The following is a 56,225-nucleotide window of genomic DNA, read 5'->3' on the forward strand; positions in this document are numbered from 1 at the left end:
GATCCTGGAAACGCTCAACTCGGCCGACGACGCAAGCTCCGCGTAAGCCGGGCGCGGCATTCTTCGCGCCAAATCTCACGTCTCCCGCAAGGTGAAGCATGGCGATCAGCCCCCCATCGGACATTGTCCTGGACGTTGCGCGAGCGGCCGATCCGCTGCGCTACCAGGAAGCGACGCAGCGCCTGACGCAGATGCGCGCGGCCGCCGGCACCGGCTCCGCGGCGAGCGCGGCCGAAGCCTTCGACGCCCTGATGGACGAGACGTCCGGCGAGACGGAGGCGGCGGCCGCACCCCGGGCCCTCTCCCCTCTCCTCCAGCTTCCGACCAACCCGGCCTCGGCCCTGACGCGGCTCGCCAACTCGACCGCGCTCTCCTCCGCCACTTCCGGAATCGGCGGGGCCACCACCGGTGCCGACACCGGCACCTATCGCAGCTTCGAGGCGATGGTGCTGACCAGCTTCGTCCAGACGATGCTGCCGCAGAGCTCCTCCGGCCTCTTCGGCTCCGGCTCGGCCGGCCAGATATGGCGTTCCATGCTTGCCGAGCAGATCGCCAAGCAGATGGCCGATTCCGGCGGCGTCGGCATTGCCGACCAGCTGCAGGCCGAAACCAGGACGGCTCCCGCCCAGAAATCCGCAGGACTGATCTAAGGCATTGACATGAAAACCCTTTATTCGCTCCCCTCCGGCCCGGCCAATGCTCTGGCTGCGGCGCTTCACCGGCTTGAGGAGATCGTCGACGAAGAAAACACGGCCCTGACGGAGCGCCTCAAGGTCGACCTCGACGACATGAACCACCGCAAGAGCCGCGCCCTGCTGGAGCTGACGCGCACGGCGCGCGCCGTGCCGGTCGCCACCCTCGGCGCCGACGCCAAGGCGGCGATCCTGCGCCTGCGCGAGAAGCTGGCACGCAATTCAAGGCTGCTGGAGACCAACATCGCCGCCGTGCGCCGCGTCGCCGACCTCCTCTCCCATGCCCTGCACGAGGCCGATTCCGACGGCACCTATTCGGCCCGGGGCGCGATGACGGCATGATCAAGACCATCATGACGGGCCTGTGGGCCTGCGTCATCGCACTCCTCGCCTCCTTCTTCGCCGCCCAGTGGAAGGCCGACATCAGGCCGGCGCCCGAAGGTGCGCATCTGGAGGCGCTGGAGACGCACAAGCTGGAGCCGCTCACCGTGCCGATGATCAACGACGGCACCGTCGAGGGATACGTGCTCGCGCGCCTCGTCTTCACCGCGAACACCGGCGCGGTGCACAAGCTCTCGGTCGATCCGGCGCCCTTCGTCACCGACGAGGCGTTCAGAGAGATCTACAACAACGGCAAGATCGAATTCGGCCAGATCGCCAAGTACAACCTCGACAAGATGGTCGAAAACATCAAGGACAGCGTCAACCGGCGCCTCGGACCCGAAGTCATCGACAGCATCCTGGTCGAGGAAATCAACTATGCGGAGCATTCGGACGTCAGGAGCTGACGCCCGCCATCCGAAGAGCCGATAGCGTCCCGGTCCGCGCGGTTCGACCGACACCCTGCAGAAACAAAAGCGCTCGCCGACGGCGAGTGCTTTTCGCGTTCCATGGCCTCGCCGCACCCCGCCTTCCGCGCGTCGCGCATCGCCGTCCGGCCGCTAAACGCCTAGGCGAAAGCCACGTGCAAGGTTGCGACTCTAGGGACTCTTGCTGCGCCGTTCAGGTCTTGCGGCTCCCGCCGCTCGCCCCTCTCTCGGCGCGAGCGGCCGGGCATGAGCGCCCGCGCAGCCTCTTTCGCGGTTCGCAATATCCGGCGCGGATCGCTCGATCGGATTGAAAGACAGTGCAGGGATCCGGTGCCTCCCACGAAGCAGCCGGCCGGCGCCCGACGACTGTGCGGAGACAGAAATGTCCATCAGCAGAAAGATTTATTCCATCGTAGGCATCCTGGGCGCGACGATCCTGATCGTCGGCGGAATCGGTACCTATGCCATCAACGAGATGCACCGTACGGCGGAGGAGTTCGACCGCACCTCCACCCGCGCGCTCCTGATGGAACGCATCGGCACCTATGTGATCACGGCCAGCAAGTCCTCGAGCGGCATCTATCTCGCCGAAAGCCGGCAGGCGGTCGACAAATATGCCGACGAGATCGCCCAGACGATGAACGAGATGGACGCCGCCTATGCTCAGTTGAAGGCGTTGACGCCGCCTGACGATATCGCCGTGACGGAAAAGCTCGGGCGGAACCTTGAGGACTACCGCAACGAGCGCGCGGAGCTGGTGCGAAGGGGCCAGGAGATCAGTCCCGAAGCGGCGTACGAATTCGGCTCGAGCGAAAAGGTCCGAGGCGGTCGCAAGGAGCTTCAGGAGAGCATTCTCGAGACTGTCGACAGCGTGCGACAGGATCTCGATCCGCTGCGCGAGCACATGCTTTCTCTCAACCGCGAGATGCTCACCCTGATGGGTGTCATCGTTGCCGCGGGCCTCCTCCTGGGCGTCGGCATTGCGATTGCGATCGGCACCCGCCTGATCAGCAGACCGCTCGTGGCCGTCACCGAAACGTTGAAGAGGATCGCCGAGGGCAACCTTGACGTCGCGGTGCAGACCAAGCGCTCGCGCGACGAAATCGGCGGACTCTGGGGCACCACCGAACTGCTCCTCACCGAGCTTCGTGCGGCCGAAAGAATGCGCGCCGAGCAGGAAGAGAACGAGGCACGTGCCGCTGAAGAGAAGCACAGGATGATGAACGAACTGGCCGATCAGTTCGATGCGGAAGTCTCAAGCGTCGTGGAATCGCTCGCCGCCGCCGTCAGTCAGCTCAAGCAGTCGGCCTCGACGATGAGCTCTTCGGCCGACGAGACCAACCAGCAGTCGACCATCGTGGCGGCCGCCGCCGAGGAGGCGACGAGCAATGTGCAGACCGTGGCATCTGCCGCCGAGGAGCTTGCAGCCTCGGTTCGGGAGATCGGCCAGCAGGTCGCGATGGCGACCAATATCGCCGGCTCGGCGAACGGTCAGGCTGCGAGCACGGTGGATGTCGTCCGCTCTTTGGCCTCCAGCGCCCAGCGCATCGGCCAGGTGGTGAACCTCATCACCGATATCGCCTCGCAGACCAACCTCCTCGCGCTCAATGCCACCATCGAGGCGGCCCGGGCCGGCGAGGCCGGCAAGGGATTTGCCGTCGTCGCCATGGAGGTGAAGACCCTCGCCGAACAGACTTCCAAGGCGACGGGCGAGATCTCGCAGCAGATCGCCGCCGTCCAGGAAGCAACCAACCATGTGGTCTCGGCGATCGACGGTATCTCCGGCACGATCAAGCAGATCGACGAGATCTCCTCGGTCATCGCCTCCTCTGTCGAGGAGCAGGGCGCGGCCACCGGCGAGATCGCCCAGAACGTCCAGCAGGCCGCACAGGGCACGCAGGAGGTCTCCTCCAACATCGTCAGCGTCGCCAGGGCGGCCAACGATACGGGTCGCGTCTCCTCGGAGATCGTCGAGGCCGCCGGCGACCTCGACAGCCAGGCCGCCAGCCTGCGCACCAAGGTCGACGCCTTCATCGCGCGGGTCCGCGCCGCCTGACCGAAGGCCGGGGGCGCCGGTCCGGCCGACCGCGGCCGGCGCCCACCGCGCCACATCATCGAACCTTCCGCAGGCGCGTCCCCAGGGGCGCGCCTGCTTCCGTTTGCGCTCCCCGGCCCCGCAGTCGGCGCAAGAAACACACGCGAAAAGGGAACATTTCACAGAACGCAACCTCGCACAGCCACGTGCAAGCTTCGGTTGCTTTTAGTCAGTCCAGTTCAATTCTGGAGAATGTCATGCGTTTCAACCTGAAGGCTTCGGTGACGTCGCTCATCGCGCTGCTGATGCTTGTGATCATCGCCGAAGGTGTCCTTTGCCTGTGGAACGTGTCCTCGATCTACAAGGACGTTCAGGACCAGGCCGTTCACTGGACGCCGACCATCGACAAGGCCAACAAGCTCAACACCAACATCTCCGACCTGCGGATCTCCGAGGCGGCGATCATCCTTGCCGGCACGCCCGCGGCCCGGCGCGAAGCCGAAGCGAGCATCGCCGCGAGGCTGGAGCAGATCGCCGCCAACCGCGAGACCTACGAGACCCTCCTCATCTCGGCGGAGGAGAGCCGGCACTATGAGAAGTTCGCCACCGATTTCGAGCGCTACATGAACCTGCACGACCGCTTCCTCGCCCTGGCGGGCAGCGGTCAGACGGAAGCCGCGTCCGCCCTTTTCGCGAACGAGATGAAGACCGTCTTCGACATGCTGTCGGCCGACCTTACCAACGCCGTCGCACGCGCCAACGAGATGGCAGCGGACGAATTCGAGGCCGCCACCTCCTCCTTCAACGTCACGCGACTTGAGACCATCATCGCGCTAGTCGCCGGCGTTGCCCTGGGCGGCCTCGGCATGTGGCTTTCGGCCCGGATGGCGCGCGAGCGGGTGAGCACGATGCATGGCCTCGCCGATCGCTTCGAGGAAGAAGTCTCCGGCGTCGTGAAGTCTGTCGCTTCCGCCGTCACCCAGCTTCGCCAGAGCGCCTCCAGCATGAGCTCCTCGGCCGACGAGACCAGCCGCCAGTCGACCGTTGTGGCGGCCGCTTCGGCCCAGGCGACGGCCAACGTCCAGACCGTCGCCTCGGCGGCGGAGGAGCTTGCGGCCTCCGTCCGCGAGATCGGCCAGCAGGTCGGCACCTCGGCGAACATCGCCGGCAATGCCAACGCGCAGGCCAGCTCGACGGCAGAGACGGTCCGCTCCCTCTCCGCCAGCGCCCAGCGCATCGGCCAGGTGGTCAATCTCATCACCGACATCGCCGCACAGACCAACCTGCTCGCCCTCAACGCCACCATCGAGGCGGCGCGCGCCGGCGAAGCGGGCAAGGGCTTTGCGGTGGTCGCCATGGAAGTGAAGACGCTCGCCGAGCAGACCTCCAAGGCAACCGACGAGATCTCCCAGCAGATCACCGCCGTGCAGCAGGCGACCAGCGAGGTCGTGACGGCGATCGAGGGCATCTCCGACACGATCCGGCAGATCGACGAGATCTCCTCCGCCATCGCTTCCTCCGTCGAGGAGCAGGGCGCGGCGACCGGTGAGATCGCCCATAACGTCCAGCAGGCCGCGGAAGGCACGCAGGAGGTCTCGGCCAACATCGTCAGCGTCAGCGAAGCCGCGAACGACACTGGCCGCAGCTCTGCCGAGATCGTCCAGGCCGCGAGCGAACTCGACGGCCAGGCCACCATGCTCCGCGAGAAGGTCGACGCCTTCATCGGACGCGTGCGCGCCGCCTAGCAGCGCTTTCGCGAAAGCCCCTTCCCTTCTCAGGGTGCATATCGACAGGCGGACGCGGCATCGCGCCCGCCTGTCTTTTTAACTGCTGTAATAATAATATAAAAATCTACTGTCTGGATCGAGTACAAATTAGCTCGAACACCAGAAAGCCACACGCAAGATTGCGACTCTACCGACTCGGCGTGAAGCGCGGTTTCCGTCCGCGAAGACGATGCTGAATCGTGCCTTTCTGCCAGCACCGCCGCTCGAGTCGCGGACCCGCCCTTCCGAGAGACTTCACGTCGGCGGGCATCGGGGGTGCCCGCCGTTCATCCGCGGCGGAGACACGAAGAAGCTCTCCGCTCGCAACGGAGCGCGCAATGCGAATGAACCTGAAGACTTCCCTGGTCGCCGCCTTCGGCTTCCTGTCCGTCCTCATTCTCGGCCAGGGACTGCTCGCCTATGTCAATTTCTCGAAGATCAACGAGGCCGTAAAATCCGAGGCGACCGGCTGGATTCCCAGCATCGAGGTCCTCGACAAGCTGAAGGCGGCGATCCGTGAGCTGCACATCGCCGAAGCGACCCACATCATGTCGGCGCGCCCCGACCGCGTCACCGCGGCCGAAGCCGACATCGTCGATGCGCTCGAGGACATCGTCATCCTCCAGGAAACATACGAGCCGCTCATCACCAACGACGAGGAGCGCGGGCTCTACGACGCCTTCTCCGACCACCTGCAGGACTACCTCGTCGCGCATACCGACATGCTCGAGCACTCCATCCTGATGGAGAAGCAGGCGGCGCGCGAGATGTACAAATCGACGATGCTCGACGCCTTCAACGTGATTGCGGGCGACCTCGACCGGCTGATGCAGTTCAACAGCGACGGAGCCGCCGCCGAATACGAGAAATCGGTCGGCACCTACGCGATGACCCGCTATCAGATGATCGTCACGACCGGCCTCGGCTCGCTGCTGGCCGCCGCTGCGATGGTCTTCGTCGTCCTTTCCGTCATCCGGCCGCTGGGCCGCATCACCTCGGTCATGCACGATCTCAGCAACGGCGAGCTTGAGACCGAGATTCCCTATGCCCAAAAGCGCAACGAGATCGGCGAGATGTCGAAGGCGCTGTCGGTCTTCCGCGACGGTCTCGCCGAGACGGAGCGGCTCCGCGAGGAGCGGATCGAACAGGCGCGCCGCGCCGAGGAGGAGAAGCGCCAGGCGATGCACGACCTGGCCGACCGCTTCGAGGCCGAGGTCTCCAGCGTCGTCGGCTCCGTCTCGTCCGCCGTCGCCCAGCTCAAGCAGTCGGCGGCGACGATGAGCGCCTCGGCCGAGGAGACGAACCGGCAATCGACCATCGTCTCCGCCGCCGCGGAGGAAGCCACGAGCAATGTGCAGACGGTGGCTTCCGCCGCCGAGGAGCTCGCCGCCTCGGTTCGCGAAATCGGCCAGCAGGTGACGCTGGCGACCTCCATCGCAGGCGAGGCGAACGGCCAGGCGACCGTCACGGTCGATACCGTCCGCTCTCTGGCTTCCAGCGCCCAGCGGATCGGCCAGGTCGTCAGTCTCATCACCGACATCGCCGCGCAGACCAACCTCCTCGCCCTCAACGCCACCATCGAGGCGGCGCGCGCCGGCGAGGCCGGCAAGGGCTTCGCCGTCGTCGCCATGGAGGTGAAGACGCTCGCCGAGCAGACCTCCAAGGCAACCGGCGAGATCTCCCAGCAGATCGGCGCGGTGCAGGAGGCGACCGGCAAGGTGGTCTCGGCCATCGAGGGAATTTCCGGCACGATCGGGCAGATCGACGAGATCTCCTCCGCCATCGCGTCCGCCGTCGAGGAGCAGGGCGCGGCGACCGGCGAAATCGCGCAGAACGTCCAGCAGGCCGCCGAGGGCACGCAGGGCGTCTCCTCCAACATCCTCGTCGTGGCGAAGGCGGCAAACGATACCGGCCGCGTCTCGTCCGAGATCGTCGAGGCCACAGCCGAGCTCGACCAGCAGGCCGCAACGCTGCGCAGTCAGATGGAAACCTTCATCGCCAAGGTGCGCGCCGCCTGAGGCGCACTTGAAGAAATGGGAGAGGCGCGCTTTGGCGCGCCTCTGCGTCTCCCGCCCTCAGCGCGGCAAGCTTCGCGCGGAGCAAAGGGGGGCAAAGAGCCAGCCCCGCGCAAGATTTCGCCCGTACCGATTCCCGCAGAAGTTGGGAAACCCCGCCGCGGCACACAGGCGCTCGCGCCAAAGCCGCAGAGACGGATGTCCCTGAAACTGCGGCGGGCGCGGCAATCTCCCGCCAGCTACAGGCAAGATCGCCAAGCTAGACGAGGTCTAGTGCGTGACGGAGAGACGATGCGAGCGAACACCAACAGAACCCCGGCAATCGCGGCGACGATCTTCTTTGCCCGCATGCCGGGCCGCGCCTCGCTGGCGGCACCGAACGCCGCACGGGCACACCATGCCCGTCGCGCCTTGCCTGCTTGGGCCTTCTGGAGCGCCTGCAGCGACCAGGTCCACCACGAGATCGAAAGGAATCAGGCTGCCTGAAAAAGCCGCGGCCGCCACGGAGATGGCCGGCATGACAAGCGGACAGACAGGTATCCAGACCCGAATTGCCGGAGAAAAGGCATGGATGAACTGCTACGCGAATTCCTGACCGAAACGAACGAGAGCCTCGATGTCGCCGACGCCGAGCTCGTCAAGTTCGAGCGGGAGCCGAACAACGCCGGTATCCTGAACAACATCTTTCGCCTGGTTCACACGATCAAGGGAACCTGCGGCTTCATCGGTCTTCCCCGGCTTGCCACTCTCGCCCATGCGGCCGAGACGCTGATGGACAAGTTCCGCCAGGGCATGCCCGTCACGCCGCAGGCGGTCAGCCTGGTCCTGCAGACGATCGACCGCATCAAGGAGATCCTGCAGAAGCTCGAAGCGAGCGAGGGCAAGGAGCCGGAAGGCAGCGACAGCGATCTGATCTCGCTTCTGGAAGCGATGGCCGCCGGCGGGGGCGCTGCCCCGGCCGAGCCGCAGGTGACGGCCGGCACGCTCGTGCCGCAGGTTCTGGAGCGCCCGCTGCTGCCGGGCGAGGTGCCGCTCGACGAGCTGGAGCGCGCCTTCCGCGAGACCGAGGTCGAAATCGAGGTGGCCAAGCCGGCCAAGGCCAAGGGCCGCGGCAAGAAGGCCTCCGTCGAAGAGGTGCCGGCCGAAGCGAAGGCTGTCGTTGAGCCGGCGCCAAGCGAGCCGGTCAAGGGCGCGCCGGCAAAGAGCGAACCCGCAAAGCCCGCCGAGGAAGCAGCAGCCGCCTCATCCTCCTCCGCCAACAACCTCTCCAACCAGTCCATCCGGGTCAATCTCGGCGTGCTGGAGCACCTGATGACCATGGTCTCGGAGCTGGTGCTGACCCGCAACCAGCTCATGGAGATCGCCCGGCGCCAGGAAGATTCCGACTTCAAGATTTCCCTGCAGCGCCTCTCGACCGTGACGGCCGAGCTGCAGGAGGGGGTGATGCGCACCCGCATGCAGCCGATCGGCCATGCCTGGCAGAAGCTGCCGCGTATCGTGCGCGATCTCGCCCAGGATCTCGGCAAGCATATCGAGCTGGAGATGATCGGCGCCGATACCGAGCTCGATCGCCAGGTTCTCGATCTCATCAAGGACCCGCTGACCCACATGGTCCGCAACTCCGCCGACCACGGCCTGGAGGGCCCGGACGACCGGCGCGCAGCCGGCAAGTCGGAGAAGGGCAATATCCGCCTCTCCGCCTTCCATGAAGGCGGCCATATCATCATCGAGATCACCGACGACGGGCGCGGCCTCAACACCGATCGCATCCGCGAAAAGGCGCTGGAGAACCATCTCGCCACCGAGGCGGAGCTCGCCAAGATGACGGATGCGCAGATCCATCGCTTCGTCTTCCATGCCGGCTTTTCCACCGCCGAGAAGGTGACGAACGTATCCGGTCGCGGTGTCGGCATGGACGTGGTGCGCTCCAACATCGAGCTGATCGGCGGCAACGTCGACGTGCGCTCTCAGCAGGGCAAGGGCTCCACCTTCGTCATCAAGATCCCGCTGACGCTGGCGATCGTGCCCGCCCTCATCGTCGAGGTGGCGCAGGAGCGCTTCGCCATCCCGCAGCTTGCCGTCGTCGAGCTGGTGCGCATCCAGCCGGGCTCGGAGCACAAGGTCGAGCGCATCAAGGATGCGCCGGTGCTGCGCCTGCGCGACAAGCTGCTTCCGATCGTCCATCTCGGTCATCTCCTCGGCCGGGTGAGCGAGGCGGAGGAAAAGGAGCTTCAAAGCGGCTTCATCGCCGTCATGCAGGTCGGCAACCAGACCTTCGGCGTCATCGTCGACCGGGTGTTCCACACCGAGGAAATCGTCGTGAAGCCGATGTCCTCGATGCTGCGCCACATCGGCATGTTCTCCGGCTCCACCATTCTCGGCGACGGCACGGTGATCATGATCATCGATCCGAACGGCGTCGCCCAGAACGCGGCCACGACCGTGGACGCCGCCCTCAGCGAAGCCGCGGCCGAAATCGCCGGCCAGCTGGACGGCATCGACGCGGCGGTTTCCATGCTGCTCTTCCGCGCCGGTTCGGCCGAGCCCAAGGCGGTGCCGCTGTCGCTGGTCACGCGCCTGGAGGAGTTCGAGGTCGACAAGGTCGAGTATTCGAACGGCCGGCCGATCCTGCACTACCGCGGCGCCCTCATCCCGCTCGTTTATGCCGACCAGATGATGGAGCCGAAGCGCGAAGGCACCCAGCCGATGCTGGTCTTCTCCGACAACGGCCACACGATGGGCCTCGTCGTCGGCGAGATCGTCGACATCGTCGAGGAGCGACTGGAAATCGAACTGCCCTCCGATATGCCGGGCATGCTCGGCAGCGCGGTTCTCGGCGGCAAGGCGACGGAAGTGCTGGATGTCGCCTATTTCCTGGCGCAGGCCTTCGGCGACCGCATCACCGAGCCGGAGGGCAATTCGGCCGGCCGCGTCCTCTTCGTCGATGCCAACCCCTTCTACCGCAACATGGTGCAGCCGATGCTGCGCGGCGCGGGCTACCAGGTGGTGGCGTGCGAGAGCAGCGAGGACGCCCTTGAGATGCTCGCCGGCGGCGAGCGGTTCGACATCGTCATGGCCGACGTCGACCAGCCGGGTCCGGACGGACGGACCTTTGCAGAAGCGGTTCGGGCGATCCCCGGCCTCGAGCACATGGCCCTGATGGCCGTGAGCGGTTCGGCGACACCCTCCGCACACGAGCGCAGTCGCATGAGCGGCTTCGACGGATGCGTCGGCAAGCTCGATCGCGCCGGCCTGATCGCAGCGCTTCGCTCTGTCGAGACGCATTATGGAGAAGCTGCATGAGCGACATCATCGAGGTGGGCAACGTGCCCTCCACCAAGAACCAGTACGTCACCGTCCGCATCGCAGGACAGCTCTTCGGCCTGCCGATCGATGCCGTGCACGAGGTCTTCGTCCCCGAGCATGTGACGCGTGTCCCGCTGGCGCCGAAGGAGGTCCAGGGCGTCCTCAACCTGCGCGGCCGCATCGTCACCACGATCGACCTGCGCCAGCTCCTCGGTCTTCCGCCGCAGGACTCCGATCGCAAGATGGCGGTGGGCATCGAATACAAGTCCGAATCCTTCGGCCTGATCATCGACGAGGTCGGCGAGGTCCTTTCCCTCGACGAGGCCACCCGCGAGCCCTGCCCGCCCAATCTCGATCCGCGCTGGGCCGAGCTGGTGGAAGGCGTCCACCGCGTCTCGGGCGAACTGCTGCTCGTTCTCGATGTCCAGGCCTCGCTCGCGGGCGTCACCGCCGCCCTGGCCGCCTGATTGTCCGCAACCTTAGATCCAGGACAAAACGAAATGACCACCTGTCTCGTCGTCGACGACTCCTCCGTCGTGCGCAAGGTCGCGCGCCGCATGCTGGAAAAGCTCTCCATCGAGGTGCGCGAAGCGGAGAACGGCGTCGTGGCAATGGAGCGATGCACCGAGGCGATGCCCGACGCCATCCTTCTGGACTGGAACATGCCCGTCGCCACCGGGCCGGAATTCCTGAAGGCCCTGCGCGGCCGCGAGGACGGCGCCGCCCCGCGCGTCATCTTCTGCACCACCGAGAACGACCTCGATCACATCGCCGCCGCCCTTGAGAGCGGCGCCGACGAATACATCATGAAGCCCTACGACGCGGACATCCTGCGCGAGAAACTGGAGGCGGTCGGCGTCCTTGAGGCCGCGGCATGAACCCGCCTGCCCGCCATGTCGGGGAAATCTCGGCCGGTGCCCGCACGCGCGAGGAGCCGATCCGCGTCATGGTGGTGGACGATTCCGCCTTCATTCGCGGCATCGTCGCGCGCTGGATCGGCGAAGAGCCGGACCTCAGCATCATCGCCTCGCACAGCAACGGCCGGCGCGCCGCCGACGACGTGGCGCGCTCGCGGCCCGACGTTGTCATCCTCGATATCGAGATGCCGGAGATGGACGGGCTGACCGCCCTCCCTCTCATCCTGGAGCGCCATCCGGGCACCGCCGTCATCATGTCCTCGACGCTGACGCGCCGCGGCGCGGAGGTCAGCATCCGCGCCCTGACGCTCGGCGCATCCGACTATGTGCCGAAGCCGGATTCCACCAACGGCCTCCTCAGCGCGACGGAGTTCCGCAAGGATCTCATCGCCAAGGTCCGCAGCCTCGGCGCCGGCGCGCGCCGCCATTCGCGCTTCCGGACCGGCGGGGCCCCCGCGGCGCCCGCGCCGCGCACGGCCGCGCCGTCGGCGCGTAGCTCTTCCGCCGGCGCGCGTGCCGCACAGAAGATGCGGCCGATCTCCATGACCGCCGTGAAGGCGCTCGTCATCGGCTCTTCCACGGGCGGCCCGCAGGCCCTGACGAAGTTCTTCGGCGATGCCGGCAAGGCGCTCGGCAACCTGCCGGTCTTCGTCACTCAGCATATGCCCCCGACCTTCACCACGATTCTCGCCGAGCACCTTGCCAAGGCCGCCGGCAGGCCCGCGGCGGAAGGCGTCGACGGAGAAGTCGTCCAGTCCGGCCGCATCTACGTCGCCCCCGGCGGCAAGCACATGCTCGTCACCAAGACCGGCGGCCAGGCCGTCATCCGGCTGTCCGACGCTCCGCCGGTCAACTTCTGCAAGCCGGCCGTCGACCCGATGTTTCGCTCGGCCGCCGAAGTCTACGGATCCGGCACGCTAGGCGTCGTGCTGACCGGCATGGGCGCGGACGGGGCCAAGGGCGCCGTCGTCATCGCCGATGCGGGCGGCACGGTGTTTGCCCAGGACGAGAGCTCCAGCGTCGTCTGGGGCATGCCCGGCGCCACCTACGAGGCGGGTGCCTGCGCCGACCTTCTGCCGATCGCCGATATGGGCAACCGGGTCGTGAGACTGATTACAGGGGGACGCGCATGATTTCGCCCGCCGACTACGAGTTCTTCCAGCGCTTCCTGAAGCAGCGCTCGGGCCTCGTCCTTGCCGACGGCAAGCAATATCTTCTCGAAGCCCGGCTGACGCCGATCGCCAACACCTTCGGCGTCCAGAGCCTGACGGCGCTTGCACAGCGGCTGCGCCAGCCCGGCGCCCACACCATCGAGGAAGCGATCGTCGACGCCATGACGACGAACGAATCCTCCTTCTTTCGCGACAAGACGCCGTTCGACGCCTTCAAGACGCTGATGCTGCCGACGCTCATGAAGAGCCGCCCTATGACGCAGCCGCTGCGCATCTGGTGCGCGGCCGCCTCCTCCGGTCAGGAGCCCTATTCGCTGGCGATTCTGCTGCGCGAGGCTTCCGCGGCGCTCGCCGGCCGCAAGGTCGAGATCATCGGCACGGACATTTCCGAGGAGATCCTGAAGCGCGCCCGCTCCGGCATCTACAGCCAGTTCGAGGTGCAGCGTGGCATGCCCGTGCAGATGCTCGTCAAATACTTCAAGAAGCAGGGCGAAAACTGGGAGATCAATCCCGACATCCGCCATATGGTGCATTTCCGCACGCTGAACCTGCTCAATAATTTCTCTGCGCTCGGCAGCTTCGACATCATCTTCTGCCGCAACGTGCTGATCTATTTCGACATGCAAACCAAGCTCGACATTCTGGAGCGCATGGCGAAGAACCTGAGGCCGGACGGCTTCCTCGTGCTCGGCGGCGCCGAAACGGTCGTGGGCGTGACGTCCGCCTTCGCCCCGGTTCCCCAGCAGCGCAGCATCTACAGCCTTTCCGCCGTACCGGGGCGCAACGTCGCGGCCGCCTGACGGCGGCCCGCCAAGGCCTCGAGCGTCTGCCGAAGGCTCGTAGCCGGCCGACCCGGCTCAGGCAGGGTGCGGGCGCGCCTTGCGCCTGAAAGAGAGTCCATCGCGGATCGACAGGCCGATGAGGGCGAGGTTCGCCGCTCCTGCGGCGAGCTCCAGTCCCTGGACGAGGACGAAGGCGCCGGAAAGATCGCCGGCCGCTGCCCGCGCCTGCAGGAAGAAGGCCGAGGGCACGAGGACGAGGAGCCCGTTGAGGGCGATCACCGGCATCCTCTTCTTCTTGGCCAGAATCCGCGGATGGCGCGATTTTCCGCCGAGGCGAAAGCCGCTCGCGCCGACAAGGGCCATGGCCGGGATCAGCGCCAGCATGCCCCAGAGGATACCGGTCTTCACGGCAAGGATCGCAGCCGGATCGCCGACGATCTCGACCGCGGCCGTCGAGGTCCAGAACGTCAGGATGATGAGGAAGGCCGCAAGGCCGGCAATCGGATGAAGCGCGCGGATCATCTCTCGCCTCCTTCGCCGGGTTCTCCTTCAAGACGCACCCGCAGGCGCTGGAGCACTGCCGTCATGCGCTGGAGCTCTCCGGCACCTGCCTCTTCGGCGAGCGCATCGGCCAGCGGCAGCCAGCGGAAGAGAGCCGCCTCGAAGAGCCGCTCGCCTTCTTTCGTGGGACGCACGAGCTTGGCGCGCTTGTGAGCCGGGTTCTCCGCAAGTTCGAAGATGCCGGCGCCGAGCATCTCGTCGACGATGCGCTGCACGGACTGGCGGGCGAGCCCCATGTTGCGGGCAAGCTGCGCCACGGTGAAACCACCCTTGCCCTGCGCGACGGAGCCCATCACCTGCCAGCGGGCGCTGGTGAGGCCGAGCGGCTTCACCACATCGTCGCCGGCAGCAATCAGCGCGCCGTTGAGCCGGAAGACCTCCAGGATGAGGGCGTTGGCCGGATGCTCGAAGGGGTACGGATCATCAATCATGACAGCATACTGTCATTATGACAGTATGCTGTCAACAAGTCAGTTTCACTCGATCGTGTCAGGCGCCGAGGCGCACGACCTTCTCCAGCCGCGCAACCATTTCGTCGATCTGGCCGATCTTCGCATCCGGCACGGCCATCGCCGCCAGCCGGCGGAACTTGGCGAGAAGCGCATCCTCGCCGAGCGGGTTCTCGAAGCCGCCGATGGGCACGTCGGACCTTGCCGAAACGCGCTCACAGGAAGCGAGCACGACCTCCACCCGCGCCGCCCGCACGCCCGGCAGGAGCGCCGTCAGCTCCGGATCCTCCGTAACGCGCACCTTGTCGATGAGCGCCACCATCTTCGGATCGCGGACGACCGCCTCGGTATAGACGTCGAAATCGTTGCTGCCGTGGAGGAGCTGTGCGGCGACGTTGAAGGCGATCGAATGCTTTCCGGCATAGGCGTTGGCGACCTTGTTGCCGCCGAGCCGCGTCGCCGGATCGTAGGTGTAGACCTCAATCGCGGAGACATCCTCCGCCTTCAGATCGTGCGCCCTGCGGAGCTCGGCCACAGCCTCGATCGGGGCGTGGTTCCAGCGGCTGCAGGCGTAGATCTTGAAGTAGTTGCGGGTGAGGAAGAACTCCGAAAGCCGCGCCTCGACCTCGATCTCGAAGCGCTCGCCGAGGATCTTGCCGAAGACGCTGTCGAGCGCACCCGGCTCGCCGCAGAAGCCCGCAAGCGCGAAGCGCGCCGCCAGGAGGCCGTTATGGTTGGTGAAGCCGGTGAAAAGGTTGCGGGCCGAGGCGCCGGTATTGGCCGCGAGCTGCGAGGAAGCCACGGGCAGGCCGGCGGCAAGCTCGATCGCCCGCGCCGTCAGCCGCGCGTCGAAGCCGAGGAGTCGCGCCGCCCCGACCGCCGTGCCGACGATCATGTGCGTGCCGAAGGGATGGACGGCGTCGCGCAGTTTGGTCGCCCGCCCGACCCTGACGGCGATCTCGTAGGCGGCAATGAAGGCCTCCAGGAACGCCGCGCCGGAAGATCCCTCCTCCTCGGCAAGCGCCCACAGAGCCGGCATGATGTGAACCGCGGGATGGTTGACGGCAAACTGGTTGCCCTCGTCGAGCTCCAGCGAGACGCCGCCGGCGCCGTTGACGAGAGCCGCCATATGCGCCGCCGCCTTCAGCTCCGTGCCGAACAGCGAGGCCCTTCCGGCGGCAAGCCGCGGCGCGGTCTGCGCGAGGTTGCGGATCTCCGGCAGCGTCGAGCCGGCAAGCATGACCCCGAGCGTGTCGCGCACGATTAGCTTGGCGTGGTGGAGCACCTCCTCCGGCACGTCCTCCAGCTTCAGCGACAAGGCGAGATCGGCGAGCTTCCTGGCGGTCTCGGAGGGCTCCGTTTCGACGGGCTGCCAGTCGGGAGCGCTCATGCGCCCCATCCCGTCTTCGCCATCAGCTCGACGAGCTCCGGCTTGGGCACCTGCGGCATCGGATAGGTGCGCCGGCTCTGCGAAAGACCGAGGCCAAGGAAGCTCTCGGCGAGCTCGACGCTGAGGGAAGCAGGCTCGACAAGCGGCACGGGAAGGCGGTCGGCGAGCCGGCGCACGGCGTCACCATCAAGGCCACCACCGAGGCCGCCATCGAGCACGACGACATCGGCATGGTCCTCGGCAACGAGAGCCTCGGCCGCTTTCGCGATCTCGTCTTCGCCCGCATCCGGGGAGAAGCCGCGCACACCGGCGCACTGGGCGGCAAGCCCGTATTCCTGCACCAGCTTCTTCGCCCGATGCGCAACCGGCCGGGGCGTGAGGATGCCGAAGGAAGAGCCGAGCGTCAGCGCGTAATGGAAGGCCGAGCGGCCGGCCGCGACGACGGGGATGTCGAGAACGGAGCGCAGCGCATTGGCGCCGAAATCGCCGGCATTGCCGACGGAGACGGCCTCGAAGCCCTCCTTCTCGGCGCCCTGCCCGGCCGCCAGCACGGCGATATCGGCGAGCACCCAGTCATGGGCGCTCTTCAGTGTCTTCGGCAGACCTTCGGCGAGGCGCGTGACGAGCTCCGTCTCAGCGCTCGCCGCGACGCTCCTCCCCTCGGTGAGGATCATCAGGATACGGGACATCAAAGTCTCCTTGTCTCAGAGGGCCGCGTCTCAGAGAGCGGCGGCGGCATCGCCCATCTTCGCGAGGCGCTGGAGCGCCGGCGCGTCGGGCGCCGGAAAGGCGGCGCGGCTGTGCGAAAGCCTCAGGTTGATGGCGGTCTTGGCGAGCCGGTAGGTGAGCGGGCCGGGATTGATGACCGGAACCGGCAGGCGCTCGGCGAGATAGGCATGCGCCTGGTGCATCGTCGTGGAACCGAGGATGATGACATCGGCGCCATCCTCCTCGATGCACGCCATCGCCGCCTTGTACAGGGCCGGGAAGAATTCGTCCTCCTTGCCGGCGAGGAGGCTCTGGTTGTTCGGCTGGAGCCCGGCCGAGCGCAGCGAGGCGCATTTGTGGTTGAGGCCGAGCTCGGCGAGCGCCTTGGTGTAGAGGTGCCGCCAGCGGTCCCACATGGCGAGGATCGAGAACTTGTCGCCGAGCATCATCGCCGTCAGCATGGCGTGGCGGCCCGCGCCGATGACCGGGATATTGAGGACCGAGCGCAGCGGCGTCACGCCGGAATCGCTCACCGTGTCGATGCACACGGCGTCGTAGCCCTCCGCTTCCGCCCGGATGCCGGCTTCCAGGATGCCGAGATCGGCCAGCACGGAATCCTGCTGGCTGACGTAATTGACCGGAGCGATGCGGACCGGGCGGAAGTCGAACTCGATCCCCTCGCCAAGCTTCACCGAAGAGAGCTGCTGCTTGCGCATTTCAAGGTTCTCTTCCGACATCGGAAACGGCACGATCACCAGCGCTCTGGCCATGGGCTCAACTCTCCCTTTTGTGTTGTGAGGCGATTTCGGCCGCGCTCGCGCCTGCAAGCCGCCCGAGGGCGACCGCGGTGACGAGCCCGTTCCCTCCGAGATAACCGTCGGAGGAAGGGCCGGAGATGCCGCGCGCGGCCCCGCCCGCGGCAAAGAGGTTGGGAAGGGCTGTACCGCCAGCGCGCATCACCCGTGCGCCGGTATCGACGGCAAGGCCGCCCTGCGTATGAAAGAGCGCACCCTTCACCTCCACCGCCTTGAAGTGGGGCCGAAGCGGCGGGTTGCCGGAAAAGTCCCGGCCGAAGGGGTCGGCGCTCTCGCCCGACCCATAAGCCGAGACGGCCAGGAAGCTTTCTTTGAGAGCGGCGGCAGGAAGGCCGGCTTTGGCGGCAAGGCCTTCGATGTCGTCGGCCTCCAGGACCGCACCGGCTTCCATCACGCGGTGGTAGTCCGCGAAGGTGAGCGCCGGCTCCTCGCAGCGCGCATCGTAGACGGTGAAGACGGTTCCGCCCGGCTCGGCGAGAACGGCCGAGGCCTGCTCCGAATAGCCGCGCATCTCGTTGGAAAAGCGCCGCCCCTCGCGGTTCACCTGAAAACCGCCACGAATGACGAGCGCCCAGGTTACCGGAAGGGCCGGGCCGGCGGCGACGCAATGGCCCTGATAGGCGCCGAGATCGGCAAAGCCCGCCCCGAGCTGCTCGCCGAAGGCGAGCGCGATGCCGTCGCTGCCGTCATGGCCGCAATAGACGGCGTCGGACATCTCCGGGATGTGGCGCTTCACGAGAGCCGGATCGGCGCCGTAGCCGCCGGTCGCCAGCACCAGCGCGCCGCAGCCGAGCGTGACGTTCTGGCCGTCTCGGTCGGTGTAGCGGACGGCGACGACACGGCCCGTCTCGTCGGCTTCAAGCCCCTCCACCCGCGCCGAGGTGACGATCTCAGCTCCCGCGCGCCGGGCGGCGGCGAGTAGCCCTTCCTCCATCTCCACGCCCGTCCGGCTCTTCGGCACGTGATAGCGGTGCCGGCTGTGGCCCGGATAGAGAATGTCGGAAAGGAGTTCGAAGGCGACGCCGTGCGCGTCGTTCAGCCATTCGACGGCAGGGCCGGAGGCCTCCGCCACCGCGCGCGCCAGCGCCTCCTCGGTCTTGCCTTTCGCCTTCTTGACGATGTCGGCGAGGAAGAGATCGGGGCTGTCCTCGATTCCCGCCTCGCGCTGGAAACGCGTGCCCGCCCCCGGCAGCATGCCGAGCGTCAGGGCGGTGTTGCCGGCGGGTTTTGCGTCCCGCTCCAGCACGACGACGCGCGCTCCAGCATCGCGTGCGGAGAGCGCGGCACAGAGGCCGGCCGCGCCGGCCCCCACCACAACGACGTCGACGCTCCTCTCGGCCTCTGCAGCGGAGGCGAGGCGCATTTCGTCGCTCACGCGCGCCCTACCAGGAAACCATCTCGGCGACGAAGGCCCCGGTGACATGGAAGCGGTCGATGAAGCGCTTGCCCTCCTCGGGGTAGACGCCCTCGGCGAAGACGAGGCTGCCCTCGTCCGTCAGCGCCTCCACGAAGCTGTCGTAGCTCTTCTTCTTGCCGGAGCCGGCGCGCTCCACCGTTTGCGCCAGGGTGAGCGTCTTGCGCTCGGTGTCGTGCGCCTTGAAGTTCGCCGTGGCGAGCTTGGCAACGCCGTCCGCGTCGCCCTTCACCAGCGCCTCGGCGAAGGCCGCCGCGACCTCGGTGGCGGGCGGAAGCGGCGGGCCGGGCACGCGCGAGACGCCGCCGCGCGCATAGGAGCTCGGCGCGACTTCCTTGATGACGGTGATGACGGCTTCCGGCGGCGCGGCCATCACGGACCGCACCACACGGGTCATGCCCTTCATCAGCCGCGCCTTGGTGTCGGCGTCGTAGCCGGAAATGAGGGTCGTCTCGACAACGGGCATTTCTTTGCTCCAGTCAAAAAAGGGGTTTCAGGCGGCGGCGATCTCGGCCGTCACCTCGGCGATGGTTGCGACCCGGCAGACCGGCTTCAGAGCCGCGATCGCCGTCTCGTGGATCTCGCGCGTGAAGGCCGCCGAGCCGTCGGAAAGGACGGTCGTGTCGAAGTCGCGCACATGCGCATCGCGCACCGTGGAGGCGACGCCGCCATTGGTGACGATGCCGCCGATGATCAGTTTTTCGATCCCGCATTTGCGCAGGACCCATTCCATCCGCGTCATGTAGAAGGCCGAATAGGCGACCTTCTCCACCGTGAGATCGGCGGGCTGCAGCTCCTCCACGAGGCTGTGGCCCCAGGAAGCGGGCGCGAAATCGCCCTTCTTCAGGAAGGGACGCATCTTTTTCAGATGCGGCGAGATCAGCGGCTCGCCGCCCTTGGCCGGCACCAGCGTGAACTGGGTGGAGACGAACCAGCCGCCCTTTTGGCGCATCAGCTCGGCAAGCGGGCGGATGCGCGCCGGCAGCGCAGCGATCTCCGGCGCGCTCTGCCCGGCCCGCCCGTAGGCGCCTTCCGGATGCAGGAAATCGTTCTGCAGGTCGACGGTAAGAAGCGCCGTCTTCTCCAGGGAGATCATTTCCGCGCTCATCAGCGCCGCTCCACGATGACGTTGCCGAATTCGTCGATGCGGGCGGTCAGGTCGGGGTCGACCACCGTCGTCGCGTCGGGCTGCTCCAGGATCGCCGGTCCCTCGATCACCGTGCCGACCGGAAGGGCGAGCCGCGCATAGATCGCCGTCTCGTGCCAGCCGCCGTCGAACCAGACCTGCCGGCTGCCGAGCCTCGCCTTTTCGGCATCCGCTTCCGCCCCGGGCGCGAGCGCGGCGAGATCGAAATGCGGACGCCGGCCGATGGCGGCAGTGCGCAGGTTGACGATGCGGATCGGCACGCCCGGCAGAAGCCGGCTGAAGGAGGTGCGGTAGGCCTCGTCGAAGGCCGCCTTGATCGTGGATTCCGAAACGCCCGTCGTGCCGTTCTCCACCGTCACGGGCAGCGGCACGGCAACGGTGTGCGTCTGGCCGACATAGTGCATGTCGAGTTCGAATGTGACGTCGATGCGCTCCACCGAAAGCCCGGCGGCTTCGACCACCGCCTTCGCCTCGCCGGCCTCGGTCACCATGCGCGCGTCGAGCGCGGCGGCGTCGATGCCTTCAAGGCCGAGATTGACGGTCTGCACCTGGTCGTGACGGATATCGGCGATGACGCAGCCGAGCGCCGAGGTGACGCCCGGAAAGCGCGGCACCAGCGCGGCCCTGAGGCCGACTTCCTTGATCAGCGAGCCGGTATGCAGCGCCCCGCCCCCGCCGAAAGGCACGGCCGCGAACTTCGACGGATCGTGACCGCGCTCGATGGAGACGAGCCGGATCGCGCCCGCCATCTTGGCACCGGCGATCTTCACGATCGCCTCGGCCGCCACCATGACGTCGAGCCCCAGCGGTTTCGCGACATGCGCCTCGATCGCCGCCTTCGCCGCTTCCAGGTCGAGCCGCTTCAGCGCCCCGCCGATCGGCTTTTCGGCGTTGATGCGCCCCAGCACGACATTGGCGTCGGTCAGCGTCGGGCGGGTGTTGCCCTGGCCGTAGCAGACCGGGCCCGGCCGCGAGCCGGCGCTTTCCGGCCCGACCTGCAAGAGCCCGCCCGCATCGACATGGGCGATGGAGCCGCCGCCCGCGCCGATGGTGGTGATCTCGATCATCGGCGTGCGGATGACGAGGCCGAAATCGATGGTCGTCTGGGCCGCGAGCGCCGTCTTGCCGTCGACGACGAGGGAGACGTCGAAGGAGGTGCCGCCGAGGTCGCCGGTGATGACGTTCGGATAGCCCGCCGCCCTGGCGATCGCAGCCGCGGCGATGACGCCGGCGGCGGGGCCCGAGAGCGCCGTGCGCACCGGAAGGCGCCGCGCCGTCTCGGTCGACATGACGCCGCCATTCGACTGGACGATGTGGAAGCGTCCCGAAAAGCCCTCGGAGGCGAGCGCCTCGTCGAGCTTGCCGAGATAGGAGCCGACCACCGGCTGCAGATAGCCGTTGAGAGCCGTCGTGGAGGTACGCTCGAACTCGCGGATCTCCGGCAGGATCTGGCTGGAGGCGGCGACATAGGCGTTCGGCCAGACGGACTGCACGGCTTGAAGCGCCAGGCTCTCGTTCTGCGCATTGGCGTAGGCGTTGATGAAGACGATGGCGACGGCCTCGCAGCCCTTGGCCATCAGCTCCTTCGCCGCCGCGCGCGCCTCGTCCGGATCGAGCGCATCGCGGATCGTCCCGTCGGCGAGCGTGCGCTCGTTCACTTCAAGGCGGAGGTCCCGGTCGATGACCGGAACGAAATCGCCCCACAGGCCCCAGGTGTAGCGCCGGTCGCGGCGACGCATCTCCAGTGCGTCGCGAAAGCCCTTGGTGGTAATGAGGCCGACCCGCGCGCCCTTGCGCTCCAGGAGCGCGTTGGTGCCGACCGTCGTGCCGTGGACGACGGAGGAGAGTTCGGCGATGTCGCCGAAGCTCTTCAGCCCCTCCAGGAAGCCGACGGATTCGTCTCCCCGGTTGGAAGGCACCTTCGCCGTGCGGAAGGCACGCGCCGGCTCGTCATAGTAGAAGAGGTCGGTGAAGGTGCCGCCGACATCGACGCCGACGATGCGCCCCTGCCGGATCGAGAAGGGCGCGTTCATGCTGCAATCCCCTTGCGCAAGGCGCTGGTAGCCGCCTCGTCGATCGTCCCGTCCTCGCGGACGGCGACGCCATAATCCTTGCGCGCCGCCTCGGCGCTGACATAGCCGAGGCGAACGTCGCGCCCGACAAGGGCGGCATCGCGCGTCATCGGATCGCCCCATCCGCCGCCGCCCGGCGATTCCAGGCGGACCGCGCGGCCCGCCGCCAGCGGCACGCCGGTGATCTTGGAGACAAAGGGCGGGGAATGCTCGCCGTCTTCCGCTTCCCAGGTGAAGCGGTTGAGCGCGGCGGAGCCGCCCCCCTCCACGCCGAACGGGGCGACCTTGCCTCGCTCGCCGAGAAGCGAGACGGTGGCGTCCGAAAGCGCCTCCACCTCGTAGATGGCGCCGACGCCGCCGCGATGCGCGCCCGCGCCGGCCGAATCCGGGCGCAGCGCCCATTGCCGGAACATTACCGGATAGCTCGCTTCAAGAATCTCCGCCGGCGGGATTGTCGCCGTCGAGATCGGGTTGTTGGCGTGGTTGAGCCCGTCGCTCTCCGGATTGCCGCCGAGGCCGCCGCCGAAGAAGGAGAACATCACCCAGCGCGAGCCGTCCCCGCGGTAGCCGGCGAGCGAGAGCGCGTTGATCGTGCCGAAAGGCGCGGCGGTGGCGCGTTCCGGATCGGCCTGCGCCAGGGCGCCGAGCATCACGCCGATCAGGCGCAGGATCGTCTCGGTGTAGCCCGCCATCGGCTTCGGCGCCGTCGCGCCGAGGAGCGTCGTCGGCGGAATGACGAAGTCGATCGGCTTCAGGCAGCCGGCATTGGCCGGCACGTCGGTGAAGACATGCTTCAGGGCGACGTAGCAGCAGGCCGCGGTGGTGGCGTAGGAGATGTTGATCGGCCCCTGCGCCGGCGGCGAGGAGCGCGAGAAATCGAGCACCATGCGCTCGCCCGAGATGGTGAGGTCGAGCGCGATGGTCAGAAGGTCGTCGGTGATGCCGTCATTGTCGAGCACGTCCTCGAACGAATAGGTGCCGTCCGGCAGCGCCGCGATGGCGCTGCGCATCAGCGCCTCGGCGCGGCCGGAGAAGGCGTCGAAGGCCTCCCGCAGCGTCGGCGCGCCGTATTCGGCAAGGAGGGTACGGAAGCGCCGCTCGCCGAGATCGAGGGCGTTGATCTGACCGTTGAGGTCGCCCCAGTTGGAGGTCGGCACGCGCGAATTGGCGGCGAGGATGTCGACGATGTCCTGGCTGAGCTTGCCGGCCGAGAAGAGCTTCACCGGCGGAAAGCACACGCCTTCCTGGAAGCTCTCGGTCGCCTGCGGATTGTAGCCGCCCGGCACATTGCCGCCGATATCGAGCCAGTGGCCGACCGAGGCGAGCCAGCAGAACAGCTCGCCCTCGTGGAAGATCGGCCGCACGAGGCGGAAATCGTTGAGATGCGTGCCGCCGAGATAGGGATCGTTGAAGAGGAAGGTGTCGCCCTCTTCAAGGCCCCCTTCCCGGCCCACCTTGTCGATGACGGCCTTCACGGCGAAGGCCATGGCGCCGACGAAGATCGGCAGGCCGCTGGAGCCCTGCACCAGTGTCTCGCCGGTCGTGGCGTGGTAGAGGCCGTGGCAGGCGTCGCGCGCCTCGGCGATGATCGGGTTGAAGGCGGAGCGAAAAAGCGTCGCGTCCATCTCGTCGGCGATCTGCTCCAGGCGGCCCTTCAGGACCGCCAGCGTGACGGGATCGATCGTCGTCATGCCGCGTCATCCTTCCTCGTCTTGGCGGCGGGCTCATAGGTCTCGTAGGCGCGGCCGAGATCGAGCATCTCGGGCGTGCCGATCAGCGCGTTGAGGGCGGTGAAGTCGAACATCCGCTCCTTGAAGGGCTCGTTGGTGCCGTGCTGATGCAGCGAGCGGTAGTAATCCTGCGCCGTGCGCGCCATCGCCCGCACGATGCCGCCCGGGAAGATGACGATGGAAAAGCCGAGCTCGCCGAGCTCCGCCGCCGAGGCGAGCGGCGTGTCGCCGCCTTCCACCATGTTGACGAGCAGCGGCCGCCGGCTGCCGAGGGCCTTGGTGATCGCGGCGAGCTGCTCGCGCGAGCGCGGCGCTTCCACGAAGAGGATGTCGGCGCCGGCCTCCGCATAGAGTTCGGCGCGCTCGATCGCCGCCTCGAAGCCTTCCACGGCCACGGCGTCGGTGCGGGCGATGACGAGCGTCGCCTCACTGGCGCGCGCATCGACCGCCGCCTTCACCTTGGCCGCCATCTCGCCGGCGGAAATGAGGCTCTTTTCCTGCAGATGCCCGCAGCGCTTGGGCATCGTCTGGTCCTCGATCTGGATGGCGTCGGCGCCGGCCCGCTCGAAGGTGCGGATGGTGCGCTGCATGTTGAGCGCATTGCCGTAGCCGTTGTCGGCATCGACGATGAGCGGCGTCGGCACGCGGTCGCGCACCAGCGCGATGACACTTGCCACCTCGCTCATCGAGACGAGGCCGATATCGGGCCGGCCGAGGCGCGTATAGGCGATCGCCGCGCCCGAAAGGTACAGCGCCTCAAAGCCGGTGCCCGCGGCGATCGACGCCGTCAGCGCGTCGCAAACGCCAGGGGCCACGACCGGCTTTCGAAGCTTCAGTCTCTCCCTCAGATCCATCTCATTTTTCCTCAAGCGCCGGCTCCGCCAGCAGCGCGTCCAGTTCGGTCAGGTCGCCCTCGCCATCCAGCGCATCGACGGCCGCGCGGATGCGGGCCGCATGCGCCTCGCCCCAGACGGGCGTGGCGAGGTTCATGAATTTCTCCAGGATCTCCGCATCCGAATAAGGGTCTGCGGCATCGCCCCGGTTGGTGAAGGTCTCGCCGACGATCTCGGTACCGTCCTCCATGCGGATGGTGACGCTCGCCGGCCGCTTGGCCGGCAGCATCGCCGTCATCGCCGGGTCCTCCTCGACGCTGACGCGCTTCGCCAGCGCCCGGATATCCTCGTTGGCGAGCGCCGCGCCGCGGAACGCTTCCACCGAGGCCTCGCCGTGGTGGAGCATCGTGGCGACGCAGAAGGGCACGGAGAACTTCGCCGCGAGCATGTTGCCGGGCGCATTGCCGTCGAGCTGGGCGGCGAGCGAATAGGTCTTCACGGCGATGGAGGCGACCGATTTCGTGTCGATCGGCCCGCGGCCGGCGAGAAGCCCGGCCACCACGTCGAGCGCGCCGTGATTGAAGCGGCAGGCGGCGTGGCGCTTGAAGTAGTTGCGCTGGACCTCCCAACGCGTTCCAAGCTCCTCCACCATCACGGCGGGGTCAAAACCCTCGCCGAGAATGCCGCCATAGACGCTGCGCGGCCCGTCGACCTCGCCGGTGAAGCCGCTCGCCACGAGATCCCAGGCGGCGATGCCGTTGCGCGCCGAAAAGCCCGCGAAACTGTTCCGCACCGTCGCCCCTTCCAACATGGTGCGAAGGCTCGCCCCGACGCTGAGCGTGGAAGAGACGTTGATCGTCTGAATGAGATCGCCGGCGCTCGCCCCGTCGAGATAGGCGGCGGCGAAGGCGGCACCGATCGTGCCCCAGGTGCCGTGCGGATGGACGGTCGGGCGCAGCCGGCAGGAAGCGCCGATGCGCGCCCCGACCTCGTAGCCGAGGAGAAAGCCGAGAAGGAAATCACGGCCGGAGATATCCGAGGCCGGCCGCACGGCGAGCGCCGCCGGCAGGACATGGATGCCGGGATGGCCGCGCGCGAAGGAATTGCCCTCGTCGAGCTCCAGCATCGTGCCGGCAACGCCGTTGACGAAAGCCGCATCCTCGCCGCGCATGCGCTTGCCGGAGCCGATGGCGGGCGCGCCCGGCCCGGAATGGCGGGCGGCGAGCCGGGAGGCGAGCTTCTTCGTCTCGCCCTCCTGCATGCCGGCGGCGACAGCGCCGATGCAGTCGAGGACGACGAGCTTTGCCTGCTTCGCGAGGGGCTCGGAAAGGTCGTCCCAGGAAAGCCCGGATGCGAAGGCCCCCCAGCGCGTGAGCCAGGCGGGCTGCGGCTCGGCGAGCAGGACCGATGCCGGCACGAGTTTGGGCGTGACGAGTGTCATGTGGCTTTCCTAAAGTCCGAGATAGGCGCGCTTGAGTTCCGGATCGCCCGCCACATCCTCGGCGCGGCCCGAAAGGGTCACGACGCCGTTCTCGATGATGTAGACGCGGCTGGCGATCTCCAGCGACTGCACGACGTTCTGTTCCACCAGCATGATGGTCATGCCGGCCTCGTTGAGCTTGCCGATGAGCGTGAACATCTCCTCCACGAGGAGCGGCGAAAGGCCGAGCGAAGGCTCATCGAGGATGAGGAGCAGCGGCTCGGCCATCATCCCGCGGCCGATGGCGAGCATCTGCTGCTCGCCGCCCGAAAGCGTGCCCGCCGGCTGGCCCCGGCGCTCTTTGAGGCGCGGAAACGCCTCGTAGACGCGCTCCAGATTGGCCGCGCGGTTCTTGCGGGCGCGCCGGTAGCTGCCGAGTTCGAGGTTCTCGCGCACATTGAGGTTCGGGAAGATCTTTCTTCCCTCCGGCACCTGGATGAGTCCCGCCTGCACGATGGAGGCGGAGGAGGCGCCGGTGAGGTCGCGCCCCGCAAAGACGACCTTGCCGGCGCGGGGGGAGATGGTGCCGGAGATGACGCTGTTCAGCGTCGTCTTGCCGACGCCGTTGGAGCCGAGCACGGCGACGATCTCGCCGGCGCCGACGGAAAGGTCGATGCCGCGCAGGACTTCCACCTGGCCGTAGCCGGCCTTGAGAGCGGAGACCTCAAGCATGGCCGGTCTCCATCCTGGCGAGCCTTTCGGCCGCGCCCTTGCCGAGATAGGCCTCCACGACCTGCGGATCGGTGCAGACCTTCTCCGGCGCGCCTTCGGAGATCATCCGTCCCTGCGACAGCACATAGACCTGCTCGCAGAGATTCATCACCGCCTGCATGACGTGCTCGATCATCAGGATCGTCACGCCGTCCTCGCGGATCGCCTGGATCACCGGGACGATGTCGCGGACCTCCGAGGGATTGAGGCCGGCCAGCACCTCGTCGAGCAGGAGGAGCTTCGGCTCCGTCGCCAGCGCCCGGGCGAGCTCCAGCCGCTTGCGCCCGGCCACGGTGAGGCTGGAGGCGGGCTTGGCGAGATCCTCGCCGAGCCCGACGCGGTGCGCCACCGCATCGGCCTTGGCGTGCGCGTCGGCGGCCGATCTGTGGCGCAGATACGCCCCGACGGCGATGTTCTCGCGCACATTGAGGCCGGCGAAGGGCTGCACGATCTGGAAGGTGCGCGCGATGCCGAGCCGCGCGCGGATATGCGGCGCCTCGCCGGTGATGTCCTCGCCTTCCAGGACGACGCGGCCGGAGGTCGGCTTCAGGAAGCCGGCGATGACGGCAAAGAGCGTCGTCTTGCCCGCCCCGTTCGGCCCGATGAGGCCGACGATCTGGCCTTTTCGGACCTCCAGCGAGGCCGCATCGACCGCGACGAGGCCGCCGAAGCGCTTGGTGACGGTTTCGACCTCGAGCATTACGCGGCCTCCTCGGTCTTGGGCGCGGGCGTGGCGGCCTTTTCGGGCTCCGGCCGCGGCCTGCCGCGAAAGCGCAGCTTGTTGATGAGGCCGAGAATGCCGCCCGGCGCGAAGCCGACGACGAGGATGAGGACGGCGCCGTAGACGGCAAGGTCGATGCCCGGCACGCGGCCGGCGGCGAGCTTCGTCACCTCGCCGAGCCCGTGCAGCGAGAAGGCGCCGATGATAGGCCCGAGCACGAGGCCGCGCCCGCCGACCATGGCCGCCAGCAGCGCCTCGATGGAGATCCAGACGCCGTAGGCGATGTTGGCGTCGATATAGAGGAAGTACTGCAGGTAGAGGCAGCCGGCCGTCGCCGTGATGGCGCCGGATATGGTGATCGCCCGCAGCTTCACGGCGAGGACGTCGACGCCGAGCGCCTTCGCCGCCTCCTCGTTTTCGCGCACGGCCACGAGATGCGCGCCGAAGCGCGAATTGGCGATCCACTGCGAGATGAACAGCGCCAGGGCGACGAAGAAGAGCGCCAGCCAGACGAAGGCCGCCCGGCTGGAGAACTGCAGGTTCCAGAAGCCGGTATCGAGCTTCAGGAGAAGGCCCGCCGCGCCGCCGGTGAATTCCATGGCGTTGGCGAGAATGCGCAGCACCTCGGCGAAGGCGAGCGTGACGAGCGCGAAGTAGGAGCCTTTCAGCCCGGCGCGAAAAGACAGGAAGCCGATGATCCAGCCGACGACGGCGCCCCCGGCGATCGCGGCGGCGAGCGCCACCCAGGCGTTGACCCCGTAATGCACCTGCAGCATCGCCGAGACGTAGGCGCCGGTGCCGAAGAAGGCGGCATGGCCGAAGGAGTTCTGGCCGCCGACGCCGCCCAGGAGATTCCAGCCCTGCGCCGTCAGCGTGATGATGAGGACGAAGACGACGAAGTTGAGGACGACGTTGGAGGCGACGAGGAAGGGCAGCGCCGCCAGGATCGCCAGGACGACGATGATGGAAAGATAGCCGCGCGTCATGCCCGCGCTCCAAACAGACCGGTCGGGCGCAGGAGCAGGACCAGGATGAAGATGATGAAGATGCCGATCTGGCCGAGACTGTCGCCGAGATAGAGGCTGCACAGGCTCTCCACGACACCGATGACGAGGCCGCCCGCAAGCGCCCCGGTGATCGAGCCCATGCCGCCGAGCACGACGATGGTGAAGGCGACGAGGACGAAGGCGCCCCCGACGCGCGGATTGACGTAGAAGGTCGGCATCAGCAGGCAGGCGGCGATCGCCAGGGTCGCCGTGCCGAGACCGAAGGTGACGGCGAAGACGTGCTTGACGTCGATGCCGATGAGCTGGGCGCCGAGCTTTTCCTTGGCGACGGCGCGGATCGCCTTGCCGGTATCGGTGCGCACCAGCAGCAGCCAGAGCAGCGCCGTCACGACCACCGCACCGAGAAAGCCGTAGAGCCGCGCCTTGGAGATGAGCAGGCCGCCGATCTCCAGCACCTGGAAGGAGACGTCGGTGGAGATGGAGCGCGTGTCGGACTGGAAGAGGGCGAGCAGGACGTTCTCGATGATGATGGAAAGGCCGAGGGTGACGAGCAGGATGTTGCCGTCGTCGCCGTGGCTCGCCGGGCCGATGACGAAGCGCTGCACGACGTAGCCGAAGGCGAAGAAGAGGATCGTCAGCGGCACGATCGCCAGATACGGATCGAGGCCGAGGAAGACGTAGGCCGCCCACACGGCGAACATCGCCACGGTGAGGAAGGCGCCATGGGCGAAGTTGATGATGTGCAGGACGCCATAGACCAGCGTCAGCCCGAGCGCGATGAGCGCATAGACCGCTCCGGTCAGAAGGCCGTTCAGCATGGCCTCAGCGACGATGGAAATGGGATACATCGAGGGCTCCGCCCGATACGCGAGAAAGGCGGGCGGCGCGAAGGGCGCCGCCCGCAAAGGTACTAGCCGTTGACCGGGAAGTGCGGCTCGGCGTTGGCGAACTTCTCCGGGTAGACGACCATGATGGTGCCGTCCTGGACCTGCGTGGAGACCGGGGACGCGCCCATGTTCTGGCCGTTCTCGGCGAACTTCGTCGGGCCGTACGGCATCAGGTGCTCGGCATAGGTGGAAGAAGCGATCGAGGGGATGATGTCCTCGCGCTTGGCCGAACCCGCCCTCTCGATGGCGTCGACGAGAAGGCCGACGCAGGAATAGTTGAGCGGCGTGTTGTAGTTCCACTGCTTGCCGGCTTCCTCCACGCGCTTCATCAGCGCGTCGTTGCCCGGATTGCTCGGATCGTGCCAGTGGTTGCAGTCCATGATGCCCTCGGCCGCCTCCGGGAAGGAGGAGACGAAGCGGCGGTTCGAAGCCGCGCCGTTGAGGACGGCGTAGACCGCCTTCGGCTTGACGCGCTGCTGCTGCATGGTGCGGGCGAGCAGCACCGTCTCGCCGTAATAGGTGCTCGGGATGACGAGATCCGGATTGAGCGAGCGCAGGCGCAGCGTGACGTTGGAAAGATCGCGCGAGGGCGTCGGCACGGAGATCGATTCCATGATCTCGAAGCCGTACTGCGGCAACTCTTCCTGCATCAGCTTGGCAAGGCCGGAGCCGAAGAGGCCATCCTCGTGGACGAGGGCGATGGTCTTCGCCGGCTTGCCGGCCGCCTCGTTGATGCGCACGAGGTTGTCGATGGCGATCTTGGTGCAGATCGAAAAGCCCGGCGCGAAGCGGAAGGTGTTCGTCAGGCCGCGCGAGATGATCTGGTCGGACACGCCCACATCGACGATGTAGGGCAGGTCGTAGCGGGCCGCGGCCTGCGAGGAAGCAAGACAGATCGGGCTGGCGAAACCGCCGACGATGGCCGCGACGCCCTCGCTCTGCATGCGCTCCACTTCCTGCACGCCGGCTTCCGGATTGGAGCGGGCGTCGCCGAAGACCATCTCGATCTTGGCGCCGTCGAGCGCCTTGATGCCGCCGGCATCGTTGATGTCCTTGATGGCCATCTCGGCGCCGGCGCGACCGTACTCGCCGTCCTGGGCAAGGGCGCCGGTGACCGGCTGCAGAATGCCGATCTTGACCGGTGCGGGCTCGGCGGCCCGCAGGACAGAGGGCGCCGAAAGGCTCGCGACGACGGCCGCTCCTCCCTTGAGCGCCGTACGGCGACTGATGGAATTCCTGAACACTGTCATGACTGTTCTCCTCTCAGGCTCCGTGGCTTTGACGGATTTTCTGATTGCCGGTTACGCTAGGACTTTCTGTTTTCGCCGCGCCGCGGCGCGGGCGAGGAACCGGGTCCCGTGCCGGCGGCGCCGCGACCGCCTGCCGAAGGGACCAGGAACTTCCGGGCGAAGGAGGAAGCGCTCATTCGGCGCTTCCCTTCTCCATGGCGGGACGGCGCGCGGGCGCCCTGCGCCCCGAACGGGCGGGCGCGGCGACCTTGCGCGGGCGGTCGACCGGCTTCCAGCTGCGAGCATCGCCCGCGCCGGTGCGCTGAAGGTCGAGCTGGAAGGAATAGCGGTCGGGCCGGTAGAGCGCCTGCAGGTGCTCGATGCCCTTGCCGGAAGGGTCGTAGACGACCCGCGTCATGGAAAGCAGCGCCGCGCCGACTTCCAGGCCGAGCGGCTCGGCCGTGTCGGGCCCGGCAAGCGTTGCGCCGACGGTCTGGCTCGCCCGCTCGGCAACGAGGCCGGAGCGCTCCAGCAGCTCCAGGAGGGGCGTTGAGGCAAGGTCGGCCTCCGAATAGGACAGGCCGATCCGTTCGGGAACGTTCGTAACGAGATAGGAGAAGGGCTGGCCGTCGATGAGCCGCAGGCGCACCGAGCGCTGCGTGCGCTCGTCCGGATCCAGCCTGAGCGCCTCCACGATCGCAGGCGGCGGCACGATGTAGCCGAAGGAGAGGAGCTTGACCTCTGTCGTCTGCCCCATCTCCACGAGATGGGCGAGGACGTTGGAGATGTCGCCGGTCATCGGAAGGCTGGCCTGGCCTCCCTTGACGAAGGTGCCGGCGCCGGGACGGCGCTCGATGAGCCCTTCGGAGGCAAGCTGGTCGAGGGCGCGGCGGACGGTGACGCGAGAGACGCCGTTCTGCTCGGCCAGAGCCGGCTCGCTCGGGAGCGACGAACGCGCCCGGTACTCGCCGGAGGCGATCCGGTCCCGCAGAAGAAGATAGACCCTGCGTGCCTTTGGCGGCTCGAGGTTCGTCATCCGACCTCCCAATCCTGTATCATATTTAATACAGAAATCTGTCTTCTAGCCAACACATTTCTATCGGCCTCGGCAAGGCGCTTTCGGCGCCCATGCCGTGCCCGGCGTCTCACCCGGCCTGCCTCGGCGCCGCCCAGGGGCGAAGCTCGGCATCGGCCGCCACGAAGGCCTTCACCGCATCCATATGGCTCATGGTGAGGTCGAGATCGTCCCAGCCGTTGAGGAGCTTGGTGCGCCACACAGGCTCCACCTCGAAACCGTAGGCATGTCCGGCAAGCTCGATACGGCAGGCCTCGAGATCGACGGTGATGTCGCCCGCCCCGGCCTGAAGCGCCGCAAGCATCGCCTCGCAATCGGCCTCGGCGACACGCGCCGGCAGGAGGCCGTTGTTGACGGCGTTGGAAGCGAAGATGTCGCCGAAGCTCGGCGCGACGACGCAGCGTATGCCGTAATCGACGAGCGCGTAGACCGCCGCCTCGCGCGAGGAGCCCGAGCCGAAATTGCGCCGCGCCACGATCACCCGCGCGCCCTGCCTGTCGGGCGCGTTGAGCGGGAAGTCGGGGCGGGGCCTCCCCTCCCCGTCGAAGCGAAGATCGTGCAGGAGATAGCCGCCATAGCCCTCGGCGCGCGAGCGCTTCATGAAACGGGCGGGAATGAGCTGGTCGGTATCGACCCCGGAAAACGGCAGCGGGCAGGCAAGGCCGTCAAGGCGCGTGAAGGCTTCCATCAGCCACTCTCCCCGGCCGGCATGCGGCCCTCAAGGAGCGGGCGCACATCGGCGAGATGGCCGGTGACGGCGGCGGCAGCGGCCATCGCCGGCGACATCAGATGGGTGCGCGATCCCGGCCCCTGCCGGCCGCGGAAATTGCGGTTGGTGGTGGAGGCGCAGCGCTCGCCCGGCGGCACGAGGTCACCGTTCATGCCGACGCACATGGAGCAGCCGGCATCGACCCATTCGAGCCCCGCCTCCATGAAGATCCTGTCGAGCCCCTCCTCGATCGCCTGCGCCTTCACCTTCGCCGAGCCGGGCGAAACGAGGCCCGGCACGCGCGCCTTGCGGCCGGCAAGCACGGCGGCCGCGGCCCGGATATCCTCGATACGGCTGTTGGTGCATGAGCCGATGAAGATCCGGTCGACGGCGATATCCGTCAGCTTCTGGCCGGCCCTGAGGCCCATATATTCGAGGGCCTCGCGGATATGCGCGGCGCGGGCGGGATCGGCCGCTTTTTCCGGGTCGGGCACCGTCTGGGTGATCGCCAGCGTGTCTTCCGGGCTCGTACCCCAGGTGACGACGGGCGCGATGGCGGCGCCGTCGAGCGTCACTTCCTTGTCGAAGACGGCATCCGGATCGCTCGCCAGCGCCCGCCAATCCTCCACGGCGCGCTCGAAAGCCTCTCCCTCGGGCGCGAAAGGCCGCCCGCGAATATAGGCGAAGGTCGTCTCGTCCGGGGCGATCATGCCGGAGCGCCCGCCGGCCTCGATGGAAAGGTTGCAGAGCGTCAGCCGGCCTTCCATGGAAAGGGCGCGGATCGCCGGACCGGCATATTCGATCGCATGACCGGCCGCGCCGTCGGCGCCGATCGCGGCGATGATGGAAAGGGCGATGTCCTTGGCGGCGACGCCCGGCGCGAGCTGGCCCTCGACGGTGATCCTGAGCCGCTTCGGCCGCTTCTGCCAGATCGTCTGCGTCATCAGCACATGTGCCACTTCCGAGGCGCCGATGCCGAAGGCGAGCGCGCCGAAGGCGCCATGCGTGGCGGTGTGGCTGTCGCCGCAGACCATGGTGAGACCGGGAAGCGTCAGTCCCTGCTCGGGACCGACCACATGCACGATCCCCTGGCCGGGATCGGAAAGCCCGAAGAGCCTGAGATGATGCCGGCCGGCATTGTCGCGAAGCTGCTCGACCATGCCGCGGATGGCCGGATCGGCCTTGGCGAGGTCGCGCACGCGCGTCGGCACGTAATGGTCCTCGAAGCCGAAAGTGAGGTCGGGACGCGCCACCTCGGCATTGCGGCCCTTCAGATTGTTGAAGGCGTGGAAGGAGCCTTCATGCAGGAAGTGCCGGTCGATCCACAGAAGGCTCTGGCCGTCCTCGCGGCGGGTGACGACATGGGCGTCCCACACCTTGTCGAACAATGTCCTCGGGCCGGCGGCTTCACGCATGGGCGTCCCTCTTGCGAGCTTCTCCAAAGCTAAGGGCAAGCGCGCCTTCGATGCAAGAGTTGTCCTAAATCTAATACAGATTTATAGCCATCCATGTGACAGCTTCTGTCCACCCGGTTCGATGGAAAGAGGGAGACGAGGACGTGACCGACGTAATCCGCGAGGACGGCAGGACTTTCGATTTCATCGCGCCCGTCGTCGTCATCGGCGCTGGAGCCGCCGGCCTCGTCGCGGCCCTTTCGGCCAAGGAAGCCGGGGCCGACGTGGTGGTGCTGGAGCGCGATCCCCTGCCCCGCGGCTCCACCGCGCTTTCCGCCGGGCTGATCCCGGCCGCCGGCACGCGCTGGCAGAAAGAGGCGGGCATTTCCGACACTCCGGAAGCCTTCGCCGCCGACGTCACGAAGAAGGCGCACGGCGAGCCCGATCCGGCGATCGTGGAGGCGGTGACGCGCGAGGCCGGACCGGTGTTGGAATGGCTCGGCGAGACCTATGGCCTCCCCTTCTCGCTCGTCGACGATTTCGATTATCCGGGCCATTCGGCAAGGCGCATGCACGGCCTGCCGACGCGCTCCGGCGAAGAGCTGATCGACGCGCTGCGCGAGGCGGCCGAGAAGGCCGGCATCGACATCATCTGCGAGGCGCAGGCGACGACACTCTATTGCGACCGTGAGAACCGCGTCACCGGCCTTGCCTTTGCGCGGCCGGACGGCGCGCGCGAGGAGATCGGCTGCACCGAGCTCGTCCTGGCCTGCAACGGCTACGGCGGCAACAAGGCGCTCGTCGCCGAGCACATTCCGAGCCTTTCCGGCGCGCTTTATTTCGGCCATGAGGGCAATCACGGCGAGGCCCTCCTCTGGGGCGAGGAGATCGGCGCCGCCACCCGCCATCTTTCCGGCCATCAGGGCCACGGCTCGGTCGCCCACCCGGCCGGCATCCTCATCACCTGGGCGACGATCACCGGGGGCGGCGTGCAGGTGAACCTCGATGGCGAGCGCTTCTGCGATGAATCGCGCGGCTATTCGGAAGAGGCCGCCGAGGTGCTGGCGCAGCCGCAGGGCATCGCCTTCACGGTCTTCGATGCGCGCATCGCCGGCATTGCCCGCCAGTTCGAGGATTTCAAGCGCGCCGAGGAGATCGGCGCCATTCTGACGGCGGACGACTGGGCGGGCCTGGCAGAGAAGATGGGCGTTCCGGCCGAGACCTTCGCGGCGAGCATGGAAAAGGCCGAGGCCGCCAAGGCATCGGGCGGCACCGACGCCTTCGGCCGCAGCTTCGCCGGCGTTCCCGCCCTCAAGCCGCCCTATCATGCGGTGAAGGTGACGGGCGCGCTCTTCCATACGCAGGGCGGCCTTGTCGTCGACGCAAAGGCGCGCGTTCTGGCAAAAAACGGCAGGCCGTTTGCGAACCTTTATGCGGCGGGCGGCGCGGCCTGCGGGATTTCCGGCGCGGAGGCTTCCGGCTATCTTTCCGGAAACGGCCTTGTGACCGCCGTCACCCTTGGCAGGCTTGCGGGCCTTTCCGCAGGCAAGGCCGCCGCCTGAGCCATTTCCCGAGAAAGCCCCGGCCCGAAGAAGGCGAGAGAAGAAAGAGACACCGATGAGCGAGACAGCCACCAACCCTGCCCCGGCCACGGCCACCGCCGGCTTCAACTGGGAGGACCCGTTCCTCCTCTCCGACCAGCTGACCGAGGAGGAGCGGCTGATCCGCGAGAGCGCCGCCGCCTTTGCCGCCGACAAGCTGATGCCGCGGATCGAGAAGGCCTATCTGGAGGAGGAGAGCGATCCCTCGATCTTCCGCGAGATGGGCGAGGCGGGCCTCCTCGGCGTCAACGTTCCGGAAGAATACGGCGGCATCGGCGCGTCCTATGTCAGCTACGGGCTCGTCGCGCGCGAGGTGGAGCGCATCGATTCCGGCTACCGCTCCATGATGAGCGTGCAGTCCTCGCTGGTGATGTATCCGATCTACGCCTACGGCGACGAGGCGCAGCGCAAGAAGTACCTGCCGAAACTGGCGAGCGGCGAGTTCATCGGCTGCTTCGGCCTGACGGAGCCCGATGCCGGCTCCGATCCCGGCGGCATGAAGACGCGCGCAGCGAAGATCGACGGCGGCTACCGGCTCACCGGTTCCAAGATGTGGATCTCCAATTCCCCGATCGCCGACGTCTTCGTCGTCTGGGCGAAGTCGGAGGCGCATGAGGGCAAGATCCGCGGCTTCATCCTGGAAAAGGGCATGAAGGGCCTTTCGGCGCCGAAGATCGGCGGCAAGCTTTCGCTGCGCGCTTCCATCACCGGCGAGGTGGTGATGGACGGCGTGGAGGTGCCCGAGGAGGCGCTGCTGCCGAACGTTTCGGGCCTCAAGGGCCCGTTCGGCTGCCTCAATCGCGCCCGCTACGGCATCTCCTGGGGCGCCATGGGCGCGGCGGAGGATTGCTGGTTGCGTGCAAGGAGTTACGGCCTTGACCGAAAGCAGTTTGGAAAGCCTCTAGCTGCCACGCAGCTGTTCCAGAAGAAGCTCGCCGACATGCAGAGCGAGATCGCCCTCGGCCTGCAGGCGAGCCTGCGCGTCGGCCGGCTGATGGACGAGGGCCGCATGGCCCCGGAAATGATCTCGCTCGTCAAGCGCAACAATTGCGGCAAGGCGCTCGACATTGCCCGCGCCGCCCGCGACATGCACGGCGGCAACGGCATCCAGATCGAATACCACGTCATGCGCCATGCCCAGAACCTGGAGACGGTGAACACCTATGAGGGCACGCACGACATCCATGCGCTGATCCTCGGCCGCGCCCAGACGGGCATCCAGGCCTTCTTCTGAGAAGAAGCGGAACCTCATTGGCGAGGCGGAACGCCACCTCGCCGATAATTCAGCGCGATGATCCGGGGCCGGCGGTTCCCCCGCCGGCCCTCGCCGCCGGGCGCATCAAGCCTAGTTGGGACGTCACGAGACACGAACCCCGACCAGGATCACGCCAAAGATGCCCGAGACCACCCGCATTCTCCTCGCCTCGCGCCCCGAAGGCCGCCCGGCGCCGAACAATTTCCGCACCGAGACGGCCGCGCTCCCCGAACCGGGCGAAGGCGAGGCGCTTCTGAAGATCCGGTATCTCTCGCTCGACCCCTATATGCGCGGGCGCATGAGCGCGGCGAAATCCTACGCCGCACCGGTGGAGGTCGGCGCGGTGATGGAGGGCGGCACCGTGGCGGAGGTCGTGGAAAGCCGCGACCCGTCCCTGAAGCCGGGCGACATGGTGCTCTCCTATTCCGGCTGGCAGAGCCATGCCATTGCCGAGGCAAAGCACGTCCGGAAGCTCAATCTCGAAAGGGCGCCCGTGACGACGGCGCTCGGGGTCCTCGGCATGCCCGGCTTCACCGCCTGGGCCGGGCTCCTGACGCTCGGCAAGCCCAAGCAAGGCGAGACGGTCGTCGTCGCCGCCGCGACCGGACCTGTCGGCTCCGCCGTCGGCCAGATCGCCAGGATCAAGGGCGCGCGGGCCGTCGGCATCGCCGGCGGCGAGAAGAAGTGCCGGGCGCTGACGGAGGAATTCGGCTTCGACGCCGCCATCGACCACCGTTCCGATAACTTCGCGGAAGAACTCGCCGCCGCCTGCCCGGACGGCATAGACGTCTATTTCGAAAATGTCGGCGGCGCCGTCTTCGAGGCGGTCCTGCCGCTCCTCAACAGCTTCGCCCGCATCCCCGTCTGCGGGCTCGTGGCGCAGTACAACGCCACCGGCCCCTCCGAAGGACCGGACCGCCTGCCGGGCCTGATGCGGGCCGTGCTGACCAAGAGCCTGACGATCCGCGGCTTCATCCAGACCGAGTTCGCCGAAAAGATGCCGGAGTTTCTCAAGGAGATGGGCCCCTGGATCGCCGAGGGCCGCGTCCGCTACCGCGAGGACATCGTCGAAGGTCTGGAAAGGGCGCCGGAGGCCTTCATCGGCCTCCTGGAAGGCAAGAATTTCGGCAAGCTCATCGTCAAGGTGAGCTGAGGGCTTCAGCTCCGGCGGCTTCGCGCTCCGCACCGGGTGGAGCGACGGCGCCCGTCCGGCCCGGGGCGATTGACCGAGACGGCGCGAAACGTGCCATATGCGCCCCGGGCAAATTCAGTGGTGCAAGACCGGCTTGGCGTTTCTCATCAATTTCCGACATCTGGAGGCCATCAGGGCGGTCGTGCTTTCCGGCTCCGTCACCGGAGCGGCCAAAAGGCTGAACGTCACCCAGCCGGCCGTCAGTCACCTGATCCGCGATGCAGAGGCGCGGCTCGGATATCCGCTTTTTACCAGGGACCTTGGCCGGCTCTCGCCTACCAATCGGGCCACGCTGATCCTGGAAATGTTCGAGCGCTCGCTCGCCGGCATCGACGCGATCAACGATTTCTGCCTGCGTCTGCAGCAATCGGAAGAGCGGCAGATCGTCGTCTCCTCGATACCGAGCATATCGGCGGCCGTGCTGCCGGGCGTCATCAAGAGCTACCGCGATGAAGTGAGCTCGGATTTCTTTCAGATCAAGCCGGCGAACACCGAAATGGGCATCGCTTCGGTGCGCTTCAATTCATCCGATCTGTGCTTCGGCCTGAACCTCGATCCCGTCCCGGGCGTCGAATACGCGACCATGCACCGCTCACAGGCGCTCTGTTATCTGCCGCCGGATCATGCGCTTGCGGCAAAGGAGGTGATCGCGCCGGAAGACCTCGAGCAGCTGCCGATGATCGGCATGTCGCGGATGGAGGGCATCGACCAGGCGATCGCCGCAAAGCTGCCGAAGCGCGGCCACCCGGTCGTCGAATGCCCGGCCGCCATCACGGTGTTTTCGCTGGTCGAGGCGGGCATCGGCTACACGCTGCTCGACCCCATCACCGCCTCGCTCTTCCCGGCGAGCAAGCTCGTGCTGCGCCCGCTTTCGGAACCGATCCCGTTCGAGCACCGGATCTACTGGTCGTCCTCCATGGAGCCGCAATTCGACCTCGACCGCGTGATCGCGCTGGCGCGCGGGATCGCGACGGAGAAAGTGAACGCGGTGCTCGCCAGGGCGGGAATCGCCTGAGGCGGCCGAAGAAGGGCGGGCCCGCTCTAGATTCGTGCCGCGGACCGCCGCTTCATCATCTGCCGCAGAACGACGTCGGCAATCAGAACCAGTGTCGTGACGCCGATCAGGAAGGCGCTGACGGCCGCGATCGTCGGTTCGACCGCCATGCGAAGGCTGTTCCAGATGCGCACCGGCAGCGTTTCGGAAGCCACGCCCGACAGGAAGAGGGAAATGATCAGCTCGTCGAATGAGATGAGGAAGCTGAACAAGGCCGCCGACAACAGGGCCGGAAGCGTCAGCGGCAGCACCACGCGGCGAAAGACGGTCCACCGGTCGGCGCCGAGGCTCATCGCGGCCCGCTCCAGGTTGATGTCCACATCCTGCAGCGCCGACATGAGGATCAGCACCACGATCGGCACGGCCAGCGTCGAATGCGCCACGGCGATCCACAGCCGGTTGCCGACGAGCCCGAGGGGCACGGAGGCGAAGTAGAGCGACACCGCGGTGATGATGTGCGGCACGATCATCGGCAGGAGCACGAAGGAAAGCACGAGCTGCTTGGCCGGCACATAGCCCCTGACGAAGGCGTAGGCTCCGAGAAAGCCGAGGAACGTCGAAAACAGGCACGTCGCGCCGGCAACGGTGAAGCTCGTGACCAGCGCCGAGCGCCAGGCGTCGTTGCCGAGGAACTTGGCGTACCACTGCAGGGAAAAGGCGCTCGGCGGGAAGGAGAGGAAGCGATCGCCCGAGAAGGACAGGATGATCACCACGACGATGGGCGCGAGCAGGATCAGGCAGAGGATACCGGCGATCAGCTTGATGATGTGGTCGGTGCGCAAGAGCCTTATCCCATCATCTTCTGGAGGTTCGCGAACCGGTAGTAGATCGCGTAGAGCACCAGGGTGATCAAAAGCAGGAAAAGCGACATGATCGAAGCGAGCGGCCAGTTCAGCGTCAGCTCGACCTCCCTTTCGATCAGCATCGCGATCATCACGTCCCGCGGCCCGCCCATCAGCGCCGGCGTGATGAAGAAGCCGACGGCCAGGATGAAGACGATCAGGCAGCCGGAAAAGATGCCGTTGAGCGTCAGCGGCAGATAGATCCGGCGGAACGTATAGAAGCCGGAAGCGCCCATGCTGCGGGCGGCCTGCAACAGCCGCGGGTCGATGGCCTTCATCGAGGAATAGAGCGTCAGGACGAGATAGGGCAGGAGCACGTAGCTCATGCCGATGACGACGCTGGTGGTGTTGTACATGAGCTGCAGCGGCGAGGAGATGATCCCGAGCCCGAGCAGCGCGTCGTTGACGATGCCGTTGCGCCCCAGAATCACCATCCAGGAATAGGTTCGCACGATCACCGAAGTGAAATACGGCAGCACCACGCAGGCGACCATCAGGGAAAGCACGAGACCGCGCGCACGCGACATCACATAGGCGAGCGGATAGGCGACCAGCAGCGAAACCAGCGTCACCACGAAAGCGATCCAGTTCGTGTTGATGATCACCTCGCGGATCGTCGCCGAGGTAAGCACCGTGAAGATGGTCTTCACGACCTGCGAGAAGCTGTCGCCCGTCTCCCGCAGCGAGTTCACGAAGAACCAGAAGGTCGGCAGGACGAAGACGCAGACCAGGAGAAGCAGGAGCGGCAGCAGCAGGAAGCCGGGATCGAGGCTTATCAGCCGGATCCGCCGCGCCGCGCCGCCCTGCGGCGAAACGGTCGCGTCAGACATGCCGGAACATCAGGCTGTCGGCGCTTCTCCACGTGGCGACGACCGCATCGCCCTCGGAGAAGACATCCTCCTGCGTGCCGTTGTGGCAGTCGGCCGTCAGCAAGGTGTCCTCGCCGATGTCGATGCCGTAGCGGATGACGTTGCCGAGGAAGGAAACGCGCGAGACGCTGCCGTGAAGCGCGTTGGTGCCGCTCTCCTCGCCGCCGGCCCCCTGGCGCGACAGGGAGATCTTCTCCGGCCGCACGAAATGCCCGGCAGCCTCGCTGAGGGTCGCGTCGCTGAAGGTGCGGGCGGCCGAAAGGCGCCGGCCGTCGGCCGTGCTCATCACGCCTTCGCCCTCCACGGGCTTGCCCCGGATGAGGTTGGCTTCGCCCAGGAAGTTGCCGGTGAAGATGGAACTCGGCTCCTCGTAGACCCTGCGCGGCTCGCCGAGCTGCTCGATGCGGCCGTGATTCATGATGACGATGACGTCGGACATGTTCATCGCCTCTTCCTGGTCATGCGTGACGTAGACCACCGTCATGCCGAGGCGCTGCTGGATTTCCTTGATCTCCACCTGCATCTGGTAGCGCAGGTTCTTGTCGAGCGCGCCCAGCGGCTCGTCCATCAGCACCACGGGCGGGTGATAGACGATGGCGCGCGCCAGAGCGACGCGCTGCTGCTGCCCGCCGGAAAGAGCGCCGGGCAGGCGCTTTTCCAGGCCCGACAGGCGCACCATGTCGAGCGCCCATTTGACCCGTTCGTCGATCTCGGCGGCGGAATGCTTCCTCACCCGCAGCGGAAAAGCGATGTTTTCCGCCACGGAGAGGTGCGGGAAGAGGGCGTAGTTCTGAAAAACGACGCCCAGGTTACGCCGTTGCGGGGGCAAGCCACTGACATTCGCCTCGTCGATGAGGATCGCCCCCTTCGTCACGGGGACGAAGCCAGCGATCATCATCAGCGTCGTGGTCTTGCCCGAACCGCTCGGGCCGAGCAGCGACACGAACTGACCGGATGGGATATCCAGCGTCACGTCGGAGACTGCGGTGGTGTTACCGTAGTCCTTGCGGATTCCCTCAAGCCGGATCGAGCCGCCGCGCATACTCAACCTCCGAGGATCCAGGTCGACCATTTCTGGCTGACGAGGGGACGGTTCTCCGCCCACCATTCCGCGTCGAGCACGAAGCCCTTGTCGGCCAGATCCGGCGAACCGGGAATGCCCTTCAAGAGGTCCGCAGGCATCTTGTCGAAGGCCTTGGAATTGACGGGACCGGCATTCCAGCGTCGGCAGAATTCCGCCTGGATATCGGGCTGGACGCAGAAGTCGACGAACTTGACGGCGGCTTCCTGGTTCTGCGCGTCCTTGAAGATCGAATAGGCCTGCACCTGCATCATGTGCTGGTTCCACTGGATCGCCAGCGGCGCGCCGGCCTCGATCACCTGGGAGATGCGCGTATGCCAGATGGAGCCGAGATCGATCTCGCCGTCGGAAAGCAGCTGCGCGGAGAGAGCGCCGGTATCCCAGAACTTCTTGATGCCCGGGCGGACCTTCGACATGGACTTGAAGGCGCGGTCGATATCGAGCGGATAGAGCTCGTCCATCGGCACGCCGTCGGCGATCAGCGCGAATTCCAGATTGGGCGAACCGGTCGCCATATCCGCCAGCATCCGCGCGCCGGGGAAGTTGTCGATATTCCAGAAGTCGCCCCAGGATTTCGGCTCGCTGCCGGAGGCGAACTTGTCGGTGTTGTAGCCGAGGACCGACGCGTAGATGAAGTTGCCGACCAGATAGTCCCGCTTGAACGCGGGCGTGATGTCGGCCGGATCCGTGAACTGGAACTCGTCGTAGGGAATGTCCCTGAGCGCGCCGAGGTTGTTGAGCTGGATGAGCGGGTCGTCACCCGTATCGATGACATCGAGCTCGACATGGCCGGACTTGAACATGGCCAGGAGCTTCGCCGCGGTCGCCGCCACGGGCACGACCCGAATGCCGGTCTGCTCCTCGAAGGGACCGTAGATCACTTCGCGCCGGATCTCGTCATAGGCGCCGCCTGGCGTGCGGACCACGACCTGCTCGGCCGCTGCAGCCCTGCGCGTGAAGAAATACGGCGTGGCAAGGGCTGCCGTCGCGCCGGTGAGAAAGACCCTGCGGCTGACGCCTGCCAGCCCGTTTTTTGGTTTGCTGCCATTGATGGCCATGGCTTGTGCTCCTCTTGGTGTTTTCTTTCTAGAATCGGTTCAGACGATAGGGTCGGACCTCCGTTTGTGGTGTTTCTCCAAGGACGCGCTGAGCGACGATGAGGGCGGTGGTCGATGCCGCGGTCATGCCGAAATGGCCATGCCCGCAGGCAACGTGGATGTTCGAAAATCCGGGGGCGGTATCGATGAACGGCAGGCTGTCGGGCGTCGATGGCCGAAAGCCCATCCACATCGAGACCTTTTCGCCGTCGAGCCCGGGAAGCAGCTCTCTGGCGTGCTGCAGCAGAACTTCGGCGCGCTTCATGTTCGGCGCCTTCTCGAGCCCGGCGAACTCGACCCCGCCGGCGATGCGGATGCCGCTTTCGAGCGGCGTCGCGCCGAAGCCGTTGCGCTTGTCGAGGACCGGCACGCGCAATTCGATCGAGGGATCCTGGATCATCACGTGATAGCCGCGCTCCGTATCGAGTGCGATTTTCGTGCCGAGGGGTTCCAAGAGGGCCTTCGACCAGGCGCCGGCGGCGACCACCATGTGCGAGAAGCTGGCATCGTCATGGTTGGTGATCAGCCGCAGCCTTCCGCCCGTTTCGGGAAGGATGCGCATGGCCTTCTGCTGACGGAAGCGCCCACCCTCCTCCTCGAAGAGCTTCAGGAGGGTCTCGACCAGCCGGCGCGGATTGAGCGTGTTGCCGTTGCGCGGGAAGAAGAGGGCGCGCTTGACGGAAGTCGAAAGGCCCGGGACGAGCTGGTGCAGTTCGCCCTCGCCGAGTTCTTCGACCTCGATGTCGTTCTCGTCCCAGATCTTGCGGATGGTGGGGCTTGCAAATTCCCCGCCGACCTCGTTCCAGAGCTGGATCTGGCCGCCCACCCGGAAAAGGTCGTTGAAGCGCTCGGGGCCGAGGAGCCGCCTGTAATTCTCGAAAGCATCCCGGTGAAGCGCGTTGAGGGCTTTGGCCGATTGCAGCGCCTTCGCCGGCGTGCCGGCGCGCAGAAAGCGCATCAGCCAGGGAAGGAGCCGGGGAAGATAGGCCGGGTCGATGCTGAGGGGCCCGAGCGGATCGCTCAGCCAGCGCGGCACGTTGCCCAGCATGCCGGGCATCGGGCCCGGCACGCAGCTGTCGACGCTGATCAGGCCGGCATTGCCGAAGGACGCGCCCGCGGCCGCCCCGCCCCCGTCGTAGAGCGTGACGTCGCATCCCGCGCGCCGGAGGAAGAGCGCGGTCGAGACGCCGACGATGCCGGCGCCGATAACCGCGATCTGGCGTGGCTCGCTCGCCATGGCGTCAGTGCGCCGGTCCGACATGGGCATGCACGACCATCTCGATGCGCATGCCCGGCGACAGGAGCTCCTTGACCACGACTGTCGCCCGGTTGGGATAGGGGGCGGCGAAGAATTCCTGATAGACGGCGTTCATGCCGGGCGCGTCGGCGCTGTCGATCAGATAGATCAGCACCTGCGTCACGTCGGCCATCGAGCCGCCGGCCGCCTTCATCACCTTCTGGAGATTGGAAAGGCACTGGCGCGTCTGCGCCTCGATGCCACCCTCGGTGCGCACCTCGCCCGTCTCGGGATCGCGCGGAATCTGGACGGTGAACACCTTGTCCGCCGCCTTCACGGCGTTGGTGACCGGGCCTTTGTTGGGCGGGAGCCCCCAATCGACAACATCGAACATCAAGAAAGCCTCTGGGATCTTTTGTCGCGGCAAAGCCTAGGGGAAGCTCTCGGCCCGTGAGAAATGAGAAACTGTGCATGCCCATAAATGAAGCTCATGCCTGCCCGGCGGGAGGTGGGCGCAAGGCCGGCGAGGCGGCCCCGCCCCGTCCCCTTCGGCCTGCCCGATGCGTGAACCGGGGGCAGGACGCATGAGCGCCCGTGCTACCCCGCCTTGCCGGGTTGTGCGAAGCTGGCGAACGAACCACAGGAACGCCATGCTGCCATCGCGAGATCCCATGCTCCCGTCGCGAGACCGATGACTACGTCGCGGCGCGCCAAGCCAGAGACCGTCACCATTCGGGACATCGCGGCGCGGGCCGATGTCTCGCCCATCACCGTGTCGCGGGCGCTTCGCGGCTCCGAGGTCGTGCGGCCCGAGACGCGCGAGCACATCGCGCGGATCGCGCGTGAGCTCGGCTACATCCCGAACTTCGCCGCCGGCATGCTGACCTCCAAGGTCAGCAGCATGATCGCCGTCATCGTGCCGAACATGGCCAACTCGATCTTCGCCACGACGCTGCAGGAGATCGGCGAGGGGGTGGGCGAGGACGGCTATCAGCTCCTCATCGGCTGCAGCGACTACTCGCTGGAGCGCGAGGAGGAGCTTGTGCGCACCTTCCTGTCGCGCCAGACCGATGCGATCGTCCTGACCGGGCATCTGCACACGCCGGCGACGGAAAAGATGCTCCGGCAATCGCGCGTGCCGGTGGTGGAGATGTGGAGCCTCAGCGGCGCGCCGCTCGGCGTCAGCATCGGCGTCAACAACTACGACGCCGCCGTCACGGCCACGGAGCACCTGATTTCCCGCGGACGCCGACGGATCGCCTATATCGGCGGCGACCCGAGCGGCAACGACCGCGCCCAGGCCCGCATCCAGGGCTATCGCGACACGCTCGAAAAAGCCGGCCTCGATTTCGATCCGGCGCTCCTGCGCACCGGGAGCTTCGAGTTCGATACGGGGGCGGAAGCGGTGAGCTTTTTCGTCGAGGAGGGGCTCGACGTCGACGCGATCTTCGCCGCCTCCGACATCATCGCCCTCGGCGTCATCCTGGAGCTCAACCGGCGGCGCATCGCCATGCCGGAGAAGATCGCCGTCTGCGGCTTCGACGATGCGCGCATCGCCCAGATGGTCCAGCCGGCCCTGACCACCATCAAGTTCCCGCGGCGCGAGATCGGTCAGCGCGTCGCAGAAGCGCTGCTCGCCATGCTTTCGGGCCGCGCACCGCCGCAGAAAACCTGCGATATCGGTTACTCCCTGATCGTCCGCGAGACGACCTGACCCCCCTGCCCTTTCCCTTCATTTCGGCACTTGAAGACAAAAAACGAAAATGATACCGGTGTCACAAGAATGATAACGGTGTCATTTCATGGCGCCGACGAATGGGAGGAAGAATTTGGATCAGCGATCCAACCGCATGTCGCGGGCGGAGCTCGCCCAGCGCGCGGCGAAAATCCGCCGGCTGGTGGTCGAGATGGTCGGGCGAAACGGCCAGGGCTACGTCCAGCAGGGCCTCGGCGCCGCCGACCTCTTCACCTATCTCTGGTTCGCCGAGGCCAACCTCGATCCGGCCCTCCCCGACTGGCCGGAGCGCGACCGCATCTTCCTGTCCACGGCCCATAATTCGGCGGTCTTCCACGCCACCCTCGCCGAGCGCGGCCTCATCGCGGCAGATCGGCTGGAGAGCTACACACGCGACGGCTCGGAGCTCGAGATCAACGTCTCCGAACGGCTCGGCCCGATGGTGGAAGCGACCTGCGGCTCGCTCGGCCAGGGTCTTTCGGTCGCCTGCGGCGTCGCGCTGTCGGCGCGCCGTCACGGCAAGCCCCACCGCTCCTATGTCATTCTCGGCGACGGCGAACTCCAGGAAGGCCAGACCTGGGAGGCGGCGATGTTCGCCGCCGCGAAGGGCCTCTCCAATCTCTGCCTGATCGTCGACGTCAACGACCTCCAGGTCGAGGGCTCGACGCAGAACGTCGTCCGCATGGAGCCGATCGACGAGAAATTCGCGGCCTTCGGCTGGGCCGTGCATTCGCTCGACGGCCACGATTTCGACGCCCTGGAGGAAGCCTTCGACGCCGCCCGCCGCACGACGGACCGCCCGAGCGTGCTTCTCGCCCGCACCCTCGTCGGCAAGGGCGTTCCCTTCCTGGAAGGGCAGATGAGCCACAACCTGGTCTTTCCCGAAGATGTCGCCGCCCGCGCCATGGCGGTCCTGGAAGCTGCCCGATGACCGATCAATCCCTGCACCTTGGCGATTTCACCTCGAGCGCCAAGAGCGGCGCCGCCGTGCCGAAATATTACGGCGAGGCGCTCGTGGCCCTCGGCCATGAGCGACCGGAAGTGGTGGCGCTGACGGGCGACCTTTCGCCGGCCACCGAATGCGACCTTTTCCGCGACACGTTTCCGGACCGCTTCTTCACCCCCGGCATCGCGGAAGCGAACATGATCGGCGTCGCCGCCGGCATGGCGCGGTCCGGCGACATGCCCTTCGTCCATACCTTCTGCGTCTTCATGAGCCGCCGCGCCTTCGACCAGGTGGCGATGCAGGTCGCCTATCCCCGCACGAACGTGAAGCTCGCAGGCTTCCTGCCGGGCCTGACGACGCTGCTCGGCGTATCCCATCAGGCGATCGAGGACGTCGCCATGATGCGCGCCCTGCCCAACATGACGGTGATCGAGCCTTGCGGCGGGCGCCAGATCGCCGCCGCCGTGCGGGCCGCCGCCGATTTCGACGGGCCCGTCTATCTGCGGCTCCACCGCCCTTCCGCGGCCGTACCGGCGGGCGTCCCTCCCCTGCCTCTCGAAATCGGCAAGGGCCAGCTTCTGCGCGACGGCAAGGACGCGGTGATTTTCGCCGCCGGCCACACCGTCGACGAGGCCCTGGCCGCCGCCGAGAGCCTGGAAGCCGCCCACGGGCTTCAGGTCGCGGTCGCCAACATGCACACGCTGAAGCCCTTCGACAGGGATTTCGTCTCCGACCTCGCCCGCCGCACCGGCACCGTTATCACCGCCGAGAACCACTCGATCGTGGGCGGCCTCGGCTCGGCCGTGGCGGAGACGCTGATGGAGGCGGGCATCGCCGCCCGTTTCCGCCGTCTCGGCGTGCGCGACCGCTTTGCCGAAGGCGGCTCCACGCCGTATCTCTTCGACAAATACGGCTTCTCCGCCCCGCATATCGCCACCGCCTGCCTCGATCTCCTCAAAAGGAGCGGCCGGTGAGCGCCGCGGGCTCAAAGCCGTGCGTTGCCTTCATCGGCCTCGGCGTGATGGGCGACCCGATGGCCCGCAACGTCGCCGCGGCGGGCTTTCCCCTCACCGTCTGCGACGGCAACCCCGCCGTGCGCGAGGCTTTCGCGCGCGACGGGTTTGATGTCGCCGAAACGGCGGCCGCGGCGGCCCGTGGCGCCGATATCGTCATCACCATCCTGCCGACCTCCGGCATTGTCCGCGACGTGGTGTTCGGCCAGAGGGGCGCCGTCGCGACAGCGCGGCCGGGAGCGCTCTTCATCGACATGACGACGGGCTCGGCCCGCGAGATCGTCCGCCTCGGCGCCGACCTCGCCGAGAAAGGCTTCCGGCTCATCGACGCGCCGGTCGGACGTTCGCGCCGCGAGGCCGTCGCCGGCAAGCTCCTCGCCATGGTTGGCGGCGCCGAAGCCGACGTCGCCGAGGCAACGCCGGTGCTTTCCGCCATGGCCGACGAGATCGTCCATGCCGGGGCCCTTGGCTGCGGCCTGCGACTGAAGCTCACCAACAACTACATGGCGATGGTCAACCACGTCCTCACCGGCGAGGTTCTGGCGCTGGCGGTTGCCGCCGGGCTCGACCTACCTCTCGCCGTCAAGGTCATGAGCACCACCTCCGCCGGTCGGGGCCAGCTCCTCACCAACTACCCGAAGAAGGTGCTGGCGGGCGACGTGACGCCGGATTTCTCGATCGAGATGGGCATCAAGGACCTCACCATGGCCCTCGAGCTCGCCGAGGATGTGGCGGGCAAGGCCTGCTTCGGCGAACTCTCGCGCCGGATCTTCGAGAAGGCGCGGGCGGCGGGTTTCGGCGGCCAGGACTGCACCAGCATCTTCCACTTCCAGTCCGGAGAGCCGCCGGCGCTGGAGAACGCGGTGCGGCCCTTGCGGCACGCTGCGGCCGGAGCCGCAGATTGAGCGCGCTGCGCGGCCTCCTGGGCGGCCTTTCGCGGCTGAACGCGGCGATCTGCGCGTTGGGTCTGTGGGCCGCCTCCCTCGCCATTCTGGGGATGGCGATCCTCGTCGCCGTGCAGGTCTTCTTCCGCTACGTCCTCAACAACTCGCTCTCCTGGGTCGAGGATGTCTCGCTGATGATGCTGGCGGCCTCCGCCTTCCTCATCATGCCCTACGCGCTGCGCCACTCGCTGCATATGGGCGTCGACCTGTTGCGAGAACTCCTTCCGGCGCCGCTACGCTTCCTGGTCGAGGCGCTGTCGGCGGTCACCATCATCTGTCTCTCGGTCTTTCTTGCCGAGGTGTCGTGGCAGTTCACGGCAGGCTCTTCGATGATGGCGAACGCCGTTCCCATCAAGATGCAGTACATCTACGGGCTGATGCCGCTCTCCTTCGCCCTCCTCGTCCCGGTGGCGCTGGAGCTGGCGGCCCGGGCGTGCCTGGCGATCGCGAGCCCCGAGGAGCGCGAGACGCTGGCCGGGCTCAAGGAAGAGCACTGATGTCGCTGCTCTTCCTCTGGCTCTTCCTGATCGGCGTCGCCCTTGGCCTGCCGATCTTCTTCGTCCTCCTTCTGGCGCCGGCGCTCTCGCTCTGGATGGACGGCTCGCTCTCCCTCTACATCCAGATCGTCTCGCGCCTTTTCAACGGCATCTATTCCTTCCCGCTGATGGCGATCCCGCTCTTCATGCTCGCCGGCGAGTTGATGAATTCCGGGCAGATCACAGCGCGCATCGTCGCCTTCTCGCAGGCCCTGATCGGGCGCATCCGCGGCAGCCTCGCCCATGTGAACATCCTCTCCTCCATCCTCTTCGCCGGCCTTTCCGGCTCGGCGGTCGCCGACGCCTCGGCGATCGGCTCCATGATGATCCCGGCGATGGAGAAGGCCGGCTACAGCCGCCGCTTCGCGGCCGCTATCACCGCCGCCTCGGCCGTCATCGGTCCGATCATCCCGCCTTCCATCATCATGATCATCTACGCCTTCATCATGCAGATCTCGCCGGGCGCGCTGTTCGCCGCAGGCGTTGTCCCGGGGCTGCTGATCGGCGTGGCGCTGATGGCGGCGACCGCCCTGATGGGCAAGCGGCTCAATCTTCCGCGGGACGAGGCGCCGCTGCCGCGCCAGGAGCGGATCCTCGCCATTCGCCAGGCGATCCTTCCGCTCATGACGCCGGTGATCCTCCTCGGCGGCATCCTGAGCGGCATTTTCACCCCGACCGAGGCGGCGGGCGTCGCCGTCGTCTACACCTTCGTCATCTCCTTCTTCGTCCTGAAGACCGTCAAGCTCGCCGACATCCCCGGCATCCTGCGGCGCACCGCGCTTCTTTCCGGCACCATCCTGCTGGTCATCGGCGCCTCGGTCGCCTTCGCCTGGATGGCGACGATCACCGGCCTGCCCCGCCGCCTCGCCGAGATCACACTCGGCTTCTCCGACAACCGCGTCGTCCTGCTCATTCTCCTCAACGTGCTGCTTTTCCTGGTCGGCATGGTGCTGGATGCCGGGCCGGCGCTCCTCATCCTCGGACCTGTCCTGGCGCCCATCTTCGTCGGCCAGCTCGGTCTCGATCCGCTGCACTTCGCCATCATCATGTGCGTCAACGCGACGGTCGGGCTGGTGACGCCGCCTTTCGGCCTCGTCCTCTTCGTCACCTCGGCGGTATCGCGCGAACCGATCTCCGGCGTCCTCAGCGCGATGCTGCCGTTTCTGCTGGTTGAGATCGGGGTGATCCTGCTCCTGACATTCGTGCCGGAGCTGTGTCTCACCCTGCCGCACTGGCTCGGCTTCCGCTGAGCCGCAAGAGCTCGAACACGAGCATCCGAAAAAAGGGAGGAATGAGAATGATTGAACCAGGCAGATTCCGCTTTGGCGGTCTCGTGCTCGCCGCGCTGATGGCCCTTGGAGCGGGCAATCTCGTCGCGGCCAGCGCGCATGCCGAGAAGACGATGCGCATCGCCCTTCTCTCCGGCGAGGACGACGAGGATTACGACGGCGCGATGGTGCTCAAGGAATACGTGGAGTCGCGTACCAACGGGGACATCTCGGTCGAGATCTTCCCGGGCGGCCAGTTCTGCGGCAGCTATCGCGAATGTCTTGAGGCGGTGCAGAACGGCACGCTGCAGGGCGCCATCTCCACCATCGGCGGCTTCGGCAACCTGTTCCCGCAGGCGCAGGTGATGGACCTGCCCTACATGTTCCGCAACGACCGCGTCGCCGAATGCGTCTTCGACGGCCCCTTCACCAACGAGCTGCGCGATGCCGTGCTGAAGGATGTCGGCGGCCTGCGCCTCATGGCGATCGGCAACACCGGCGGATGGCGGAACTTCGCCACCACCAGCGCGGTGATCAAGAGCCCCGAGGATGTGAAGGGCCTGAAGATCCGCACCATCCCCGCCGAGATCCAGCAGGAGATGGTCCGCGAGATGGGCGGCAACCCAACGGCGATCGCATGGCCGGAGGTCTACACCTCGCTCGCCACCGGCGTCGTGGAGGGCACCAAGAACGGCATCACCGACATCATCAACATGAACTTCCAGGATTACCTGAAGCACATCACCCTCGACGGCCACGCCTATATGGGCGCGCTGTGGTGGGTGTCGGAGGATTTCTGGGAAGGATTGTCCGACCCCGAAAAGCGCATCGTCTATGACGGCTTCCAGCATCTGAAGACGATTACCCGCGCCTTCCCGATGCGCCAGCAGATCGCCGCCTATCAGGCCTTCCGCGACGCGGGCGGCGACATCTACGTGCCGACGCCGGAAGAGAAGGAAGCCTTCCGCAAGGCGACCGCGCCGATGAAGGACTGGTTCACCAAGCAGTATGGCGATGAATGGCTGACGAAGCTGCAGGGCGCGATCGGCGATTGCGAGACGAAGATCGCCGCCGAGCTCAACTGACGCCCGGCCGTTCTTCTTCGATGAACAGCAAGACGCCCGCCCCCAAAGGCGGGCGTCTTCATTTTTAGTCCGCCCGCCGCGCACGATCGCGCGATTCATGCTGTCGGCGACAGCGCCAGAGCAAGTCTGTGCGAAAGGACGCAGGGTCTAGCGGTTTCGGACCACAGGCGCAGCTGCCGCCAGCAAGACTTTGCTTCCTCGGGCCACCTGATCTATGCCGATCCCGTCGCGAAAAACGACCGCTGTGAAGCATGCCTCGCCTCAGATCGGTCGCGGACACGTCAACCTTGCATGTGGCAGGGTTCGGCCAGCGTCTCCCAAACAGTCGCCAATAGCCTCCGAGCTGGCGGTGGCCTGTCGGCATCGATCGATGCCGCGAGATGGTTGGAGCGCGATGATGAAGGCAATCAAGTTTAGCGAATATGGCGGCCCCGACGTGCTTCGTATCGTCGATGTCGAGGCACCCCATGCCGGCCCCGGCGAAGTGAGGATCAGGGTTCGTGCGGCGGGAGTGAACCCGTCGGACTGGAAGCGCCGCGAAGGCCAGTATCGCGCCTTCGAGGAGGTGCACTTCCCGGCCGGGCTGGGCGTGGAGGGCGCCGGCCTTGTCGACGAGGTCGGACCGGGCGTGACGGACGTTGCGATCGGCGACATGGTGTTCGGTTTCGGCGAGAACCTGATGGCCGAGCAGGCCGTCCTCACCCATTGGGCGAAGAAGCCCGAGAGACTATCGTTCGAGGTTGCGGCCGGCCTGCCTGTCGTGTCGGACACCGCCACGCGCGCGCTGGATCAGGTCGGCGTGGCAGCGGGGCAAGCCCTGCTGGTCAGCGGGGCCGCCGGGGGCGTGGGGACGGCGATCGTCCAACTCGCTTGTCTGCGCGGCATCATCGTGATCGGGACCGCAAGCGCAGCCAAGCACGATTATCTGCGCGGGCTGGGCGCCATTCCGACCAGCTATGGGGTGGGGCTGGAGGAGCGCGTGCGCGCTTTGATGCCGAACGGCATCGATGCGGCGATCGACGTTGCCGGCTCCGGGATCATCCCGGAGTTGATCGGGATCGTCGGCGATCGGGCGCATGTGCTTTCCGTCGCCGATGTCTCGGCCGAGCAATACGGCGCCAAATTCTCGCACGGGCCGCCGGTTGATCCGCCGCGCTTGCTCGCCGAGATGGCCGAACTCTGTTCGGCCGGCTCATTCAAGCTGCGCATCGACCGAACCTTCCCGTTGGATCGCGCGAGGGAGGCACAGGAGGTCAGCCAGTCGGGCCACGTCACCGGCAAGCTGGTGGTTTGTGTCGACTAGGCCGCAAGCGGCCCGCCGGAACGTCCCGCAGGGCGGGCCCCTCCAGGGTCACGAGCCGGAAGCGGTCGGCGACATTGTCGGTCGCCGCCACCGATGCGCGCTTCATGAAGAGGCTTCGCAGCACCGTACCGAGCCGGCCGGACGTCGGGGCCCGGCCGCTTGCCGATACCGCCGGGCTCGTCACGGAACCCTCACGGCGAATTCGTTGCCACGGTCTTCGTCGATCGGCAGCGTCTGGGCGATATAGCCGTTGGCGGGATCGCGGACATAGTCGCGATAATCCGCGGCAAAGCCGTTCTCGCCCAGCACCACCGCACCGGCGCGCAGGCGGGGCTCGATCAGCTTGAGCACCGGCAGGTAGAGCGTCCAGGCGCCGTCGATCAGCGCGAGATCGATCTCGCCGCCGACATCCGCGAGCGTGGTCATTGCGTCGCCTTCGCGAATGTCGACGAGATCAGCGAGGCCCGCCGCCTCGATATGGGCGCGGGCCCGCGCCACTTTCGCCGGTTCCAGCTCCGAACCGATGAGCTGCCCGCCGCCATTGTCGCGCAACGCCGCGGCGAGATAGATGGTCGAGACGCCCATCGACGTGCCGAACTCCACGATCCGTGTCGCCCTGGCAGCGCGCGCGATCGCATACAGAAAGCGGCCGTAGCGCCGCGTCACCGACAGGAAGTTGGTCGCGAGGTCCCGATAGGCGCTCCGAAGGTCCGCGCGCTCCTCTGCAATCATCGCCTCGATGAATTGCTCGAGCGTCTCCCCCGAAGCGGCCTGGCGGTCCATCATCTCCTGCATCATGGGACCGTCCGCCGCCTCGGCGTCCTGATGAAGTCGATCCAGGAGCTCGGCGACGCGGGGGCTGCTCAGTGTGTTCACAATTTTTTCCTTCCCAACATGGCGACAGATCGGCCTCGACCGACGCGCTCAAGATGAGTAGAGACACCGATCCCTGTCGTCATTCCGAAGGATAGCCAGAATGTTATCCGATCCCGCCAATCCGGGCCGCCGCTGATGCCGCTCTTGAATGCCAACTCCGATCCCTCCGACTGGGTCGAGCCGGATGACGTGCCGCGGCTGGTGGTCACCTACGGCGTGGAATCATCGACCTTCGGCGACTTCGAACTGGAGCCCCACCGGCACGGCAAAGGTCAGATCCTGCTCGTGCAACGCGGCGCGCTGGCCTGCGAAGTCGAGGGCGGCTTGTGGATCGTGCCGCCGCGCAGCGCCATCTGGATCCCCGGCGGGGCTTTGCACGCGATCAAGGTCACGGGCGCGCTGGAGGGCTATGGCGCCTTTATCGCCAGCGATGCCGATCCACGACTTCCAACCGCCTGCTGCGCCCTCTCGGCGACGCCCTTGCTGCGCGAACTCCTGGTCCGTGCCGCCCGCCTGCCGCTGCTCTATGAGGAAGGCGGCGCCAATTCGCGGCTGCTGTCGGTACTGCTCGACGAACTGGTGATTGCCCGGGTCGAGGATCTGCATCTGCCGATGCCGACCGATCCGCGGTTGCGCCAGATCCTCGATGGGATGCTTGCCGCGCCGGGGGACCGGGGAACGCTGGCGACATGGGCGGCCCGCGCCGGCCTCAGCGAACGCACGCTGCTGCGCCTGATCAAGCGTGAGACCGGCATGAGCTTTGGCCGCTGGCGCCAGCAACTGGGCATCGTGTTGGCGGTCAAATGGATGGCGGGCGGCGCGACGATCCAGCAGGTCGCCGCCGACCTCGGCTACGAAAGCGGACCGAGCTTCGTCACGATGTTCAAAAGGGCCCTCGGCACGCCGCCCGGCCGCTACATGGCCGAGCGCTACACGGCCAAAGCCGCGACGGGCAATTGACCAGGCGGAGGGCGCGAGCGGCTATCGCCGCCCGCCTAGGCGGTGACGCGAGCCACCTGGCTTTGCGAACCGTGCAACTCGGGCGCGATCGCGCGTATGAGCTCGGAAACCAGCATCACGGCCGGATCCATGTCGGTGCGGCCGTGCCGGACGAGATACAGTGACACCGGTTCGAGGGTGATCGGCACGGGACGTTGGGTCAGGTGCTGGGCGGCGGCGGAGACCATCACGCCGGCCGGGAACGCGCCCAGCAAATCGGTTTCGCGCAGCAGTTCCAGCGCAACCAGGAAGGTGGGTGCAACGGTGGCGACGCGGCGCTGACGTCCGATGCGGGCAAGCGGGGCATCGACCGACCCCGCTTTGTCTCCACGGCCGGAGACGACGACATGGGGGAATGCCAGCCAGCCGTCGAGGTCCAGTTTCGCCGCCGCGGCCAGCGGATGCTCGCGTCGCATCACGACGGTATATGGGTACAGGCCCAGCGGCTCCGTCCGCAGCGACACGCCGGCGACTGACGCGACGGTGACGACGAGGTCCACCTCCCCGCGCTCGAGCCGCATGACTTCATCACCGGCATGCCAGGGGTGGAAGATCAGGTCGATGCCGGGCGCGCGCTTGGCCAGTTCCGCGGTCAGGATACCGCTGAGCGCAGCGGCGGGAACGTCAGACACGACGAGGCGAACCGCCCCGCGCAGCTCGGCCAGGTCTGGCGGCCCGGCCGCCACGATGCCGGCCAGTTCGGCGAGCGCGGCGCGCAGCGGCTCGCGCATGGCATCGGCGCGCGGCGTTCGGCGCATCCCGTTCGGCGGCGCGCGCACCAGCAGCGGATCGTCGAACAGCGCCCGCGCCCGTGCGAGCGCATTCGATGCGGCCGGCTGGGAAAGCCCGAGTCGCTCGGCAGCCCGGCCCACATGCGCTTCGTCCAGAAGCGCATCCACGATCACGAGCAGGTTCAGGTCGATGCTACGGAGCTTCACCACATGAATGGCATACCATAACAAACATCATTTGGACGAACATTTGCCGAGACGCCATCTGCCTGGGCTTCAAGGAGGCGTCCATCATGAAAACCGTAGTGCTGCTTGCCCATCCCGAGTTTGCCGCATCCCGCGCCAACCGTGCATTGCTTGCCGGGCTGGATGACCTGCCCGGCATGGAAATCACCGACCTCTATGCCCTCTACCCCGATGGCAAGATCGACTACGCGCTCGAGCGAGAGCGGGTGCTGCGGGCCGACCGGCTGGTGCTGCAATTCCCGCTCTTCTGGTATTCGACCCCGCCTTTGCTGAAGCATTGGCAGGATACGGTCCTCACACCCCTCTTCTATCTCGAGCCGGACATAGCCGCAGCGACGACGGGTCTGCCGATCCTGACGGCCATCACGACAGGAGGACCTTCGGCGAACTACCGGCTGGAGGGCGCCACCGGAAACACCGTCGAGGGCCTGCTTGCGCCGCTCATAGCCACGGCGCGGCGATGCGGCTGGCTGTGGCAGGCGCCATTCG

General features: G+C 66.9%; 54 protein-coding genes (2 of these 54 running past the window's edge). 26 read left to right on the forward strand and 28 right to left on the reverse strand.

The genetic code is table 11. The features are described 5' to 3' along the window. The 12 genes from CLD20_RS00835 to CLD20_RS00890 form a co-directional block, all read left to right on the forward strand. Positions 1 to 46, forward strand: partial view of a hypothetical protein gene (locus CLD20_RS00835; protein ID WP_224404695.1) — the final stretch only. 353 nt of this gene lie to the left of the window's left edge; 46 of the gene's 399 nt are visible here — the last part of the coding sequence; the start codon falls outside the window, past its left edge; the stop codon is at positions 44 to 46. 52 nt (positions 47 to 98) lie between these two features. Beyond that, positions 99 to 650, forward strand: a complete 552-nt coding sequence (locus tag CLD20_RS00840; RefSeq protein WP_224404696.1) for a rod-binding protein — start codon at positions 99 to 101, stop codon at positions 648 to 650. Positions 651 to 659: 9 nt separating this feature from the next. After that, positions 660 to 1,034 (forward strand): flagellar protein FlgN, encoded by a 375-nt coding sequence (locus CLD20_RS00845; RefSeq protein WP_224404697.1) that lies wholly within the window; start codon positions 660 to 662, stop codon positions 1,032 to 1,034. After that, the gene (locus CLD20_RS00850) at positions 1,031 to 1,480 is read left to right on the forward strand and encodes a hypothetical protein (protein ID WP_224404698.1); all 450 of its coding nucleotides are present in this window, start codon (positions 1,031 to 1,033) and stop codon (positions 1,478 to 1,480) included. The genes CLD20_RS00845 and CLD20_RS00850 overlap by 4 nt, the downstream gene beginning before the upstream one ends. Before the next feature lie 403 nt (positions 1,481 to 1,883). Then, on the forward strand, positions 1,884 to 3,557 hold the full coding sequence (locus tag CLD20_RS00855) for a methyl-accepting chemotaxis protein (protein ID WP_224404699.1): 1,674 nt from the start codon (positions 1,884 to 1,886) through the stop codon (positions 3,555 to 3,557). Between the two features lie 236 nt (positions 3,558 to 3,793). Further along, positions 3,794 to 5,281, forward strand: a complete 1,488-nt coding sequence (locus CLD20_RS00860; RefSeq protein WP_224404700.1) for a methyl-accepting chemotaxis protein — start codon at positions 3,794 to 3,796, stop codon at positions 5,279 to 5,281. A 365-nt stretch (positions 5,282 to 5,646) separates the two neighbouring features. Then, entirely contained in the window at positions 5,647 to 7,320 is a 1,674-nt protein-coding gene (locus CLD20_RS00865) for a methyl-accepting chemotaxis protein (protein WP_224404701.1), read from the forward strand. 564 nt (positions 7,321 to 7,884) lie between these two features. Beyond that, on the forward strand, positions 7,885 to 10,620 hold the full coding sequence (locus CLD20_RS00870; protein WP_224404702.1) for a chemotaxis protein CheW: 2,736 nt from the start codon (positions 7,885 to 7,887) through the stop codon (positions 10,618 to 10,620). After that, positions 10,617 to 11,090 carry a chemotaxis protein CheW gene (locus tag CLD20_RS00875; protein WP_224404703.1) on the forward strand — a complete coding sequence of 158 codons (474 nt, stop codon included), beginning with the start codon at positions 10,617 to 10,619 and terminating at the stop codon, positions 11,088 to 11,090. The genes CLD20_RS00870 and CLD20_RS00875 overlap by 4 nt, the downstream gene beginning before the upstream one ends. 33 nt (positions 11,091 to 11,123) lie before the next feature. Next, positions 11,124 to 11,501 (forward strand): response regulator, encoded by a 378-nt coding sequence (locus CLD20_RS00880; RefSeq protein ID WP_224404704.1) that lies wholly within the window; start codon positions 11,124 to 11,126, stop codon positions 11,499 to 11,501. After that, positions 11,498 to 12,673 carry a chemotaxis response regulator protein-glutamate methylesterase gene (locus tag CLD20_RS00885; RefSeq protein ID WP_224404705.1) on the forward strand — a complete coding sequence of 392 codons (1,176 nt, stop codon included), beginning with the start codon at positions 11,498 to 11,500 and terminating at the stop codon, positions 12,671 to 12,673. Before CLD20_RS00880 ends, CLD20_RS00885 begins: the two co-directional genes overlap by 4 nt. Further along, positions 12,670 to 13,512, forward strand: a complete 843-nt coding sequence (locus CLD20_RS00890) for a protein-glutamate O-methyltransferase CheR (protein WP_224404706.1) — start codon at positions 12,670 to 12,672, stop codon at positions 13,510 to 13,512. Before CLD20_RS00885 ends, CLD20_RS00890 begins: the two co-directional genes overlap by 4 nt. A gap of 57 nt (positions 13,513 to 13,569) precedes the next feature. Here CLD20_RS00890 and CLD20_RS00895 read toward each other — a convergent pair whose 3' ends face one another. From CLD20_RS00895 to leuC, 20 genes are all read right to left on the reverse strand, one after another. After that, positions 13,570 to 14,016 carry a hypothetical protein gene (locus CLD20_RS00895; protein ID WP_224404707.1) on the reverse strand — a complete coding sequence of 149 codons (447 nt, stop codon included), beginning with the start codon at positions 14,014 to 14,016 and terminating at the stop codon, positions 13,570 to 13,572. After that, entirely contained in the window at positions 14,013 to 14,486 is a 474-nt protein-coding gene (locus CLD20_RS00900; RefSeq protein WP_224404708.1) for a MarR family winged helix-turn-helix transcriptional regulator, read from the reverse strand. Before CLD20_RS00900 ends, CLD20_RS00895 begins: the two co-directional genes overlap by 4 nt. Positions 14,487 to 14,544: 58 nt before the next feature. Beyond that, positions 14,545 to 15,894, reverse strand: coding sequence for an MmgE/PrpD family protein (locus CLD20_RS00905; RefSeq protein ID WP_224404709.1), 1,350 nt, complete (start codon positions 15,892 to 15,894; stop codon positions 14,545 to 14,547). Continuing rightward, positions 15,891 to 16,583, reverse strand: coding sequence for an aspartate/glutamate racemase family protein (locus CLD20_RS00910; protein WP_224404710.1), 693 nt, complete (start codon positions 16,581 to 16,583; stop codon positions 15,891 to 15,893). Before CLD20_RS00910 ends, CLD20_RS00905 begins: the two co-directional genes overlap by 4 nt. A 30-nt stretch (positions 16,584 to 16,613) precedes the next feature. Continuing rightward, complete coding sequence (locus CLD20_RS00915; RefSeq protein ID WP_224404711.1) at positions 16,614 to 17,372, reverse strand: aspartate/glutamate racemase family protein; 759 nt, start codon at positions 17,370 to 17,372, stop codon at positions 16,614 to 16,616. 4 nt (positions 17,373 to 17,376) lie between these two features. After that, on the reverse strand, positions 17,377 to 18,792 hold the full coding sequence (locus tag CLD20_RS00920) for an FAD-dependent oxidoreductase (protein WP_224404712.1): 1,416 nt from the start codon (positions 18,790 to 18,792) through the stop codon (positions 17,377 to 17,379). 7 nt (positions 18,793 to 18,799) lie between these two features. Next, on the reverse strand, positions 18,800 to 19,297 hold the full coding sequence (locus tag CLD20_RS00925) for a tautomerase family protein (protein WP_224404713.1): 498 nt from the start codon (positions 19,295 to 19,297) through the stop codon (positions 18,800 to 18,802). Between the two features lie 27 nt (positions 19,298 to 19,324). Continuing rightward, positions 19,325 to 19,939, reverse strand: coding sequence for a cysteine hydrolase family protein (locus CLD20_RS00930; protein WP_224404714.1), 615 nt, complete (start codon positions 19,937 to 19,939; stop codon positions 19,325 to 19,327). Beyond that, positions 19,939 to 22,011 (reverse strand): hydantoinase/oxoprolinase family protein, encoded by a 2,073-nt coding sequence (locus CLD20_RS00935; RefSeq protein WP_224404715.1) that lies wholly within the window; start codon positions 22,009 to 22,011, stop codon positions 19,939 to 19,941. Before CLD20_RS00935 ends, CLD20_RS00930 begins: the two co-directional genes overlap by 1 nt. Next, positions 22,008 to 23,741: a hydantoinase B/oxoprolinase family protein gene (locus CLD20_RS00940; RefSeq protein ID WP_224404716.1), complete on the reverse strand. Its 1,734-nt coding sequence runs from the start codon at positions 23,739 to 23,741 to the stop codon at positions 22,008 to 22,010. The genes CLD20_RS00935 and CLD20_RS00940 overlap by 4 nt, the downstream gene beginning before the upstream one ends. Continuing rightward, positions 23,738 to 24,634, reverse strand: coding sequence for an oxaloacetate decarboxylase (locus CLD20_RS00945; RefSeq protein ID WP_224404717.1), 897 nt, complete (start codon positions 24,632 to 24,634; stop codon positions 23,738 to 23,740). The genes CLD20_RS00940 and CLD20_RS00945 overlap by 4 nt, the downstream gene beginning before the upstream one ends. Position 24,635: 1 nt before the next feature. Beyond that, complete coding sequence (locus CLD20_RS00950) at positions 24,636 to 26,054, reverse strand: MmgE/PrpD family protein (RefSeq protein ID WP_224404718.1); 1,419 nt, start codon at positions 26,052 to 26,054, stop codon at positions 24,636 to 24,638. A 9-nt stretch (positions 26,055 to 26,063) separates the two neighbouring features. Then, a complete protein-coding gene (locus tag CLD20_RS00955; protein WP_224404719.1) occupies positions 26,064 to 26,765 on the reverse strand; it encodes an ABC transporter ATP-binding protein in 702 nt (233 codons plus the stop codon). Further along, positions 26,758 to 27,504, reverse strand: coding sequence for an ABC transporter ATP-binding protein (locus CLD20_RS00960; RefSeq protein WP_224404720.1), 747 nt, complete (start codon positions 27,502 to 27,504; stop codon positions 26,758 to 26,760). Before CLD20_RS00960 ends, CLD20_RS00955 begins: the two co-directional genes overlap by 8 nt. Then, a complete protein-coding gene (locus CLD20_RS00965; protein ID WP_224404721.1) occupies positions 27,504 to 28,511 on the reverse strand; it encodes a branched-chain amino acid ABC transporter permease in 1,008 nt (335 codons plus the stop codon). The genes CLD20_RS00960 and CLD20_RS00965 overlap by 1 nt, the downstream gene beginning before the upstream one ends. Beyond that, positions 28,508 to 29,380: a branched-chain amino acid ABC transporter permease gene (locus tag CLD20_RS00970; RefSeq protein ID WP_224404722.1), complete on the reverse strand. Its 873-nt coding sequence runs from the start codon at positions 29,378 to 29,380 to the stop codon at positions 28,508 to 28,510. The genes CLD20_RS00965 and CLD20_RS00970 overlap by 4 nt, the downstream gene beginning before the upstream one ends. Before the next feature lie 62 nt (positions 29,381 to 29,442). Further along, complete coding sequence (locus CLD20_RS00975; RefSeq protein ID WP_224404723.1) at positions 29,443 to 30,669, reverse strand: ABC transporter substrate-binding protein; 1,227 nt, start codon at positions 30,667 to 30,669, stop codon at positions 29,443 to 29,445. Between the two features lie 172 nt (positions 30,670 to 30,841). Continuing rightward, entirely contained in the window at positions 30,842 to 31,684 is an 843-nt protein-coding gene (locus CLD20_RS00980; RefSeq protein ID WP_224404724.1) for a GntR family transcriptional regulator, read from the reverse strand. Positions 31,685 to 31,793: 109 nt separating this feature from the next. After that, positions 31,794 to 32,411, reverse strand: a complete 618-nt coding sequence (gene leuD / locus CLD20_RS00985) for a 3-isopropylmalate dehydratase small subunit (RefSeq protein ID WP_224404725.1) — start codon at positions 32,409 to 32,411, stop codon at positions 31,794 to 31,796. After that, the gene (gene leuC, locus CLD20_RS00990; protein WP_224404726.1) at positions 32,411 to 33,847 is read right to left on the reverse strand and encodes a 3-isopropylmalate dehydratase large subunit; all 1,437 of its coding nucleotides are present in this window, start codon (positions 33,845 to 33,847) and stop codon (positions 32,411 to 32,413) included. The genes leuD and leuC overlap by 1 nt, the downstream gene beginning before the upstream one ends. Positions 33,848 to 33,990: 143 nt before the next feature. Here leuC and CLD20_RS00995 point away from each other — a divergent pair, with 143 nt between their 5' ends. The 4 genes from CLD20_RS00995 (at position 33,991) to CLD20_RS01010 (ending at position 38,889) form a co-directional block, all read left to right on the forward strand. After that, a complete protein-coding gene (locus tag CLD20_RS00995) occupies positions 33,991 to 35,388 on the forward strand; it encodes an FAD-dependent oxidoreductase (RefSeq protein ID WP_224404727.1) in 1,398 nt (465 codons plus the stop codon). A gap of 55 nt (positions 35,389 to 35,443) precedes the next feature. Continuing rightward, entirely contained in the window at positions 35,444 to 36,661 is a 1,218-nt protein-coding gene (locus CLD20_RS01000) for an acyl-CoA dehydrogenase (RefSeq protein ID WP_224404728.1), read from the forward strand. 160 nt (positions 36,662 to 36,821) lie between these two features. Beyond that, positions 36,822 to 37,835, forward strand: coding sequence for an NADP-dependent oxidoreductase (locus CLD20_RS01005; RefSeq protein WP_224404729.1), 1,014 nt, complete (start codon positions 36,822 to 36,824; stop codon positions 37,833 to 37,835). Between the two features lie 133 nt (positions 37,836 to 37,968). Next, a complete protein-coding gene (locus CLD20_RS01010; RefSeq protein ID WP_224404730.1) occupies positions 37,969 to 38,889 on the forward strand; it encodes a LysR substrate-binding domain-containing protein in 921 nt (306 codons plus the stop codon). Between the two features lie 26 nt (positions 38,890 to 38,915). On the opposite strand, the gene CLD20_RS01015 is transcribed toward CLD20_RS01010, so the two are convergent. The 6 genes from CLD20_RS01015 to CLD20_RS01040 are packed head-to-tail and all read right to left on the reverse strand — an operon-like array spanning position 38,916 to position 44,448. Next, positions 38,916 to 39,710, reverse strand: coding sequence for an ABC transporter permease (locus tag CLD20_RS01015; protein WP_224404731.1), 795 nt, complete (start codon positions 39,708 to 39,710; stop codon positions 38,916 to 38,918). Between the two features lie 5 nt (positions 39,711 to 39,715). After that, complete coding sequence (locus CLD20_RS01020) at positions 39,716 to 40,600, reverse strand: ABC transporter permease (protein ID WP_224404732.1); 885 nt, start codon at positions 40,598 to 40,600, stop codon at positions 39,716 to 39,718. Further along, positions 40,593 to 41,681, reverse strand: coding sequence for an ABC transporter ATP-binding protein (locus CLD20_RS01025; protein WP_224404733.1), 1,089 nt, complete (start codon positions 41,679 to 41,681; stop codon positions 40,593 to 40,595). Before CLD20_RS01025 ends, CLD20_RS01020 begins: the two co-directional genes overlap by 8 nt. Before the next feature lie 2 nt (positions 41,682 to 41,683). Beyond that, positions 41,684 to 42,778, reverse strand: coding sequence for an ABC transporter substrate-binding protein (locus CLD20_RS01030; RefSeq protein WP_224404734.1), 1,095 nt, complete (start codon positions 42,776 to 42,778; stop codon positions 41,684 to 41,686). A gap of 28 nt (positions 42,779 to 42,806) precedes the next feature. Next, entirely contained in the window at positions 42,807 to 44,084 is a 1,278-nt protein-coding gene (locus CLD20_RS01035; RefSeq protein ID WP_224404735.1) for an FAD-binding oxidoreductase, read from the reverse strand. Continuing rightward, on the reverse strand, positions 44,059 to 44,448 hold the full coding sequence (locus tag CLD20_RS01040; protein WP_224404736.1) for a RidA family protein: 390 nt from the start codon (positions 44,446 to 44,448) through the stop codon (positions 44,059 to 44,061). Before CLD20_RS01040 ends, CLD20_RS01035 begins: the two co-directional genes overlap by 26 nt. Before the next feature lie 297 nt (positions 44,449 to 44,745). Between CLD20_RS01040 and CLD20_RS01045 the strand changes: the two genes are divergently transcribed. The 8 genes from CLD20_RS01045 to CLD20_RS01080 all read left to right on the forward strand — a co-directional run bounded on the left by CLD20_RS01045 (position 44,746) and on the right by CLD20_RS01080 (position 52,884). Further along, the gene (locus tag CLD20_RS01045; RefSeq protein ID WP_224404737.1) at positions 44,746 to 45,768 is read left to right on the forward strand and encodes a LacI family DNA-binding transcriptional regulator; all 1,023 of its coding nucleotides are present in this window, start codon (positions 44,746 to 44,748) and stop codon (positions 45,766 to 45,768) included. Between the two features lie 115 nt (positions 45,769 to 45,883). Further along, positions 45,884 to 46,720, forward strand: a complete 837-nt coding sequence (locus CLD20_RS01050) for a transketolase (RefSeq protein ID WP_224404738.1) — start codon at positions 45,884 to 45,886, stop codon at positions 46,718 to 46,720. Then, a complete protein-coding gene (locus CLD20_RS01055; RefSeq protein ID WP_224404739.1) occupies positions 46,717 to 47,709 on the forward strand; it encodes a transketolase family protein in 993 nt (330 codons plus the stop codon). Before CLD20_RS01050 ends, CLD20_RS01055 begins: the two co-directional genes overlap by 4 nt. Further along, positions 47,706 to 48,653, forward strand: a complete 948-nt coding sequence (locus CLD20_RS01060; protein WP_224404740.1) for an NAD(P)-binding domain-containing protein — start codon at positions 47,706 to 47,708, stop codon at positions 48,651 to 48,653. Before CLD20_RS01055 ends, CLD20_RS01060 begins: the two co-directional genes overlap by 4 nt. Next, a complete protein-coding gene (locus CLD20_RS01065; RefSeq protein ID WP_224404741.1) occupies positions 48,650 to 49,189 on the forward strand; it encodes a TRAP transporter small permease in 540 nt (179 codons plus the stop codon). Before CLD20_RS01060 ends, CLD20_RS01065 begins: the two co-directional genes overlap by 4 nt. Beyond that, positions 49,189 to 50,478: a TRAP transporter large permease gene (locus CLD20_RS01070; RefSeq protein ID WP_224404742.1), complete on the forward strand. Its 1,290-nt coding sequence runs from the start codon at positions 49,189 to 49,191 to the stop codon at positions 50,476 to 50,478. Before CLD20_RS01065 ends, CLD20_RS01070 begins: the two co-directional genes overlap by 1 nt. Before the next feature lie 47 nt (positions 50,479 to 50,525). Then, entirely contained in the window at positions 50,526 to 51,581 is a 1,056-nt protein-coding gene (gene dctP / locus CLD20_RS01075) for a TRAP transporter substrate-binding protein DctP (RefSeq protein ID WP_224404743.1), read from the forward strand. 397 nt (positions 51,582 to 51,978) lie between these two features. Beyond that, positions 51,979 to 52,884, forward strand: coding sequence for an NADP-dependent oxidoreductase (locus tag CLD20_RS01080; protein ID WP_224404744.1), 906 nt, complete (start codon positions 51,979 to 51,981; stop codon positions 52,882 to 52,884). A gap of 180 nt (positions 52,885 to 53,064) precedes the next feature. On the opposite strand, the gene CLD20_RS01085 is transcribed toward CLD20_RS01080, so the two are convergent. Then, a complete protein-coding gene (locus CLD20_RS01085) occupies positions 53,065 to 53,760 on the reverse strand; it encodes a class I SAM-dependent methyltransferase (protein WP_224404745.1) in 696 nt (231 codons plus the stop codon). A gap of 135 nt (positions 53,761 to 53,895) precedes the next feature. Between CLD20_RS01085 and CLD20_RS01090 the strand changes: the two genes are divergently transcribed. Beyond that, a complete protein-coding gene (locus CLD20_RS01090) occupies positions 53,896 to 54,720 on the forward strand; it encodes a helix-turn-helix domain-containing protein (protein ID WP_224404746.1) in 825 nt (274 codons plus the stop codon). 35 nt (positions 54,721 to 54,755) lie between these two features. Here the strand turns inward: CLD20_RS01090 and CLD20_RS01095 are convergent, their stop codons facing one another. Continuing rightward, positions 54,756 to 55,700, reverse strand: a complete 945-nt coding sequence (locus tag CLD20_RS01095; RefSeq protein WP_224404747.1) for a LysR family transcriptional regulator — start codon at positions 55,698 to 55,700, stop codon at positions 54,756 to 54,758. A gap of 83 nt (positions 55,701 to 55,783) precedes the next feature. Here CLD20_RS01095 and CLD20_RS01100 point away from each other — a divergent pair, with 83 nt between their 5' ends. Next, positions 55,784 to 56,225, forward strand: the 5' portion of a protein-coding gene (locus CLD20_RS01100) for an NAD(P)H-dependent oxidoreductase (protein WP_224404748.1). The gene runs 116 nt beyond the window's last position; the window shows 442 of its 558 coding nt (coding positions 1-442); the start codon lies at positions 55,784 to 55,786; its stop codon lies beyond the right edge, outside the window.

Origin of the sequence: Afifella sp. IM 167, from assembly GCF_020144925.1 — a bacterium.
Lineage (GTDB): Bacteria > Pseudomonadota > Alphaproteobacteria > Rhizobiales > Afifellaceae > Afifella.

What these genes read in the sequence shown, in the direction of transcription:
- CLD20_RS00840 (WP_224404696.1), top strand. Translation starts at nt 99, where the DNA reads ATGGCGATCAGCCCCCCATCGGACATTGTCCTGGACGTTGCGCGAGCG.
- CLD20_RS00845 (WP_224404697.1), top strand. Translation starts at nt 660, where the DNA reads ATGAAAACCCTTTATTCGCTCCCCTCCGGCCCGGCCAATGCTCTGGCT.
- CLD20_RS00850 (WP_224404698.1), top strand. Translation starts at nt 1,031, where the DNA reads ATGATCAAGACCATCATGACGGGCCTGTGGGCCTGCGTCATCGCACTC.
- CLD20_RS00855 (WP_224404699.1), top strand. Translation starts at nt 1,884, where the DNA reads ATGTCCATCAGCAGAAAGATTTATTCCATCGTAGGCATCCTGGGCGCG.
- CLD20_RS00860 (WP_224404700.1), top strand. Translation starts at nt 3,794, where the DNA reads ATGCGTTTCAACCTGAAGGCTTCGGTGACGTCGCTCATCGCGCTGCTG.
- CLD20_RS00865 (WP_224404701.1), top strand. Translation starts at nt 5,647, where the DNA reads ATGAACCTGAAGACTTCCCTGGTCGCCGCCTTCGGCTTCCTGTCCGTC.
- CLD20_RS00870 (WP_224404702.1), top strand. Translation starts at nt 7,885, where the DNA reads ATGGATGAACTGCTACGCGAATTCCTGACCGAAACGAACGAGAGCCTC.
- CLD20_RS00875 (WP_224404703.1), top strand. Translation starts at nt 10,617, where the DNA reads ATGAGCGACATCATCGAGGTGGGCAACGTGCCCTCCACCAAGAACCAG.
- CLD20_RS00880 (WP_224404704.1), top strand. Translation starts at nt 11,124, where the DNA reads ATGACCACCTGTCTCGTCGTCGACGACTCCTCCGTCGTGCGCAAGGTC.
- CLD20_RS00885 (WP_224404705.1), top strand. Translation starts at nt 11,498, where the DNA reads ATGAACCCGCCTGCCCGCCATGTCGGGGAAATCTCGGCCGGTGCCCGC.
- CLD20_RS00890 (WP_224404706.1), top strand. Translation starts at nt 12,670, where the DNA reads ATGATTTCGCCCGCCGACTACGAGTTCTTCCAGCGCTTCCTGAAGCAG.
- CLD20_RS00895 (WP_224404707.1), bottom strand. Translation starts at nt 14,016, where the DNA reads ATGATCCGCGCGCTTCATCCGATTGCCGGCCTTGCGGCCTTCCTCATC.
- CLD20_RS00900 (WP_224404708.1), bottom strand. Translation starts at nt 14,486, where the DNA reads ATGATTGATGATCCGTACCCCTTCGAGCATCCGGCCAACGCCCTCATC.
- CLD20_RS00905 (WP_224404709.1), bottom strand. Translation starts at nt 15,894, where the DNA reads ATGAGCGCTCCCGACTGGCAGCCCGTCGAAACGGAGCCCTCCGAGACC.
- CLD20_RS00910 (WP_224404710.1), bottom strand. Translation starts at nt 16,583, where the DNA reads ATGTCCCGTATCCTGATGATCCTCACCGAGGGGAGGAGCGTCGCGGCG.
- CLD20_RS00915 (WP_224404711.1), bottom strand. Translation starts at nt 17,372, where the DNA reads ATGGCCAGAGCGCTGGTGATCGTGCCGTTTCCGATGTCGGAAGAGAAC.
- CLD20_RS00925 (WP_224404713.1), bottom strand. Translation starts at nt 19,297, where the DNA reads ATGCCCGTTGTCGAGACGACCCTCATTTCCGGCTACGACGCCGACACC.
- CLD20_RS00930 (WP_224404714.1), bottom strand. Translation starts at nt 19,939, where the DNA reads ATGAGCGCGGAAATGATCTCCCTGGAGAAGACGGCGCTTCTTACCGTC.
- CLD20_RS00935 (WP_224404715.1), bottom strand. Translation starts at nt 22,011, where the DNA reads ATGAACGCGCCCTTCTCGATCCGGCAGGGGCGCATCGTCGGCGTCGAT.
- CLD20_RS00940 (WP_224404716.1), bottom strand. Translation starts at nt 23,741, where the DNA reads ATGACGACGATCGATCCCGTCACGCTGGCGGTCCTGAAGGGCCGCCTG.
- CLD20_RS00945 (WP_224404717.1), bottom strand. Translation starts at nt 24,634, where the DNA reads ATGGATCTGAGGGAGAGACTGAAGCTTCGAAAGCCGGTCGTGGCCCCT.
- CLD20_RS00950 (WP_224404718.1), bottom strand. Translation starts at nt 26,054, where the DNA reads ATGACACTCGTCACGCCCAAACTCGTGCCGGCATCGGTCCTGCTCGCC.
- CLD20_RS00955 (WP_224404719.1), bottom strand. Translation starts at nt 26,765, where the DNA reads ATGCTTGAGGTCTCCGCTCTCAAGGCCGGCTACGGCCAGGTGGAAGTC.
- CLD20_RS00960 (WP_224404720.1), bottom strand. Translation starts at nt 27,504, where the DNA reads ATGCTCGAGGTCGAAACCGTCACCAAGCGCTTCGGCGGCCTCGTCGCG.
- CLD20_RS00965 (WP_224404721.1), bottom strand. Translation starts at nt 28,511, where the DNA reads ATGACGCGCGGCTATCTTTCCATCATCGTCGTCCTGGCGATCCTGGCG.
- CLD20_RS00970 (WP_224404722.1), bottom strand. Translation starts at nt 29,380, where the DNA reads ATGTATCCCATTTCCATCGTCGCTGAGGCCATGCTGAACGGCCTTCTG.
- CLD20_RS00975 (WP_224404723.1), bottom strand. Translation starts at nt 30,669, where the DNA reads ATGACAGTGTTCAGGAATTCCATCAGTCGCCGTACGGCGCTCAAGGGA.
- CLD20_RS00980 (WP_224404724.1), bottom strand. Translation starts at nt 31,684, where the DNA reads ATGACGAACCTCGAGCCGCCAAAGGCACGCAGGGTCTATCTTCTTCTG.
- leuD (WP_224404725.1), bottom strand. Translation starts at nt 32,411, where the DNA reads ATGGAAGCCTTCACGCGCCTTGACGGCCTTGCCTGCCCGCTGCCGTTT.
- leuC (WP_224404726.1), bottom strand. Translation starts at nt 33,847, where the DNA reads ATGCGTGAAGCCGCCGGCCCGAGGACATTGTTCGACAAGGTGTGGGAC.
- CLD20_RS01000 (WP_224404728.1), top strand. Translation starts at nt 35,444, where the DNA reads ATGAGCGAGACAGCCACCAACCCTGCCCCGGCCACGGCCACCGCCGGC.
- CLD20_RS01005 (WP_224404729.1), top strand. Translation starts at nt 36,822, where the DNA reads ATGCCCGAGACCACCCGCATTCTCCTCGCCTCGCGCCCCGAAGGCCGC.
- CLD20_RS01020 (WP_224404732.1), bottom strand. Translation starts at nt 40,600, where the DNA reads ATGTCTGACGCGACCGTTTCGCCGCAGGGCGGCGCGGCGCGGCGGATC.
- CLD20_RS01025 (WP_224404733.1), bottom strand. Translation starts at nt 41,681, where the DNA reads ATGCGCGGCGGCTCGATCCGGCTTGAGGGAATCCGCAAGGACTACGGT.
- CLD20_RS01030 (WP_224404734.1), bottom strand. Translation starts at nt 42,778, where the DNA reads ATGGCCATCAATGGCAGCAAACCAAAAAACGGGCTGGCAGGCGTCAGC.
- CLD20_RS01035 (WP_224404735.1), bottom strand. Translation starts at nt 44,084, where the DNA reads ATGCCCATGTCGGACCGGCGCACTGACGCCATGGCGAGCGAGCCACGC.
- CLD20_RS01040 (WP_224404736.1), bottom strand. Translation starts at nt 44,448, where the DNA reads ATGTTCGATGTTGTCGATTGGGGGCTCCCGCCCAACAAAGGCCCGGTC.
- CLD20_RS01045 (WP_224404737.1), top strand. Translation starts at nt 44,746, where the DNA reads ATGACTACGTCGCGGCGCGCCAAGCCAGAGACCGTCACCATTCGGGAC.
- CLD20_RS01055 (WP_224404739.1), top strand. Translation starts at nt 46,717, where the DNA reads ATGACCGATCAATCCCTGCACCTTGGCGATTTCACCTCGAGCGCCAAG.
- CLD20_RS01070 (WP_224404742.1), top strand. Translation starts at nt 49,189, where the DNA reads ATGTCGCTGCTCTTCCTCTGGCTCTTCCTGATCGGCGTCGCCCTTGGC.
- dctP (WP_224404743.1), top strand. Translation starts at nt 50,526, where the DNA reads ATGATTGAACCAGGCAGATTCCGCTTTGGCGGTCTCGTGCTCGCCGCG.
- CLD20_RS01080 (WP_224404744.1), top strand. Translation starts at nt 51,979, where the DNA reads ATGAAGGCAATCAAGTTTAGCGAATATGGCGGCCCCGACGTGCTTCGT.
- CLD20_RS01090 (WP_224404746.1), top strand. Translation starts at nt 53,896, where the DNA reads ATGCCGCTCTTGAATGCCAACTCCGATCCCTCCGACTGGGTCGAGCCG.